The following is a 57671-nucleotide window of genomic DNA, read 5'->3' as shown; positions in this document are numbered from 1 at the left end:
TGATTGCTGATTTTGCCATCCATGACCCCCATCCGCCGGGACACAATCCCCACGCCCATGTCCTGCTGACCATGCGGGCAATGGATGAACATGGAAAATGGCTTCCCAAGAGCCGCAAGGTTTATGACCTTGACGAGAATGGGGAACGGATAAAGCTGCCGTCCGGCAGGTGGAAAAGCCACAAGGAGGATACGGTGGACTGGAACGACCAGAAGTATTGTGAAATCTGGCGGCATGAATGGGAGGTTATCCAGAACCGCTATCTGGACGCCAATGACCGCCCGGAGCGTGTGGACTTGCGTTCCTATGCCAGACAGGGGCTTGATATAGTCCCCACTGTCCATGAGGGGACTGCTGTCCGGCAGATGGAAAAGCGAGGTATCCAGACGAATATCGGCAACCTGAACCGGGAAATCAGAGCCGCCAACCGCCTGATGAAGTCCATCCGGCAGCTTATCCAAAACCTCAAAGGCTGGATTACCGAGCTGGGAGAAAAACGGAAGGAGCTGCTTGCACAAAAGGCGGCGGAGGAAGCGACACTTCTTCCCAATCTGCTGATGAAGTATATGGAGATACGAAAGGAAGAACGGAAGGACTGGACAAGGGCTGGACAGAACCGGGGAACTTCACAGGACTTAAAGGCAGTCAGCGAAGCCCTGTCCTATCTCCGGCAAAAGGGGCTTTCCACTGTGGAGGACTTAGAAGCGTTTCTGGAATCTTCCGGGAAATCAGCCGCAGATTACCGCAATCAGATGAAGCCAAAGGAAGCCCGGAGCAAAGTGATTGACGGGATTCTTGCCAGCCGGACAGACTGCAAGGAATGTAAGGCTGTCTATGAGAAGTACCAGAAGATATTTTTTAAGAAAATAAAGGGGAAATTCAAACAGGAACACCCGGAGGTTGCCCGGTATGAGAAAGCCGCTGACTACCTTGCCAAGCACCCGGACGATAAGGATAAAACGAAAAATGAGTTGCAACAGGAGCAGGAAACGCTTCTCAGCGAAATCGCAGAGCTGAAAGTACCACTGACCGAGGTACAGGAGGATTTGAAGAAGCTGCGGGACATCCGCTACTGGGTACGGAAAGCCACACCCGGCACAGAGGAAAGCAAAGAGCCGCCCAAGAAGCAGCCCATCAAAGAAGTCTTGCAGGATAAGACTGACGAGAAAAAAGCACAAAGAACCGCCCCGGCACAGGAGAAACACAGACAACAGGATATGGAACTTTAACAGGCACTTGCCATTTTCAATTAGAGAATGTCAGGTGCTTTTCTTATTTTCAAGGAGGGATAGATTTGAATGTATTCGAAGCTGTGAAGCAGTCCGTCACAACAAGACAGGCTGCGGAGTATTATGGAATCCATGTAGGTCGGAACGGGATGGCTTGCTGCCCGTTCCATAACGATAAAACCCCAAGCATGAAGCTGGATCGGCGTTACCATTGCTTCGGCTGCGGTGCGGATGGGGATGTGATTGATTTTGCCGCCGCCCTGTATGGGCTGGGAAAGAAAGAAGCCGCCGTACAGCTGGCACAGGACTTCGGGCTTTCCTATGAGGACTGGAAACCGCCGGGAAAGGTAAAAAAGCCCAAGACCCGGCAGAAATCCCCGGAGGAACAGTTTCAGGAAGCAAAGAATCGCTGCTTCCGTATTCTTGCCGATTATCTCCATCTGCTGATGGCATGGAGAACGGACTACGCCCCGCACTCCCCGGAGGAAGCCTTTCATCCCCGGTTTGTGGAAGCCTTACAGAAGCAAGCCCAAGTGGAATATCTGCTGGATGTGCTGCTGTTCGGGGAAACAGAGGAAAAAGCGGATTTGATTACGGACTACGGAAAGGATGTGATACAGCTTGAACAGCGAATGGCAGAACTTGCAGCCGCAGACGCAGCAAGAACTAAAAAACACTATGAACGCCATGCAGCCGCCCCAGAGCGTTGAGGAAATCAAGGCGGGGCTGGAAACCACCGAGAAAGGCGGTGTCCGTCAGAGCATACGGAACTGCCTGACCGTATTCCAACGTGACCCTCTGCTTTCAGGGGCTATCGCATACAACATCCTGACTGACCGCAAGGACATCATAAAGCCCATCGGTTTTCACAGAGAAAGCACCGCCCTGAACGATACGGACATGAAGTATCTGCTTCTTTATCTGGAAGAAACCTACGGGCTTACCAATGAGAAAAAGATTGATAACGCCATCGGGATTGTGGCGAATGAAAACAAGTACCATCCCATCCGGGACTATCTCAATACCCTTGTGTGGGACGGGACAGAGCGAATCCGCTTCTGCCTGCGGCACTTTCTGGGGGCTGACGCAGACGATTACACCTATGAAGCGTTGAAGCTGTTCCTGCTGGGTGCAATCTCACGAGCCTTTCAGCCGGGGTGCAAGTTTGAAATCATGCTCTGTCTGGTAGGCGGTCAGGGGGCTGGAAAGTCCACCTTCTTCCGGCTGCTGGCAGTCCGGGACGAGTGGTTCTCCGATGATTTGCGGAAGCTGGACGATGACAATGTGTACCGCAAGCTGCAAGGTCACTGGATTATTGAAATGTCGGAAATGATGGCAACCGCCAACGCCAAGAGCATTGAGGAAATCAAGTCATTTTTAAGCCGGCAGAAAGAGGTCTACAAGATACCTTATGAAACCCACCCGGCAGACCGCCCCCGTCAGTGCGTGTTTGGCGGCACTTCCAATGCCCTTGACTTCCTGCCCCTTGACCGTTCCGGCAACCGCCGCTTTATCCCGGTCATGGTGTACCCGGAGCAGGCGGAAGTTCACATTTTGGAGGATGAAGCCGCTTCCAGAGCCTATATCGGGCAGATGTGGGCGGAAGCGATGGAGATTTATAAAAGCGGCAGGTTCAAGCTGGCTTTCAGCCCCGCCATGCAGCGGTATCTCAAAGAACACCAGCGGGATTTTATGCCGGAGGACACCAAAGCCGGGATGATACAGGCGTATCTTGATAAATACACCGGGAGCATGGTCTGCTCCAAGCAGCTCTATAAGGAAGCCTTGAACCATGCTTTTGACGAGCCGAAGCAATGGGAAATCCGGGAAATCAACGAGATTATGAACCAGTGCATTTCCAGCTGGCGGTACTTCCCAAACCCAAGAATGTTTTCCGAATATGGCAGACAAAAGGGCTGGGAGCGTGAAAACCCGGCAACGGACTCCGGCAACCCGTCTGAAAAAACGATGGACGGTTTTGTGGAGGTCACAGAACAGATGGAGCTTCCATTCTGAAAAGGACAGCCCGTTGCACCCCCTGTTGTTATCCCGTTGCCGAGCCGGTTGCCGGGAAAAACCCCTTATTTCCGGGCTTTTCTCCCTTATAACAACCAAAACAACAAAAAAATAAAAGAAAAGTATAAATAGTAACCATCGCCAGATTGAGATTGTTTGCAAGGTCTTTTGAAGTCCGTTGCCGGACTTCGTTGCCGACACCCTCTGTCTGGCTATTTTCATGTATGGAGGATAACTGCCTATGGCAAAAAACAAAACAGAGATTCATGTGACCACTGTATTTGACGGGGAGCTTGACGCCACTGATGTGTTCGTCAGCCTGATTTCCCAGAAATACGGAAAGACAAATGCAAAAGAATATCTTGCTAAAAAGAAAGATATAGGCTATAATGAAGATGAGGTTCAAAAGAGCCAGATACCGTCTGGATTGTGTGGGTAAATGGCTATGATGAACGAAATGGAATACAGAACAATCGGTTCGGCACTTGCCGGGGGTTATCGTGCGGCGGTCTATTGCAGGCTGTCAAAGGACGATGACCTGCAAGGCGAAAGTGCCAGTATCGCAAACCAGCGTGATATGCTGGAAAAATACTGCGAAAAGCAGGGATGGGAGGTTGTGGCAGTCTATCAGGACGATGGCTTCACAGGTCTTAACATGGAGCGTCCTGACCTACAGAGAATGTTGAGAGCCATTGAGCGCAGGCAGATCAACCTTGTCATCACGAAAGACCTCAGCCGACTGGGGCGTAATTATCTGCAAACCGGGCATTTGATTGAGGACTTTTTCCCAAGAAACGGTGTCCGCTATATCGCCATGAATGACGGCATCGACACCCTGCGGGATAACAACGACATTGCCCCGTTCAAGAATATCCTGAACGAGATGTACAGCAAGGATATTTCCAAGAAAGTCCATTCCTCTTATCTTCTGAAAGCGCAGAAAGGACAGTTTACCGGGTGTCTTGCCCCGTTTGGGTATCGGAAAGACCCGGAGGACAAAAACCATCTGCTCATTGACGAGGAAACCGCCCCGATTGTGCGGCTGATTTTCGGATATGCCCTGAACGGTCATGGTCCGAACTATATCCGCAGACGGCTGGAGAAAGAAAAAATCCCCTGCCCTACATGGTGGAACCGGGAACGGGGGCTTCGCAATACCCGCACCAAATGGGAAAAGAAAGACCCAGAAAACGGGCGGTATATGTGGGACTTCTCCGTTATCAAAGACCTTTTGATGAATCCCGTCTACACCGGGGCGATTGCTTCCCAGAAAAAGGACTACCGCTTCAAAATCGGCACGATTGGGGAAAAGAAGCCGGAGGACTGGATTGTGGTGGAGGGACAGCATGAACCGCTGATTGACAGCATGAGCTTTGACATTGTGCAGAACAAGCTGAAATCCCGCCAGCGTCCGGGGCAGACCAATGAAATCAGCCTGTTTGCCGGACTGTTAAAATGCGGCGAGTGTGGGAAGTCGCTGACGGTACGCTACACAAACGCTAAACATCCCCAGCGGATTTACTCCTGCAAGACCTACAATGCCTTTGGAAAGAACCACTGCACCCAGCACCGGATTGATTATGACACCCTTTACAGCCATGTGCTGCGGAAAATCCGGGAATGTGCCAGAGCTGCCCTGATGGACGGGGAAGCGGTTGCCGACCGCCTGACCAATACCTGTGAAGCCGAGCAGCGGGAACAGCGGGAAGCAATGGAACGCTCCCTTACAAGGGACGAGGAACGGATTGAGGTTCTGGACAAAATGGTCATGCGGCTTTATGAGGATATGATTGCAGGGCGTATCAGTGAGCAGAATTTCAACACCATGCTGGAAAAGACACAGACCGAGCAGACGGAGCTTAAAACAAAAGTGTCCGAGGGCAGAAAGCGGCTGTCCGATGAAGTCCAGCTTGCCAATGATGCAAAACAATGGGTGGAAGCCATTCAGGAATACGCCAACATCACAGAGCTGGACGCAGCCACCCTCAACCGCTTAATCAAAGAAATCGTTGTGCATGAGCGCATTGACGAAGATAAAACAAGACACATTTCTATCGAAATTCATTTTAATCTCAAACCCATCCCGGAGGTGGAACAGGTCACTGCCTGACCTGTCCCGCCGGGACGGTTCTCTTAACAACACCATATAGATTTTTTGTACGCCGCCGCCCGCCATCGAGCAGAGTTTTTACACCTAATTGGGGATGAAACAGCTCATGGCTGGCGGCGGTGTCGTTCTGATCGGCCTTCAGCTTATCCCTCTGCTGTCCGGTCTGTTCAGCTAAGTGTCACCCGTTGTCCCTTTTTCCAGAAGGAGCTGATGTATGGACTTTATCATCGACGCAATCGTTGAATGGCTGAAAGGTCTGCTCGTCGATGGTATCATGGGAAATCTGGACGGCCTTTTCGATAACGTCAATCAGAGCGTTGGCGAGATCGCCACACAGGTCGGCACGACCCCGGCGGACTGGAACGCCGGGGTCTTTTCCATGATACGACAGATCTCTGAAACTGCCATCCTGCCAATCGCCGGGGTCATCCTCACTTTTGTAATGACCTATGAGCTGATACAGATGCTCATAGAACGCAACAACCTCCATGAAGTTGACACATGGATGTTTTTTAAGTGGGTGTTCAAAACCTTTGTGGCTGTGATGATCCTGACGAATACCTTCAATATCGTGCTGGCGGTCTTTGATGTGAGCCAGCATGTGATACAGCAGTCAGCGGGCATTATCCAGAACGGGACAGAGATCACGCCGGATGTGCTGGACAGTCTACGGACAGAACTTGAAGCGATGGAGTTGGGTCCTCTGTTCGGACTCTGGCTACAATCCTTCCTGATCCAGCTTACCATGATTGCCTTAAATATCGTGATCTTCGTCATCGTATATGGCCGTATGACTGAAATCTATTTACTCACAAGTTTAGCGCCTATCCCGTTTGCCACAGTCCCCAACAGGGAAACCGGACACATGGGGCAGAACTATTTCCGCTCCCTCTTTGCGGTGGGCTTTCAAGGTCTGTTGATCTTAGTCTGTGTCGCAATCTATGCGGTGCTGATCCAGAGTATCGCCACCGACGGCGACCCCATCGGGGCGATCTGGGGCTGCGTGGGATATACGGTGCTGCTGTGTTTTACCTTATTCAAAACAGGCAGTCTTGCAAAATCCATCTTCGGCTGCCATTAAGAGACTTCGGGCCATGCTGACCCGAAGCGGAAAGGAGGATCATGCCGAAAGAAAAATTTTCGATAATCTATGCAGATCCACCGTGGCGGTATGAGCAGAAAAACAGGCAGGGATCAGCAGAGCTTCATTATCCCACTATGAGTATTGAAGAAATTTGTTCCCTTCCAGTGGCCGACTTGGCTGCAAAAGACAGCGTTTTGTTTCTGTGGGCAACATTCCCACAACTGCCGGAAGCCTTAAAGGTCATTAAAGCATGGGGCTTTTCTTATCGTTCTGTGGCTTTTGTATGGATAAAGAGGAACCGGCGCTCCTACTCATGGTTTTACGGTCTGGGGTATTGGACCAGAGGCAATGCAGAAATTTGTCTTTTAGCAGTAAAAGGACATCCGAAGCGTAAGTCTACCGGTGTTCACCAGCTTATTGTTTCCCCGATAGAGCGCCACAGTAAAAAGCCGGACGAGGCCAGGCGGAAAATTGTAGAACTGATGGGCGATATACCACGAGTGGAATTGTTCGCCAGAGAAAAAAAGCCCGGATGGGACGTGTGGGGAAACGAAGTTGAAAGCACTGTAAACTTGTAACAGCTTCGGGTCATGCTGACCCGAAGCGGAAAGGAGAAATCCATGCAGGAAAAAAATGCGGGCGGAACACCAGCTGCCCCTATAAAGCTGGATGTAAGCGTGCGGGTCATCGAACCTGTGAAAAACCTCATGGGCTTTGCCAGCGTGAAATTCAATGACTGCTTTGTGGTGGAAAATCTGAAAATCGTACAGGGCAGCAAGGGGCTCTTTCTTGGGATGCCCAGCCAGCCAGACGGCAAAGGCGGCTACCGGGATATGGCCTACCCTGTCACAAAGGAGTTCCGGGAACAGCTCAACACCGCTGTTCTGCAAGCCTATGAGGCAAAGCTGGAACAGATGGCGGAGCGTGGCTCTGTGGGGCGTGCATCCATCAGCGACCAGCTCAAAGCCGGAAAAGCGGCTGCCGAACAGGCAAAGGCAGAACGGCCTCCGAAGGAAAAGCCCAGCCGCAGCGCAGAGCGTTGACCTCGGGCCATGCTGGCCCGAAGCAGAAAGGAGGCGGGAACCATGCCACGCAAACGGACGGGCTATGACGCGGCCTGCTATTACGACGGAAAACTGCTGGGCCGCTGTACCAAAGCGGACAGCGATGCCTATACCCTGTTGATGAACGCCTGCGGCGGGGAGGCCGCCCGTGTCCTGCGGGAATACGCCTACTTTTCCCCGGAACTTCGCGCCATATTGGAAAAGGCGGCGCTCATGCAGGCGGACCGGAGCCGGACGGGCGGAATGTTCCATGCGCCGAAAAGTTCCCCGTGGGGTGATGTGCAGAGCTGTGAAACCCTCTGTCCAGGGGTGTTTCTGGTATCTACCGCCAGCCACGGCGGAACGATGGTGGCAAACGAGGTAGCCGCCGTCCTCTCCCCAGCAGCGAAAAAGTGCGGCTTCAAGGATAAGGGCTATATCTGCTATGAGGAGGACGCGCAGGAAAGTGTGGTGCTCCGGGAACTGTTGGACAAAAAGCTGTGGAACATACCTGACCGCATTAAGGACAAAGGGCAGTTTGAAGAAAACCTCAACCAGTCCATCCGGCAGTATAATCCCGAATACTGGCGGGCAAGGCAGAGCGGACGTAAGGCCGCCGAAGCCGCCCGCAGTACAGCCCCGGCCAAAGAGGCCGCAAGATGACCTCGGGCCATGCTGGCCCGAAGCAGTAAAGGAGGTGTACCCAAATGGCCTATGTGCCAGTACCAAAAGACCTTTCCAAAATTAAGACAAAGCTGGCCTTCAATCTGACGAAGCGCCAGCTTGTTTGTTTTTCCGGCGCAGCGGCGGTGGGGCTCCCGGCCTACCTGCTTTCCCGTGACAGTATCGGGAACAGCGCCGCCATGTTCCTAATGATCGGCCTCATGCTCCCGTTCTTCTTTCTGGCTATGTATGAGCGGGACGGCCTGCCATTGGAAAAAGTGCTGAAAAACATCATCCGCACCCGGTTCCTCTATCCCCGGGTGCGGCCTTACAAAACCGAAAACTTCTATGCGCTGCTTAGCGCCAGAAAGGAGGCGCAGCCGATTGCAAAACAGCAGAAGGGCCGGAAAGCCCGCAGGCAGAAAGCCTGAAAAGCAGGGCCTTACCGGCCTGTTCACAAAGGGAAAGAACATTCCCACCACCGCCCAGCAGACCCTCCCTTACCGGGAAATGTACCGGGATGGGGTGTGCCGGGTAACGGACCGCTATTACACCAAAACCATTGAATACGAGGACATCAACTACCAGCTCGCACAGTCCGAAGATCAGGCGGCCATCTTTGACGGGTGGAGCGCCTGCCTCAACTACTTTGACAGCAGCCTTCCGTTCCAGCTTTCCTTCCTCAACCACCGAAGCCGCCCGGGCAGCCGGTACAGCGTGAACATCCCCATGCAGGATGACGATTACAACAGCGTCCGGTGTGAGTATGTGGAAATGCTGGAAAACCAGATCGCCAAAAGCAACAACGGCATTGTCCGCACAAAGCTCCTGACCTTCGGCGTGAACGTGGACGACCTTTCCACCGCCAGGGCAAGGCTGGAACGTGTAGAGGCGGACATTTGCGGGAACTTCAAAAAGCTGGGCGTCAAGTGCCGCTCCCTTTCAGGGCTGGAACGGCTGGAGCTTCTTCACGGGCAGCTCCACCCCGGCAGCGGCTCCCCCTTCCGGTTTTCATGGGATATGATCCCCAAAACCGGGCTTTCCACCAAAGACTTTATCGCCCCGGACAGTTTCGATTTTCGTTTCAGCCGACTGTTCCGGGTGGGGACGACTTGGGGCGCTGCCTCCTACTTGCAGATTTTGGCCTCGGAGCTCTCGGACAAGCTGCTGGCGGAGCTTTTGGAAATGGATGCGGAAATGACCATCACCCTCCATATCCAGACCGTTGATCAGGCCGCCGCCGTAAAATCCATCAAGGCCAAAGTCTCCGACATTGACAAGATGAAGGTGGAGGAACAAAAGAAGGCAGCCCGGTCAGGGTACGACATGGACATACTTCCGCCCGACCTCGTAACATACAGCAACGACGCAAAGACCCTTCTGGAAGATTTACAGAGCCGGAATGAAAGAATGTTCCTGCTGACCTTCCTTGTGGTAAACATGGCTCCGACCCGCCGGGAGCTGGACAATGACCTGTTCACGGTGTCCGGTATCGTCCAGAAATACAACTGCACCTTGAAGCGGCTGGACTTCCAGCAGGAGGACGGTTTTCTTTCCAGCCTTCCGCTGGGCCATAACGGCATTGAGATCAAGCGCGGCATGACGACCAGCTCCACGGCCATTTTCGTTCCCTTTATGACGCAGGAGCTCCGCATGGATGGCGAAGCCGTCTATTACGGGCTCAACGCACTTTCCCATAACGTCATCATGGCGAACCGGAAAAAGCTCAAAAACCCCAACGGCCTGTTCCTCGGCGTGCCTGGCTCCGGCAAATCCTTTGCCGCAAAGCGGGAGCTTGTGAATGTGTTCCTTGCCACAAAAGACCGCATTATCGTGGTGGACCCGATGGGCGAATATTCGCCCCTTATCAGGCGGCTGGGCGGACAGGTCATCGAGATCGCCCCGGACAGCCCCCACCACATCAATCCGATGGACATTGATTTGAGCTTCGACGAGGAAAACCCGATGGCGCTGAAAGCCGACTTTATCCTGTCGCTGATGGAGCTGATCGTTGGCGGCAAGGACGGCTTGCAGCCGGTGGAGCGTACCGTCATTGACCGCTGTGTGCGCCAGATGTACCGGGAACACTTGCAGGACCCGGAAACAAGCAAAATGCCGACCCTCCAAACCCTGTATGACCTGCTCTGTTCCCAGCCGGAGGGCGAGGCGGTGCGGCTGGCGACGGCTCTTGAAATCTATGTGTCCGGTTCCCTTAACGTGTTCAACCATGAAACCAACGTGGACTTAAACCGCCGTCTGGTATGCCTTGACTTAAAAAAGCTGGGAGCCGGGCTTCGGACGATTGCCATGCTCATTATGCAGGACTTGGTAAACTCGCAGGTGTCCATGAATTTCCTCCGCGGTATCGCTACATGGTGCTACTTTGACGAATTTCATGTGCTGCTCCGTGACCGTCTGACGGCAAGCTATTGTGTAGCGATCTGGAAAATGCTGCGGAAAAAAGGGTGCGTTCCGAGTGCTTTAACGCAGAACGTAAAGGATTTTCTGGCAAGCCCGGAGATCGAGAACATCTTTGAAAACTCGGACTTCCTTGTGCTGCTCTCGCAGGCACAGGGGGACCGGCAGATTTTAGCCAAACAGCTTGGGATCAGCCCCCACCAGCTTTCCTATGTGACCCATACCAATTCCGGCGAAGGGCTGCTGTTCTTCGGGAACACCACCATCCCGTTTGTTGACCGCTTCCCGCAGAACACCGAGCTGTACGCCATTATGACCACCCGCCCGGAGGACAAAAAACAGGAAATGAACCGGGCATAACACACTTCGGGCCATGCTGGCCCGAGGTTTGGAAAGGAGGGATACATCATCGGAAAGAAACCGGACAAACGGAGTTTTCAAAGGCCGGGGCCGACGGAGGATACCGGGGGCAATCGCCCCGGACCGGCGGAACGGGAAGGGCCTTCCCCTGCACCATCCCGACGCCTGCGGTTTGAGGACGAGGATACCGGGCAGGACAGCCCTTCGGGCCACGATGGCCCGAAGTCCAAAAGCGGCAAGTTTCAAGAGGACAGCCGCAAAAGCCGTCCCTCTGACCGCATGAGGCAGGAGGATGAAGCGGGCGGGCCGCAGGATACCAGCAAGGCACAGGAGCCGGAGGGCTCCGCAGAGAATGCCGGGAGCAAAAAGGACAAGTACCAGAAAGCACAGGCAAAAGCGGAACACGCCGGGAAAAAGCTGGGAAAGGCTCGGGAGAAACTGGACAAGACCGAGGCAAAACGGGCAGCGAAGAAACCGCCGGGGCTTGCAAAAAAGGCAGTCCGGGGAGCCCGTACAGAAGCATGGTTCTATGTCCACAACAAGATCCACGAAGTCGAGCATGAAAATGTGGGTGTGGAAGGAGCCCATAAGTCGGAACTTGTGGCCGAGGCCGGAGCCCGGAAACTGACCCGGTATGCCAAACGCCGCTGGCAGGAACACCCGGCCCGGAAGGTGGCAAAGTGGGAACGGAAGGACATAAAAGCCCGGGCCAATATGGATTTTCAGAAGATGGCCTCCGAGCACCCGGAGCTTGCCAGCAATCCGCTTTCCCGTGTGCAGCAGAAATGGAAACTGAAACGCCGGTATTCCAAAGAAGCAAAGGCGGCTGCAAAACAGGGCGCAAAGGCCGCAAAGAAAACCGCTGCCGCTTCGGGAACTGCGACCCGGCGGGCGGCGCAGTTTGTGACCCGTCATCCCGTGGCGGTGCTGGTCCTGCTCCTGCTGTTGCTGCTCTGTTTTCTTGTGTCGGCGGTAAGCTCCATCTTCCCCACGCTTGGCAGCGGCCTTGCCAATGCGTTATCCGGCACCTCCTACGCCTCGGAGGATACGGACCTGCTGGGCGTAGACGAGGACTACACGGCGCTGGAAAACGAGCTGGCGCAGACGGTGGCAAACATCGAAAGCACCCATCCCGGCTATGACGAGTACCGCTATTCCGTGGACGAGATCGGCCATAACCCCTATGAGCTGGCGTCCTATCTCTCGGCAAAGTACCATGTGTATTTCCGGGAACAGGTGCAGGACGAGCTGCGGGAGATCTTTGAGGCACAGTATGAACTGACCTTGACGGAGGAAGTCGAGATACGCTACCGCACCGAAACCAGCACCGACCCGGAGACAGGGGAAACCACCACCGAGGAAGTCCCCTATGAGTATTACATCTTAAATGTGACCCTCACAAACAAGACGCTGCCTGCCGTGATCCTGCCGAGGCTTAACGAACAGCAGCGGGAAATCTACACCGTTATGCAGCAGCTCAAAGGCAACAAGCCCTATCTGTGGGAAGGGATTTACAACGGCGGCGAAGATACCGGCCCCAGCTATGAGATACCCGGCGAGGCGCTGGATGACCCGGCTTTTGCGGCGCTCATGGAAGAAGCCACAAAGTATATCGGCTGGCCCTATGTGTGGGGCGGCTCCAGCCCGTCCACCTCCTTTGACTGTTCGGGCTTTGTCTGCTGGGTGTACACGGCCAGCGGCGTCCACAACCTGCCCCGTACCACGGCGCAGGGCATTTACAACCAGTGCGCTATCATTTCTCCCTCCGAGGCAAAGCCCGGCGACATTATCTTTTTCACGGGAACCTATGACAGCCCCGGCCCTGTGTCCCATGTGGGGATTTATGTGGGCGACGGGATGATGCTTCATTGTGGTTCGCCCATCCAATACGCAAACATCAATTCAAGCTACTGGCAGACACATTTCTATGCCTTCGGGCGTTTGTGAGCCAGAGGAAAGGAGTCCTTGCATGAACAAGATCGACAAGCTCGATAAGGAACTGGAAAAAGCCCGGGAGAAGGCAGCCGAGTGGCAGGCCAAAATCCGGGAGCTGGAAAAGCAGAAACAGGAGGAAGAAAACAGCCAGATCGTGCAGGCGGTGCGCTCGCTCAAACTGACCCCCGCCCAGCTTATGGCTTTTTTGAATGACCCCAAAAACAGCCTTACCGCTTCGGGCCATACTGACCCGAAGCCGGAGGCACCCGAAAAGGAGGACACAGCCCATGAAGAAAACTAAATACCGCAGGCTGGCGGCGATGGCTGCCAGCCTTTTGTGTTGCCTGATCTTTACGGTCCCGGCCTACGCCCAGAGCAGCGAGCCGCAGCCGGAGACAGCTCCCGCCCCGGTGGAAACCGAAGCGGAGCCGGAAACCCAGAACCCCTTTACCCCGGACGGGACGGGAACCGTGGTGGACAACGCCACCGACGAGGACGGTAAAGAGTTCTACACCATCACCACCGCAGACGAGAGCGTGTTTTATCTGGTGATCGACAAACAGAAAACCAGCGAGAACGTCTATTTCCTCAATACCGTTACCACAGACGACCTTCTGCCTCTTGCCGAACAGGGTAAGGAACCGCCCCAAGAAGTGACCCCGGAGCCAGAGCCAAAGCCCACCGAACCTGTGGAGGAAGTACCGGAACCCGAGCCGGAGAAAAAGGACAGCCCCCTTCTCTCTCTGCTCCTGATCGGTGCGGTGGTGCTGGCCGGCGGTGGGATTGGTTACTATTTCAAGATTTACAAGCCGAAGCATGAGGCCCCGGATTTGGAGGATGATTACTGCGAATATGAGGACGGGGAGCTGGAGGAGATCGCAGAGGAACCCGAGGACGAAGATACCCCGCCGTGGGAGGAAGATACGGAGGAATGAGAATGAATTTTACAAGCAGCCCTTTTGAACGAATGATGAAGGAAGTACCGCACCCCGGCTGGGACAATGACGATCCTTGTAAGGGATGCCGTTACTACAAGGAGTGCAAAGGAAAGAAAAAACAGTGCCGGAAGAAGTTCCGGGCGCTGATCGTGGAGCCCCGCCCTTCGGGCCATCGTGGCCCGAAGTCATAAATGGACGCCCGGGAGCTGACCCGTGACGAGAAGAAGAAAATCCGCACTCTGGTCACGGGGATGTGCGCCAACTATGACCGGGAAAGCGGCCTGTGCCTTCCTCTTGACTGTGCCTGCTATATGCTGCACAAGTGCTGGACAGGGGCGTACTGCCGTTATTTCCGTGAGGCTGTCCTGCCTCTTAACCCGGAGCTTCAAGCGTCGCTGACAACGGAAGGCATCTCCCCGGAGCTGCGGGCCTGTGCGGTCTGCGGAAAGGCGTTTTTGCCCGAGGGGCGTCAAGCCTACTGTTCCGACGCCTGCAAGGCCGAAGGGAACCGCCGGAAAAGCCGGGAACGCATGAGGAAAATGCGGGAGAAAAGGCCGGGCGGCTGTTACGATTTGCCGCCTCCAAAGGCTTGACATTCCGGGCTTTTTTGAGGGTGTTTCCGGGGTGGGAATATCTTATTACATTCCTCCCCGGTCTGCCCTCTTATTTCGTAACATCCAGCACTTCGGGTCATGTTGGCCCGAGGCACAGAAAGGAGGGATCTCTTGGAGACAGTACAAGGATATGTGATTTTGAAAGCTGCCACCTTTGAAACTGGACACGGCTTTGCGCTTGGGCATAATCCGGGAGCGCCGAGCCCCTTTGTGACCTGGCAGTTTACCGAGGGGGAAAACGGCCATCGGGATTACTACTGGGGCCGCTATGGAAACAGCCAGGCATGGGCGCAGCGGGATTTTGACCGCCGGGTGGACGATTATCAGCAGCTTTACCATGCGGCGGTCAAGCATACCGAGCTGGGACCGGAAGGCGTTTACCGCTATTATTCCACCCAGCGGCCCGTGGACATAGGAACTTACCCGAAGCCGCCGGATAACCAGCCTCTTTCCATTGTCAACTACGACGATGACAGGCGGCGTCCTGTGGCAGACGGCAGGCTGATGGCATGGGGCGAACTGACCTACACAAAGCCGCTGACCGAAAAGCAAATGGAGGATTATGAACTGAAACCAGCACCGGGCAATCCTGACCGGGTGCGCTCATCCATTACCGCCCGGCTCAAAGAAGGAACCAGAGGGCAGGAACCCCCGAAGGAGCCCGGCCAGAAGCGGAGCCATAAAAACCATGAGGAACGATAAAGGAGGATCGCCATGCACGAAAAAGACAACTATCTGAAAACCGCCGAGCTCTCCACGGAGCAGAACTGCAACATGATTGACGGCGTACCCAACAACACGCCCATCCAACCCACGCCCCCGGAGCTGGACGCAAAACCGCTGGATAAGGTAAAGGAACCCAAAAAGCGCCGGAAAGGCCGGGAGCTGGAACGATGATGGAGAACCGCAAGCGGAATGTCCATCTGCACGTCATGGTAACGCCGGACGAGCTGGCAGCCATCCATGAACGGATGGCCGAGGCGGGCATTTCCAACGCCGGGGCCTATGTACGGAAAATGGCTCTGAACGGGTATATCCTGCACATCGACCTTGCGCCCGTAAAAGAATTGATCTCTCTGCAACGGCGCTGTTCCAACAATCTCAATCAGGTCGCCGTACACGCACACACCTATGGCGTGTACCCGGAGGAAATCGACGGATTGAAGCGGGACTATGAAAAGCTGTGGGGCGAGGTGTCAAAAGTGCTGCGGGAGCTTTCCGAGCTGGTGGCAAAGTAAGACGAGGGCGGCAGGCTTCCGTTGTGGGGCTTGCCGCCCTGCTCTTTTTTTACCACTTCGGGCCAGCATGACCCGAAGCCCGTCATAAAAAATTCAGATTTTCAAGATTGTAGAACCAGCTCTATAATGATATAATAATTCAAGAAGGGAGGCTGATACCATGCTGAAAATGGTTATTCGCATGAATGATGATAAAATCACAGCCGAAAATAAGTACCGGCTGGATGGCATTTACAACACAATCAATCATACATTCCAAACCGTGGGCCTTCCCCGTATGGAGGATGGTTCCGGCGCTTTGGTATTCCGTGACTGCGGCAGAGCGAGGGATTTTAGTCTGTTCGGCCGGATCGTCAATACCTTGAAGCGGCAGACATGGTTCATGGATAATGTTTCTGTGTGGCGTCTTTGTGACAGTGACGATTCTGACAGTCCAGATGATTTCAATGAAGAAGATCTGTTGACCCACTATCAGGAAAAAACAGCAATGAGGGCTTGAGTTTTGGAGAGAAAATATTTCAAAGCCTTAAATTTTGATCTGGACACCCATCAATTAAAAGAGCATTACCCCGGAGCCAATTACCGGCAGGCGTATGACGACTTGCGCCGGTTCTTCAAACGGCATCGTTTTTCTCACCGTCAAGGCTCCGGCTACATATCGGATGATAAGCTGGCAACTGCTGATATATACGACTTGATGGATGAATTAAGCAGACAGTTTCCGTGGATTGGAATATGCGTGAATAAAATTGATGTGACCAACGTGGGACGGCAGCACGATTTGACAGAGCTCTTGAAACCAGCAGAGGATATTGTTATCGACACTTCGCTGCTGACAGTTCCCGATTGCCCGCAGCAGGAAACAGAATAGCAGAAATTTGGCAGGACATGAATGTGTCCTGCTTTTTCTGTTTTCGGGCCATCATGGCCCGAAGGTTTGGGACAGGATTCACTAATCTTTCGCAACATTTATGTCCCCGGGCAGGCATGATAAAATAGAGGTAGGAAGGATAGATAAAGGAGGTTTTGGAGATGAAGATACTGCTGAAAATATTGGTTGCTCCCTTTGCTTTAGCGTTGTCCCTTCTGGCGGCTCTGCTGGTATTCCTGTTTGATATTTGTGCCGTCCTGCTGACGATTGCCTCTGTGATTCTGGTGGTGCTGGGTGTCGCTCTCTTTTTCACGCCGACGCCCATAGGCGGGATTGTATTTCTGTTTCTCGCTTTCCTTCTTTCGCCGTATGGACTGCAAGCGGCGGCGGGCTCCCTTCTTTGGGCGCTGGACGGAGGCAAATCCGCTCTGTACCGGTTTCTGGCAAGTTAAACAGCCTCGGGCCATGTTGGCCCGAAGTCGGGGCGGTCTGGATGGGCCGCCCTTTTCTCATGGAAAGGAGGGATGATTTCTGGCTACCACAACTTTGTTGCAGCGCCATGCGGGCGAAGGCGAAACGATTGCCGAGGCAATCCGGGATTGTCTGGACTATGGCAAGGACCCGGAGAAAACAGAAAGAGGAAAGTATATCTCCGCTTATGAATGTGATCCGGCCACCGTGGCGGACGAGTTCCTTTTGGCAAAAGCCAGCTATGCCGCTATGACGGGCCGGGAACAGAAAAAAGAAAATGATGTGCTGTGCTATCAGATACGACAATCCTTCTATCCGGGCGAGATCACCCCGAAGGAGGCGAACCGTATCGGCTATGAGCTGGCTATGCGCTGGACAAAGGGGCGGCACGCTTTTATCGTTACCACGCACACCGATAAGCAGCACATCCATTGTCACATTTATTACAACTCCACCACCCTTGACTGCACCCGGAAATTCCGAAACTTTTGGGGCTCCAGCTTCGCCCTCCGGCGGCTCTCTGACAGGCTGTGCCTTGAAAACGGGCTGTCCATTGTAGAGAACCCGAAGCCCCGGAGCAAGGGCAAGTATCGGAATTATGGAGAATGGCAGAAAGAACGAAAAGGGCCGCTTTCCTATCAGGACAGACTGCGCCTTGCCAGTGATACTGCGCTGGCGGAACGCCCCGCTGATCTGGACGAATTTCTCAATCTGATGAAGCGGGCCGGATATGAGGTCAAGACGGTTCGGGGCGGCGGTATCAGTTTCCGGCTGACCGGGCAGGGACAGGAACGCTTTACCCGTCTGCGGGCTTCCACGCTGGGAGACGGCTACGACTTGCAAGATGTTCTGTCTGCCATTGAGGGCAAAGAAAAACGCCCCGGGCGCTCGGAACGGAAAATCAGTCTGGCGGTGGATATTCAAGCAAAGCTGGCTGCCGGTAAGGGGCCTGGATATGAACGCTGGGCGAAGGTATTTAACATTAAGCAGATGGCCGCCGCTCTTGCCTATATACAGGACAATAACCTGACCGATTATGAGCAGTTGGCGCAGAAAGCCACCGAGGCGGCAGACCGTTTCCATGCTATTTCCGAGCAGGTCAAGCAGACGGAACAGGCTATGAAAACCAATGCCGGGCTAAAGGCTGCAACGGTTCAGTATGCCAAAACCCGCCCAGTCTTTGAGCAGTATAAGGCGACGAAGTACAGCAGGAAATTCCTTGCGGAGCATGAGGCCGACCTTGAACTGTACCGGGTTGCACAAGCGGAAATGCGCTCTCTGCTGGGCGGGGCAAAGCTCCCCAAAATGGATGTGCTGAAGGAAGAAGGCCGTAAGCTCACAGCAAAGAAAAAACAGCTCTATGGAGAATACCAGAAGGCACGACGGGATATGCAGGAGATCGTCACAATCAAGGCGAACATTGACACTCTGATGGGCTACACCGAGCCGGGAAGAAAGCAGGAAAAGGAGCGTTAAGGTTATGAAAATAAGGAGCAAAGCGACGCTGACACTTCGGGCCATGTTGGCCCGAAGATATGGGTTTGGGGCGAGCCCCAACAAGCAGCCTTTGTGCCACTTGTGGCCACAGAGGCATTGCTTGCCATTTAGCTATTTAGCAATATACTGCAAAAAAGATTATTGAGTTTATACAACATCTATTGTTTTACGCAATACCTCCTTAAAATATCTATATTAAGAAAATTCGCCACAAATTTTCGGTGATTTATCAATCGCTTTTCGAGTTTTTATATGTTTATGCAAAAAGAATGATATTTTTTTTATATCAACAAGTTCTCTTTCTTTTTATCGTTTTAACTCAAACATCAAAACACAAAACTTGAATACCCGGTTTTTATATCAGAAAAATATACGATATATGTTGATAATTAACAATTTATTAAGTTTTATTTACCATTTTTAGATTATATTGCATATATAGGGATTCTGTGGTATACTACAGTTAGTTATAAAAAGCTCATAACCGATTAGTAAAGGGAGGGATACCATTGGGGCTATAGAGGAGGAGAATTTGAGAGAATAGTGCCTTACATAATGGTGGGCGCTAAAAAATCTGAGTTTGTTACTATGGTAAAGTCTCAAGGAGGTCATTTATGAAGAAAGGTTTGAAAAAGGCATTGGGTCTGTTGGTAGCGCTGAGTCTCATGGTAGTTGGTAGCGCATTTAGTGCTCTTGCTGCTGATTCTCCAGAACAGAGACAAACATTCAGTGTCGATCTGAATAATTTTGACGAAAGCCAGCCCTATTCGGAAACATTACATTTCGAGAAGGACGGTCAGCCGGTAACAGTGACACTTAGCTATACGCCTCCTTTAACTCGTGATCCTGCTACTGAAGGAACGTGGAAATCGGATGCATTTTGGGGTGTCGCAGGTATGGATTACAGATTTGACTTATCAAAGAGTGGTAGCCAGTGGAAAATTTCTAATGCACGTGATTTAAATACCTACTGTGTTGGCGGAACGGTTGAAGATGAAAGTTTAGCCATTGGCCGTGCAACATCTACCTCAAGCAAAGCGGCCGAAGTGACTGGCTCTATGAGAGCAAATGTAGTCGGCGGAGTAGGAACACTTTCTTTCGCTTTAAGAACGGAAGTTTTTAATGGAGAAGTTTCTACCGTATTAAATTAAGAATAATATAAGTAGAGTCCTATTCAAAAAGGTGTTGATGTAAATATGTCGGCAATGTCTATATTTTTTCTAGTTGTATGCTCCGTCCTTGGACTTGGTGTTTTATACTGTATAGCTCGAATTATAGGATGGCTATTCAATCAGATAAAAAATAATGCTGATTAAGTGAAAGCAATTATACAATTTAAAAGGGTTGTTGCAAAGAGAAAAGTAATGTTCTGTATATGGTAGATTTAATAATTGACATATACTATATATAGTAAATTGAGTCTGTTTTGTAACAACCTTTTTAAAAGAAAATTTTTAGTAACAATTAGATAGAGTAGAGGTACGTTAACCATTAACATATCCTCTACTCTATTTTTTTATTTTTGCCTCCTATCTACGACAAATTTTGCAAAAAATACATTATATGATAATAAAAGAACTACGAGATTTTTACGCGGAGGTTGCTAATAACATGAGTTAGATTATTGAGAAAAAATAGATGAAGCAACGCCCCTTTTGCTTTACCTCCTCCTAGATGGGAGGAGTTTTATTCCAATTTAAACTTTTTTAAGGCTCAAACAAGCTGTTATTTGTTTGAGCTTTTTTTATGTTCGACACCTTATTTCAGGATTTGCTATCGAAACAGAGCCAGTCTTGAGATAAGCTGTCGAGGCTTTTTTAGAACGAGTAGCCATCTTTACTATTTTATAGATTTTTCACTGTTATTTTTTGAAAATTTCAGAAATTTCAGCCTACATATACGCTCCCCGCCGCTTCTGTTTTGTTGTCCATCCATCACAAAACAAAGCGGAGGTTCAATATGGCTATTATAAATTTACGGGACTATTACCCTTTTTATACGTCAGACTACTTTATGGAAGTACCAGAAGATGTTGTTGAAATGTTCAAGGAGTTTGACCGGAAGGAAGCCGCTTACCGTCTGCGTACATACCGGCACAAAGCCTATTACTCCCTGGATCGGAATGATGGAATTGAGCATGAGGCGCTTTTCGTTGCGTTCTCTCCCTATGAACTGTATGAGCGTAAAGTGACGATACAAGAACTCTATACCGCCATCTCACGACTGCCCGACAAACAGGCAAAGCGCATTTACGCTCATTTCATTCTCGGCTTGACGAAACAAGACATTGCCCGGGCCGAGGGTGTGGATGAAAAGGTCGTGCGGCTCGCCATTGAGCGCGGCCTTCGGAACTTGGAAAAAATTTTAAAAAAATTTTTATAAGGTGTACCGATTTCGCCTCAAAAATGAAATGGCTTATGAGAGGCAGTCAAAGCCTCGGGCCACATTGGCCCGAAGCGGGACACGCCTCACGCAGATTGAAAACTGAATAAAAGATAGACGGATACGAAGGGTGCTTGTGTCCAGTGACAGGCCCGCCATGACCTCTATTTTTACACTAGAGAGAGCGACCAGGCCCATGCCGTAGGCAGACTGTGGCAGGTCTGCCGGACAAAACACAAAACCCGGATACTTGCGATTAGTCACAATCCGAGCGTGCAGCGGTGTTGCGAACCGTGAGCCGTCGCAGGTAATGAGATCGCCTTGCCATCAGAATGGGGAGAGCTGAAATGCTATGGGACAAAAAGCCAACTGTCCGTCCGGTCTATCTGAAAAAACTTTCTAACCTGTGGGGCCCTTCCTCTATTACTGTCTGATGATAGGGCAACCGTTCTGGCTGGGCCCCATATTTTTCTATGAACAGGAGAATTTTATGAAGGAAAATATATCTAGTCCAGAATTAACGCTGAATATATGGAGTAATGACGCCTGCCGGGGCTATGTGATTATGGCCATGCAGGACTGTGGATTCACCCATAAAGATATTAGCCGTGTAGTAAATCAGCTTTATGGAGTGTTTGACTTATACACACTCAACGAGGCTGAACAGAAATATTATAACGGCGATTATTAGCTTCGGGCCAACGTGGCCCGAGGCTGGGGAAAGCTCAAAGGGCAGTTCCTTCCAGGGAGCCGCTTTTTTAGGTTTCCCCAGCAGACAAGAGGGAAGCTGGCCGCTGTTCATCCGTACTGAAAAGTGGAGGTTTTCGATGGTTCAATCTGTTACATACCAAAGCGAAAAACAATCCGTATATTTTCAAGGGAAACTTATCGTATTGGAAAATCTAATTCCGGTACTATCCCCGGATGAAAAGAACAAGCGAAAAAGAGAAATCGAAAATCACTTATATGATGTGTTCAGTAAATACACGGACAGATTTTACTAATCAACCGCAACATTGTTGTCCGGGGCTGCCTATGGTATAATATAATTGTAAGGTTGGTAGCTCCATTCCATACGGAAGGAGCCCAATATGGACATTATCAGAGAAGATTGTATATACGCGAGACAGTCGGTAGACCGTAAGGACAGTATCAGCATTGAAAGCCAGATTGATTTTTGTAAGTATGAGCTGAAAGGCGGAAGCTGTAAAGTATTCAAGGATAAAGGCTATTCCGGGAAGAATACGGACAGGCCGGAGTTTCAAAAGCTGTTAGGAGAAATCCGAAAGGGCCGGGTGCGGCGGGTAATCGTTTATAAGCTGGACAGAATCAGCCGTTCCATTCTGGACTTTGCAAACATGATGGAGCTGTTCCAGGAATATGACGTGGAGTTTGTTTCGTCCACAGAAAAGTTCGACACCTCAACCCCAATGGGGCGGGCCATGCTGAATATTTGTATCGTATTCGCACAGCTTGAACGTGAGACAATCCAGAAACGCGTCACGGACGCTTACTACTCCCGGTGCCTGAAAGGTTTTCACATGAGCGGACAGGCCCCCTATGGTTATCAGTTGGAGCCGACAGTGGTTGAAGGTATCCGCACAAAAAAGATGGTGGCAGACCCCGAAACTTCCCAATATGTAAAGCTCATGTTTGAAATGTATTCCGAGCCGGAAACGTCTTTTGGTGACATTACACGGTACTTTGAGGAACAGAACATCAAAGTTTACGGTAAATCGCTATTCCGTACCTTTATTTCACAGCTTTTAAGAAATCCTGTTTACGCACAAGCAGATTTAGAACTCTACGAATTTTTTAAAAGCCAGGGGGCGGCTATTGTCAATGACGCTTCCGATTTTGCCGGAACCAATGGCTGTTATCTCTATCAGGGCCGGGACGTGAAGGAGGATAAAGACAGGAGCCTGAAAGACCAGATACTTGTAATCGCTCCACATGAAGCGCTCATACCGTCTGATGTATGGCTGAAATGCAGGAAGAAGCTAATGACAAATAAGAGTTTTCAACAAGGACGTAAGCCGAAAAATACATGGCTTGCCGGAAAAGTTAAATGCGGGTGTTGCGGATATGCCTTAAAGGCAACACACGTTCCGAACAGCGAAGGCTATTTTCGCTGTAGTAAACGGACTGAAAATAAAGGCTGCCCGGGCTGTGGTAAAATCCGTAAATCTGAATTTGAGGAATTTATTTTCAGTGCTATGCGGGCGAGATTTAAAAATTTTCAAGTCCGCCATAGCCGGGAGGAAAAAGTCAATCCCAAACTGACCGCCCATCAAATTGAACTGGCGCAAGTTGAAGCCGAGATTGAAAAACTACTTGATACGCTAACCGGAGCCAACGCAACACTTCTTGCCTATGCTAACAAAAAAATTGAAGAACTGGACACTCGCCGCCAGACCATTTCAAAGGAGATTGCGGAAATGTCCATTGAAACAATGTCACCCCAAAAGGAGCAGGAACTCTCTTATTACCTCGACCATTGGGACAGCATTGAATTTGACGACAAAAGGAAAGCCGTTGACGGCCTGATTATTTCAATCAGCGCAACTAGCGACCACGTTCAAGTAGAGTGGAAAATCTAAGCTCTAACTTCTGGATTATCCCACTCTACTTACTTTCAAATCTATCTTTTCTTTTTAATCTTGTTTGTACCCCTTGTACACCGTTGCTTCCAAAAGTGCCTACCCGTGTACAGTATCGCCGCTTCATTCCGATACGCCGCCATCTATTCCAGCCCCTCATCCGGCACCTGTACGCGCATTCCACGTGCAAATGCCCGGTTTAAGCGGATTGTGTGCCGTGCCAGCGGGTTAAACAGCATATAGATGCAGAATACCGCCTCGATAAATTCGATTGCCGCCGCCATCACCAGCATAAAAACCAGCGGAAATGGCAGCCACCAGCTCATCTGAAGCAGCGATACGCCGCCCCACACGATACTCGCCCCACGCCCGATCAGCATCAACACCGTAAGCACCGGGCTCTCCCGCAGCATAAGCATATACCAGCCATAAAAAATAAACGGTCCCAAAAGCGTCATGACCGCATTTGTTTTCTCCATTCCATAGACAAATGTCATAATCAGATAAAACAGGCAGTACAGAACCCGCACCCCCGTCAGAATCCGTACCATCCAGTGCAATGCCTCATTCTGCTCCCCGTAACCCGGAAGTGTTTTTTCCATCTGTTTTCCCCACATTGCCCATTCCCGCTGCACTGCAGCGTACTCCGGACGATGCTTTCTCTTTATAAATCCCATTCAGAGTCCCCTCTCTAATATTCAATTCCCCGCCGCGCCAGGATTTTCCGGTCAAACGGATGCTTGATTTTTTTCATCTCTGTCACATAATCAGCCCGCAAAAGCAGCTCTTCTGGCGGTTTCCGCCCCGTCATCACAACCTCCAGCTCCGCGGGTCTGTGATCCAGAAAATCCACTATATCCGTCAGCTCCAAAAGTCCCGAAGAAAGAGAAGCGCAGACCTCGTCCAACACCAGCAGAACATCGCAGGTTTCATTATTCTGTATTTTCCTGCTTCTTGAATCCTCCGCTTTCTCACACCGCTTCACTGCCTCACGGCACGCTGTCTCAAACATACTTTTATAATAATCCGCCGCCTCCCGCTTCACCTCATCGGTCATTTTCCACGTGAATCCAAATGTTTTTTCACAGGGAATCAACGTCACCTCCGGGAGCCGCTTTAAAATCTCCACCTCCCCAGACTGATCCGTTTTTAAAAAGCGGGCAGCAACTACCTGTTTTCCCGTTCCTGCTGCCCGGACCGCCAGACCAATCGCCGCCGTCGTCTTTCCTTTTCCGTCGCCGCAGTACAGATGTACACATCCCATATATTTTTCCTTTTCTTTCTTTTTATCTCGCTTTTCAGCGCACCGATACCAACTATCTTATCATATCAAACTGCCAACCACAATATTTGCCCGATTGAAAATTTACATTGAAATATTTCCCCATATACGCAATCTGGCGGTCTGATCCCAAGGACCAGAACCGCCAGAAAACCAAACTCAATGATTCAATTTTACCAAACTTCTAACTTCAAACTTCTAATTTTCCTATTTGAATGCAGCAACCAGCTCTTCCGCATCCTTATAACCTTGTTTTTTCAATTCCCCGATATACCACTCGGTTACCGGTTCTACAATCGCCTTGAAGGAATCGATATCCAGATCCTCATACGGGATGACCTCGACACCATTCTTGGACTGCCATCTGGAGAGGATCTCATCGTCGCCTGCACGGTTGATCTCGCGCTCGTACTGAACGGCAAGTTTGCCGCACTCATCGACTACCTCCTGCTGCTCCGGTGTCAGGCTGTCGTAAATATCCTGGTTGATGCAGAAGAACAGGCAGTCATAGTTTGCATTCCACATGGAAACGTATTTCTGTACTTCCTGTACGCTTGCCGCATCAATCGCCGGAAGCGGGTTCTCCTGTCCGTCTACCGTCCCCTGCTGCAATGCCGTGTAAGTCTCGGACCAGTTCATGTTGGTCGCATCTGCGCCCCACAGCTCGTAGCACTTCATTAGAAGGTTTGAACCAGCCACACGCACTTTCAGGTTCTTCATATCTTCCACGGAACGAACCGGGCGCACGCCGTTCGTGAGCTGACGGAAACCATTTTCCGCCATACCCATACAATGCAGGTCATAGGAAGAAAGAATCTCATCCATCTTCTGACCTGCCTCGCCGTCCAGCTTCGCGTCGGCGTCCTCCACTGAATCAAACAGATACGGCAGCGATACCACGTTGAAACGCGGGTCAAATGCCGAATAAATCAGGTTGCTGTGCATCGAAATCTGCACCGGATCTCCGTTCATCAGCGCCTGGATGCCCTCGGACTGGTTTCCACCGGTCAGCTGATCCGCTGCGTAAACATCTACTTTTACCTTGCCGCCCGTTGCCTGATCCATGAGCTCGCCAAACTTGCGTCCTGCCTGTGCCCAGGTACTGGTTTCTGTCGTGGAACACGTAAAGTTCCAGGTCATTTCCGGCCAGTTCAGGTCACTGTGATCTTCCACCTGATAGGTCGAAGAATTTTCAATGCCCGCCGTCTTAACTGCACTAGCCGCATTTTCAGTAAAGGTGTTTACCAGATCCTCTGCATCATCAAAGCCCTGGGTTTTCAGTTCTCCGATAAACCATTCCGTTACCGGCTCAGCTGCTTTCTTAAAGGATTCGATGTCGAGATCCTCATATTTCAGCACCTCCACACCGTTCTTAGTCTGCCAGCGATCCAGAATCTCCTCATCGCCTGCACGGTTGATCTCACGCTCGTAAGCAACTGCCTTACGGCCTGCCTCATCAACAACCGCCTGCTGCTCCGGTGTCAGGCTGTCATACAGCTTCTGATTGATGCAGAAGAACAGGCAGTCATAGTTTGCGTTCCACAGGGAAACATATTTCTGTACTTCCTGTACACTCGCCGCATCAATCGCCGGAAGCGGGTTCTCCTGCCCGTCTACCGTGCCCTGCTGCAGCGCCGTATACGTTTCGGACCAGTTCATATTGGTCGCATCTGCGCCCCACAGCTCATAGCACTTCATCAGAAGGTTCGAACCAGCCACACGCAGCTTCAGGTTCTTCATATCTTCCACGGAACGAACCGGATGTTCGCTGTTGGTCAGCTGACGGAAACCATTCTCCGCCATACCCATACAATGAAGACCATAGCTTTCCAGGATCTCAACCAGCTTGTCGCCCGCCGGACCATCTAAGACTGTATCCGCTGTCTCAACTGAATCAAACAGATACGGCAGTGATACAACATTGAACCGCGGGTCAAATGCCGAATAAATCAGGTTGCTGTGCATCGAAATCTGCACCGGATCGCCGTTCATCAGTGCCTGGATGCCCTCAGACTGGTTTCCACCGGTCAGCTGATCGGCTGCGTAAACATCTACTTTGACCTTGCCGCCGGTCGCCTGCTCCATGAGCTCGCCAAACTTACGTCCCGCCTGTGCCCAGGTGCTTGTCTCGGTTGTGGAACACGTAAAGTTCCAGGTCATATCCGCCCAATCCAGATCGCTGTAATCGCCGATCGTGTTGAAATCGTCATTGTCTGTCTGGGTGGTTCCGCTGTCGCCTCCGACTGTCTCGTCATTTTCAATGGCTGCCGCACTTCCCAGTGCCGCCGGCAGACAGGTCGAAATCTGCGGAATATAAGTAATTATCAGCAAAACAACAATGGAAGCGGCTACCATCGGAACGACTGCCCTGGAAATTTCCTGCAGCGTTACACGAATACCATCTCTTAATTTGATGCCGATCGCGACAAACAGGTTGACACCGACCGGAGGTGTTACCTGACCAATTGCCAGGTTGACCGTTGCCATGATACCAAATGCGATCACGTTATAGCCCAGTGCCTTGCAGACCGGCAGCATGATCGGGATGAAAATGTACATCGCAGAGTTTGCATCAATAAAGCAGCCCGCGATCAGGAAAATAATGTTACAAATCAGCAAGAAAGTAAACTGGTTGCCTGCCACTCTTGCTAACAGTTCGGAAGCAGCCGTCGAAATACCGAAACGGGTGCAGACAAAGGAGAACAGCGACGCACACGCTACGATCAGCATGATGCCGCCGGTGGTCTTTGCCGAATCAATCAGAATTTCCCACAGGTCTTTAAATTTTACTTCCTTATAAATAATCATACCGACAAACAGACCGTACACAACGGATACGGCTGCCGCCTCGGTCGGTGTAAAGATGCCTCCGTAGATACCGCCCAGAATAATGACCGGCATCAAAAATCCCCAGAAAGCATCCTTAAATGCGTTCCAGCGCTCTTTTGCGGATGCTTTCTCTACGTTGGACGGCACGACATGATCGCGGCGTACCTCCAGCATAACGACAACTACCAGAGCCAGACCCATCAGGATACCCGGAATGATGCCTGCCATAAACATATCTCCGATGGAAACACCTGTGATCGACGCGTATACGACAAACGCGATACTCGGCGGGATGACGATCGCGATGGAACTGGAAGTTGCCATCAATGCCGTCGAGAAGGCTGCGGAGAAACCGCCCCGCTCTATCATCGCCGGAATCAGGACCGCACCCAGGGCCGCTACCGTCGCCGGACCGGAACCGGAGATCGCGCCGAAGAAGCAGGCTACGATGATACACACATTCGCAATGCCGCCTTTTCTGTGACCGACACAGGTGTCAACGAAACGGATCAGGCGCGTGGAAATCCCCGCCTTCGCCATGATATTTCCGGATAATACGAAAAACGGAATCGCCAGCAGCAGGAATTTACTGATGCCGGAGTAAATATTCGTCGCTACAATCGTTAAAGAAGTACCGGAATACAGGATCGCCGCTGCGGAAGAAAGTCCCAGACAGACGGAGATCGGCACATTCAGCACCAATAATACGAAAAAGGTAATAAAAAGAACTGCGCTAACCATTTATTTGTCCTCCTTTTTCGTACACTCATCGAGACAGAACTCGATAAAATGAAGAATCATGCACGCCGAACCGATCGGTACAAAGGACCAGAAGATCCACTCCGGCCAGTTCAGCACAAAGGTACGTTTCTGGTTCGCAAGCTGCGCCAGTACCTTGTCCATGCCATAGTAAAATAAGATTCCCATAAAGAGAACCGAAAAGATCGTAATCAGAATCACAACCGGCTTCTTTGCTGATTTCGGCAGACGCTCTGTTACCAGATTTAAGCCTACCAATCCGCCCTCACGCGCAGACAGCGCCGCGCCAAGCAGCGTAATTAATACGAAAATGGCAACAACCAGCTCCTCTGTAAAGGACCAGGACTGGTGAATCACCTTACGGGAAAATACATTTCCCACCGTCAGTACAAGGATCAGGAGCATCGTGACTACCAGCACGGTTTTCTCAACCATCGCCACAATATCCATCAGCTTTTTATATCCATTCATACTGCGCTCTCCTCCTAAAATAAGTATCTCATTTTTCCACATTTCTGTCGGCTGTACGCATTCATCTGAACGTTTTTGTGTCATAGGACACAATTTCCTAAGGCATAAAAAAACGCCCCCAGATAATAGGGACGAATGAAGTGCCAGATTTCTGCTAAATGTTCTGTTTTTCTCGGAAAACACGCAAACATATGCAGCACCAAACAAACAAACGCTGCTCCCGCTTGTGCGGGATTCGTACAAAAACAGTGACCGCCGCGCCCTTGCTCTCAGTCAATCGAGGCATGAACGGTTCCGTTTTCATATGGAACTATATCAAACTAAAATTAAATATTGCTGATATGGAATATATTCTACACTTTTTTAATAAATACGTCAACCATTTTTATAGACTACGGTCTATTTTATAAAAGCCACATAAAAATAGCATAAAAGAAATAAAATTCTTTTCCCTCAACCTATTGATGATTTGATTTTTCTATACTATAATAAACATCATACGCTTTAAAGTGCGAAAATCTTTTAGACAATACAGGAGGATAAAACTCATGGGATTTGAATATGTCAGCAAGCTGCCGACCCCGGACGAGATTCGTGCACAGTTTCCACTGGCACCGGAGCTGGCCGCAGAAAAAGCTCGAAAGGACGCTGCTATCCGTGACGTCTTTACAGGCGACAGCGACAAGTTTCTTGTCATCATTGGTCCGTGCTCTGCTGACCGGGAAGATGCGGTTATTGATTATGTAAACCGTCTTGCCAAGGTACAGGAGAAAGTGAAGGACAAACTGATTCTGGTTCCTAGAATCTATACCAACAAACCTAGAACAACCGGTGACGGCTATAAGGGACTTTTACACCAGCCAAATCCGGAAGGTAAGCCAAACTTATACCAGGGTCTGATCGCGATTCGCAAACTTCACATGCGTGTGATCGAAGAAACCGGCTTCTCGACCGCAGACGAGATGCTATACCCGGAGAACCTGACCTACCTTTCCGACGTTATGTCCTATGTTGCAGTCGGCGCACGTTCCGTTGAGAACCAGCAGCACCGCCTCGTTGCCAGCGGCATCGACGTACCGGTCGGCATGAAGAATCCGACCAGCGGCGCACTCTCCGTCATGCTGAACGCCGTACACGCAGCACAGCACGGTCATGAGTTCATCTACCGCAGCTGGGAAGTAAAGACACAGGGCAACCCGCTGACCCACACCATCCTGCGTGGTGCTGTCAACAAGCATGACCAGTGCCTGCCGAACTACCACTACGAAGACCTGAAGCTGCTCTTAGACCTCTACAACGAGCGTGATCTGAAGAATCCGGCCTGCATCATCGATGCAAACCACTCCAACTCCAACAAAAAATACATGGAGCAGATCCGTATCGTCAAGGAAGTACTCCACAGCCGTCGTCACTCCGACGATATCCGTAACTTCGTCAAAGGCGTCATGATCGAAAGCTACATCGAACCAGGCAGCCAGAAAGTTGGCGAACACATCTACGGAAAATCCATCACCGACCCGTGTCTGGGATGGGATGATTCCGAGCGTCTGCTGTATGAAATGGCTGAAGGATTATAAAAAACAGGTATCTGCACTGAACAGTTACAAAATTAGAAATATGCAGAAAAAAAGTCCGATGGAAAAGCTCCGCCGGACTTTTTTTCGTTAGGAATTCGGATTTCAAAAAGGTTAAAGGATTAAATCTTTTGTATCATGCATTTATTATGGTTATAGTATATCATGCCTCTCTCCAAAATGTTTGTATTCTCTTTAAATAAATTATGAAGAAATTCTTAAGATTCACCATTTCGATGCAATAAAAATCGTCTTTCCTGCATTATATTAATTTAACGTTCTTTTTTACTGCACATCCTTAAACAGATCACAAAAATCAAAGGTCGCAAAATAATCCTTCGGTGTCTCTGCCCGGCGGATCATCTCCACGGAACCATCCTCTTTCAGGAGCAGTTCAGCCGAACGCAGCTTTCCGTTGTAGTTGTAGCCCATCGAAAAACCATGTGCGCCGGTATCATGGATGACAAGGATATCGCCCATATCAATCTTCGGAAGCATCCGGTCAATCGCAAATTTATCATTGTTCTCGCACAGGGAACCGGTTACATCGTATTTGTGGTCGCACGGCTCGTTCTCTTTTCCCATGACCGTGATGTGATGGTATGCGCCGTACATCGCCGGGCGCATCAGGTTGACTGCACACGCGTCCACACCGATATACTCTTTGTAGGTGTGTTTCTCATGGATTGCCGTTGTCACAAGGCAGCCATACGGCGCCAGCATGAAACGTCCCATCTCTGTATAAAGCGCTACATCGCCCATGCCAGCCGGAACCAGAACTTCCTCATAAACCTTGCGGACGCCCTCGCCGATTGCAAAGATATCGTTCGGCTCCTGATCCGGGCGGTAAGGAATGCCAACGCCACCAGACAGGTTGATAAATTTAATATCTGCGCCAGTCTCTTCTTTCAGCTTGACCGCCACCTCAAATAATACCTTCGCAAGCATCGGATAATACTCATTTGTAACCGTATTGCTTGCAAGGAAGGCATGGATACCGAAATGTTTCGCACCTTTTGCTTTCAACACCTTGAATGCCTCAAATAACTGCTCGGTTGTCATACCGTATTTCGCATCGCCTGGGTTGTCCATGATATCATTGCTGATCTTGAACAGTCCGCCCGGATTGTAACGGCAGCTGATCGTCTCCGGAATATAACCGATCGTCTTCTCCAGGAAATCAATGTGCGTAAAATCATCAAGGTTGATGATCGCGCCCAGCTCGGCAGCCATCTTGAACTCCTCCGGCGGTGTATCGTTGGAGGAGAACATGATCTTCTCGCCATCGTACTTCATCGCCTTTGCCATCATAAGCTCTGTCAGCGAAGAGCAGTCCACGCCGCATCCAAGTTTCTTTAAAATATCAATTACAAATGGATTCGGTGTTGCCTTTACAGCAAAATACTCTCTGAATCCCTTGTTCCAGGAAAATGCACGCATCAGGCGCTCGCCATTCTCGCGGATTCCCTTTTCATCATACAGGTGGAACGGTGTCGGGTATGTTTTCTTGATCTCCTCCAGCTGCTCCCGTGTTACAAATGGTTTCTTCTCCACTTTTACATCCTCCGAACTAAAATCTACATATAAAACTAAAAAGTCTGGACTACCGGGAACATACACTACTCCCGGCACGCCCAGACTCCTTTGTCCTGCTACTATTTATACACCAAAAACCGTGTTTTATCAACTGATTTCCCGAAAAACGCCCACAAATGGGCGGTATTTGTTACTGTTCACGCATACGTGCCCAGTAACGGAATTTGCCGTGGCTTCGCATTTAAATACGGCAAATTCCTGCTGCCACCACGTTTTCTTACGGCACTTTCGGTTCCAAAAGTGCCTACCTGTGAACAGTAACTGGTATTTTTCTCCTTTTCTCCGCCAGGACACAAACTCCGGACAAATTGAATCATTTTCCAGATACATCTATGAACCGGTCACAAATTCAGGCGCAGAATCCGGTCTCTACTCTACCACCATTACACGCATGATATTCGTATCGGCTACCGGTTCATGACGGTTGGCACGTGTCACCACACCCGCAGTTGCAACCACAATTTCACCCTCTTTGACGATACCTTTCTCTTTCAGCAGTTCCACCGATGCAAATAAGAGTGCATCCGTCGATTCAGCGCGTTTTGCATGGAACGGCTTAACACCCCAGTAGAGCTGCATCTGGCGGACAGCCGTCATGCTCGGGGAAAGTCCCGCGATCAATGCTTTCGGACGCCATTTCGAAAGCATTCTCGTCGTAAATCCGCTGACACTCGGAGCCACAATGACCGGCGCTTCCAGATCGGAGGCGGTCGCTACGGATGAATAGCATACCGTATTAGATATATTTCGAAGATTTTCTGCCGATACCTTTCTTCTCTGGTAGAACATATAATCCAGATATTTCTCCGACTCCTCGGCGATCTGGCTCATCATGCGGACTGCCTCGATCGGGTAACTTCCCATCGCCGTTTCTCCGGACAGCATGACCGCATCGGTTCCCTCGTACACTGCATTCGCCACATCCGATACCTCGGCACGCGTCGGACGCGGGTTGCGGATCATTGAATCGAGCATCTGGGTCGCCGTGATAACAACCTTGCACGCTAAGTTACACTTGCGGATGATCATCTTCTGAATGTGCGGAACCTTCTCTGCCGGTATCTCCACGCCCATATCGCCCCGGGCTACCATGATGCCGTCGCTCGCCTCAATGATGGAATCAATATTTTCAATTCCTTCTTCATTCTCGATTTTCGCGATAATCTGCATAGCAGAACCTTTTTCATCCAGAATCTCCCGGATCTCGCGGATCGCATCGGCATTGCGGACGAACGAAGCCGCCACAAAATCAAAGCCTGCATCCACGCCGAAACGAATGTCTTCCTTATCTTTATCGGTCAGCGCCGGAAGCTTGACCCGTACTCCCGGTACATTGACACCCTTCTTCTCGCCCAGCTCGCCTCCATTTTCAATCCGGCAGACGATATCTGTTCCATTGACCTCCCGCACGTGCAGCTCGATCAGACCATCGTCAATCAGAATGCGGTCACCCGGCTTTACATCCTCCGCCAGCCCCGCATAGTTGATGTAGCCGCGTGTCTCATCACCCACGATCTCCTCGGTCGTCAGCGTATACAGATCGCCCTCTTTCAGCGTCACTTTCTTTCCATCTTTTAATTTGCCAGTACGGATTTCCGGTCCCTTGGTATCCAGAAGCGATGCGATCGGAATCCCCAGCTCCTCGCGCACACTCTCCAGAATCTCCAGACGATGTTTATGCTCCGCATGATCGCCATGCGAAAAGTTAAAACGTGCGACATCCATGCCATTTAACGCCAACTCCTTCATAATCTCCCGGTTATCGGTGTTTGGTCCCATTGTGCAGACAATCTTTGTCTTTTTCATTCTGTCATTCCTCCTCATATTCTGTCATTTATCGAGATTTTTCCCATCAGTGAATCATTTATAACCTCTTTTGTATGCTTCATCCAACCTATTTAAATCCCCTGCTAAAAAAACAATCCACCGCTTGGTTCTATTTAGAATCTTTCAATTCTTCTTCCGTCACGTGTTTGTGCGTATACAGATGATCCATGCAATATTCCAGATTTCCCGCACACTTCGAACAATAGCGGAATTCCAGGTTCGGATCATCCTTCTCGGTGCGTCCGCAGACTGCACATTTATGATGCGTCAGCGAAATTTTCTGAATCTGTGCCTTCTGCATCTCGTTTTTAAACTTCTGCTTACGGACCATCTCTTTCGGACTGGCTTTCCGATAGTTGCGCGTCATCAGGAAGAAAATGATAAAATTGAGCATCGAAACAACAATCTCAATTTTCGCGATAATGCCACCCGTTAAGAAACTGTAGACCAGAAGCGCTCCATACATCATTCCGAGGTATTTCGCCCGGATCGGAATAAAAATCAGAAGGAACTGCATCTCCGGGAAAGTGCAGGCAAACGCCAGAAACAGCGATTCATTTAAGTAATACGGGGACATCGGCACCGAAAAGCCGGTCACACCGTACACCAGAAATGCCGCGATGATGTGTCCCAGCACGCCCATAAAGAAAAACATATTAAATCGGAAGGTTCCCCACACGCGCTCCAGCGTCGAGCCAATCGAATAATAGAGATACATCGCAAGCAGCGCAAACAGTACGCCCGACTGAGGCGGGCATACGAGAAAGGTCACGATTCTCCACACCTGCCCCCGCAGGATCGCCGCCGCATCAAGTGCCAGATACTGCACGTAAAAATATGGATTAAACAGGCTCATCACAAATCCAGCCGCATACATCATGATGATGTAGTACATCAGATTCGGGATCGCAAACCGACCGAATTTGCGCTCTAATTTTCTAAAAAAATTCATAATTCACATCCTTTGCCGTTTTCCTTTCATTATAGAGAGCGGCGGATTCTTTGTCAAATTATATTCTCGCTTCCACCACGTTATCTTACGGCACATTCGGTTCCAAAAGTGCCTGCCTGCGATCGGTAACGGCTGCATTCCAACTCAGAAAAAGCGGTATTTTCCACGCAGAAAATGCCTTTCCTTGTACAGGAACACCCTCCTCCCATTATGCGCGATATTAACAAATTTTGCACATTTTTAGCATCTTTTTAACGCACCCTACCGATTGTTTTCTTCCTTATTCTATGTTAAAGTATAGCCGAATACATGTGTAATACAAAGGAGGGAAGGGGCACTGCCCCGATTGTACATGAATTCCTGTAAAAAATTAGGAATCGACATCGGTTCCACAACGGTTAAAGTATCTATTATTGAAGACGGCGGTAAGCTTCTTTTCGCCGATTATAAACGTCATTTTGCAAACATACAGGAGACGCTCGCGGACCTGCTCCGTGAGGGTGAAGAGAAACTTGGCGCACTGACCGTTGAGCCGGTCATCACTGGTTCTGGCGGTTTAACACTTTCTAAGCATCTGGGCATTCCATTTGTCCAAGAGGTTGTGGCGGTTGCCACATCCCTGAAGGATTATGCCCCGCAGACCGACGTTGCCATCGAGCTTGGCGGCGAGGATGCGAAAATTATTTATTTTACCGGCGGCATCGACCAGCGTATGAACGGAATCTGCGCCGGAGGCACCGGCTCTTTTATTGATCAGATGGCTTCGCTGCTTCAGACGGACGCATCCGGTCTTAATGAGTACGCGAAAAATTACAAGGCAATCTATCCGATCGCGGCGCGCTGCGGCGTTTTCGCCAAGACGGATATCCAGCCTCTCATCAACGAAGGCGCAACCAAAGAGGATCTGTCCGCCTCCATTTTCCAGGCGGTTGTCAACCAGACCATCAGCGGTCTGGCATGCGGCAAGCCGATCCGCGGCAATGTTGCGTTTCTCGGTGGACCGCTTCATTTCCTCTCGGAGCTGCGCGCGGCATTTATCCGCACCCTGAATCTGGGGGCGGACCAGATCATTGCCCCGGATCACTCGCATCTGTTTGCGGCGATCGGCGCGGCGATGAACTCTGATCCGAAGACAACTGCCAGCCTGCACGATCTGATCGAACGGCTTTCCCACGGCATCAAGATGGATTTCGAGGTAAAGCGGATGGAACCCCTCTTTACTGATGAAGCTGACTATGAAAAATTCAGAACCCGCCATGCAAGTCATGACGTCAAAAAAGGTGATTTAGCGACCTACGAAGGCAACTGCTACCTCGGCATTGACGCCGGTTCCACCACAACCAAGGTGGCGCTTGTCGGCGAGGACGGCTCTCTTCTATACCGCTTCTACAGCAACAACAACGGCAGCCCGCTGGCGACGGCGATCCGCGCGATGCAGGAGATCCACGACCAGCTTCCTGAGAAAGCACAGATCGCTTATTCCTGCTCCACCGGTTACGGTGAAGCGCTCTTAAAATCTGCCCTGATGCTGGATGAGGGCGAGGTCGAGACGATCTCCCACTACTACGCAGCGGCGGCATTTGAGCCGGATGTAGACTGCATCCTTGATATCGGCGGTCAAGATATGAAATGCATCAAGATCAAGGACGGCACCGTAGACAGCGTACAGCTCAACGAAGCTTGTTCGTCCGGCTGCGGCTCCTTTATTGAGACATTTGCTAAATCCTTAAATTACAGCGTACAGGATTTTGCCAAGGAGGCACTCTTTGCCAAAAATCCGACCGACCTCGGTACCCGCTGTACTGTTTTCATGAACTCTAACGTCAAACAGGCGCAGAAAGAGGGCGCTTCCGTCGCAGATATTTCTGCCGGACTGGCTTACTCCGTCATCAAAAACGCCCTGTTTAAGGTTATCAAGATTACCAACGCCTCCGATCTCGGAAAACACGTGGTCGTACAGGGCGGTACCTTCTATAACGATGCGGTTCTCCGCAGTTTTGAGAAGATCTCCGGCTGTGAGGCAGTCCGCCCGGACATTGCCGGTATCATGGGTGCCTACGGCGCGGCTCTGATTGCCCGTGAGCGCTACGATGCTTCCAAGACGACCACGATGCTGCCGATCGACAAGATCTTAAGCCTGACCTACAAGACGACGATGGCACGCTGCCAGGGTTGTACAAACCACTGCGTCCTGACGATCAACCGTTTCGATGGCGGACGTCAGTTCGTGACCGGAAACCGCTGTGAGCGCGGACTGGGCGGCAACAAACAGAAAAAAGACATTCCGAACTTATTCGACTATAAATACCACCGTATGTTCGATTATGAACCGCTGACCGCCGATCTGGCGCCGCGCGGTACCGTCGGCATCCCACGTGTCCTGAATATGTATGAAAACTACCCGTTCTGGGCAGTCTTCTTCAGGGAACTGGGGTACCGCACCGTTCTGTCCCCGAAATCGACAAGACAGATCTACGAACTTGGTATTGAATCAATCCCGAGCGAATCCGAGTGCTACCCGGCAAAACTCGCGCACGGTCATATCGAATGGCTGATCCGCCAGGGACTGACCTACATTTTCTATCCGTGCGTTCCTTACGAGCGCAACGAAACCCCGGAAGCGGGAAATCACTACAACTGCCCGATGGTCACATCCTACGCGGAAAACATCAAAAACAACGTAGAATCCCTGACGGATCACAAGGTACATTTCCGGAATCCGTTTATGGCATTTACAAATGAGGAAATCCTGACAAAACGTCTGGTCGAAGAATTTACCAGGGATCAGTCGATCCCGGAGAAAGAGATCCGCGCCGCCGCTCACAAGGCATGGCAGGAACTCATCGCCTCCCGTCAGGATATGGAAAAGAAGGGCGAGGAAGTCATCGCCTGGTTAAAAGAAACCGGACACCACGGCATCGTGCTGGCAGGCAGACCGTACCATGTAGATCCGGAGATCAACCATGGCATTCCGGAACTCATCACTTCCTACGGTTTTGCCGTGCTGACCGAGGACTCCGTCTCCCATTTAGGACGCGTTGACCGTCCGCTGATCGTCACCGACCAGTGGATGTACCACTCCCGCCTCTACGAGGCAGCTTCCTATGTGAAGACACAGCCAAACCTGGATCTGATCCAGCTCAACTCCTTCGGATGCGGTCTGGACGCAGTTACTACTGATCAGGTCAATGATATTCTGACCCGTTCCGGCAAAATTTATACGCTGCTCAAGATCGACGAGGTCAACAACCTCGGCGCCGCACGTATCCGTGTGCGCTCCCTGATCGCCGCAATTCGTGTGCGCGAGATGCGCCACTACCATAAACCGATCGTTTCCAGCGCATACAGCCGTGTTTATTTCACGAAGGAAATGAAGAAAAACTACACAATCCTCTGCCCGCAGATGTCGCCGATCCATTTCGACCTCATCGAACCGGCAGTCCGAAGCTGTGGTTACAACCTGGAGGTGCTGCAGAACTCCGACCGTACCGCTATCGACACAGGACTTAAGTACGTCAACAACGACGCCTGCTACCCGTCCCTGATCGTGGTTGGTCAGATCATGGATGCGCTGCTCTCCGGCAAATACGACTTAGAGCATACAGCTGTTATCATGAGCCAGACCGGCGGCGGCTGCCGTGCTTCCAACTATATCGGCTTTATCCGCCGTGCCTTAGAGCGCGCCGGTATGCCGCAGATTCCGGTTATCTCGTTAAATGCCAACGGCATGGAGACGAATCCGGGCTTCAAGATTACCCTGCCGCTTCTCACCAAGGCAATGCAGGCGGTTGTCTACGGTGACCTCTTCATGCGGGTTCTCTATGCGACCCGCCCATACGAGGCAAAAGCCGGTTCCGCCAATGCCCTGCATGAGAAATGGAAAGCAATCTGCATCAAATCGCTGCAGAAACACTCTTTATCCATGGCAGAGTTTAACCGCAACATCCGAGGTATTATCCATGACTTCGACGAACTTCCGAGACGCGATGTCCAGAAACCGAGGGTTGGCATTGTCGGCGAGATCCTGGTAAAATTCTCCCCGTTAGCAAACAACCACGTGGTAGAGCTTCTGGAAGCCGAGGGTGCCGAGGCTGTAATGCCGGATCTGCTTGATTTCCTGCTTTACTGCTTCTACAACAGCAACTTCAAAGCCGACAATCTGGGCGGCAAACGTTCCACCGCACACCTGTGCAACATGGGAATCTCCCTGCTGGAGTATTTCCGCCGCACCTGCCGCCGCGAACTGGAACGCAGCACACATTTCCTTCCGCCTGCACGGATTCAGGATCTGGCGTCGATGGCGAAGCATTACGTTTCCCTCGGCAATCAGACCGGCGAGGGATGGTTCCTGACTGGTGAGATGCTGGAATTGATTCACAGCGGCACGACGAACATCATCTGCACCCAGCCGTTCGGCTGCCTGCCGAACCACATCGTCGGAAAAGGCGTCATCAAGGAACTGCGCGCCAGCCATCCGGAGGCTAATATCATCGCCGTAGACTACGATCCGGGTGCCAGCGAAGTCAATCAGCTGAACCGTATCAAACTGATGCTTTCCACCGCACAGAAGAACCTGCCAGAAAGGAAAAAGGAGTCAAGAATTGGATGATTTTGGATTGATTTTGGATAAAATTTCCAGCTGACTTTTAAAGACGTCTGTGCTATAATAAATTTATATGGAGTTTAAGATAGGCTGTGGGTTCCATAGCCTATCTTCTATATAGGGGAACAAAAAGACAGACTAAAAGGAGATCTCAGGATGAAATCAAAATTATTCCTCTGCGCGGCTCTGGCTGCGGCTCTCTACGTGACGCCGTCTTATGCAGCTGATTATTCCGCACAGGTTGTGAGTTTTTCTCAGGAGGACCCGGACAACCTCTCCATCGAGCTGACCGGCTCCAAAGTAATTACCGACGATTTTTCATTCAAACTTCCATCCCAGGCATTTTCGAGACTCATCATGGTTCCGAGCGGGGATTCCTACGAGGTATATGAAAAAACAGCCTATGAAGCCAACGGAGGCGGACTTCTCTTCCGCATTCTCGCATTTGAGGACACGCATTACCGCGATTTAAACGGCTGCACCATCTTAGGCTTCTGCGGCAACAAGATCTTCATTCTGGATCCGCACTACGACGAGCAGTATGCCAGCGACAGCGAAGAATATACACAATGCAAAGAAATCGTGACCTCGATCAAGAAGAGTTTCATTTCCTATATCAAAGACGCCGGGACGGTTGAGTAGCATCGAATCGAATATAAATATGCAAAAAGAACGTCAAATTCTAAGTTTTTCGCTTGGGTTTGACGTTCTTTTTTACTTTAAACTCTTCTATTTTTGGCTCTTCTATTTTCGTCTTTGTGCCATAGAGGTCCCTTACAAGACCGCTGATGGTCGTGTACTGGCTTCTACGCAGGTAACGGACTGCCAGCATAGAAGAAACAACCGCGCCGATCGCCCATGCTGTATCATACCAGCCTGCCGACAGCCCCACGGTAAAAGCGTTCTCCGCGATACCGATCGTCGAAGCGCCGCCGATCGCCAGACCCGCGATACTAGCTGCCACGACAAACGCATTATTTTTTCCTTTATATAAAAGGAAGTTCTCTGAATCCTTTTTCTGGCTGTAAGACACATAGATACTGATGCCAAATAGCAGAAGCACATATAAAATAACAATTAGCAGCGGAATATTCATTACTTCGCGCCTCCATTTTCCTCTGCCTCGCGGCAAATACGCTCGTAGGCTTCCTTTGTCTGTGGGAGCACGCTTCCGCCGTACGGAATTACATATACATCTTTTCCGTTAAAGTCTACCTCTGCCAGCAGAGCCTTCATATCTTTAAACGATCTTACGCCCATATCCCGAACCAGCTCCGGCTCCATGGAAGACAGAAGCAGCGTCTTCGAACGACGGATGGACTCGCAGGCTGCGTAGAAAATATAGCCGCCGATAGTGAAAGACGCACGCAGTGCCTCATCCAAGCATCCCTTAGAGAGAGGCTTAATCCAGTCGAAGAAATCCTTGGAACCGCTTCCCTCCGGGCATTCCGCCAGCATAATGAGTGTACCGCCCTCTTTGACCGCTCTCGATGCGTTAAACAGCGTCTTGGTGGACTGATAAAAATTCAGATCCTTCGGGAAACCGCCGCAGCTTGCAATTACGACATCTGCCTGATAGTCAATCGGCAGTCCGTATCCCTTCTGTACATAACTGCAGCTTGCCTGCCATGCCTTGTCAAACTCACCACAGAATAAACCGCTGTGGCGGGAAGATGTATCTACCACGATATTGATACCGAATGTAACATGTACCATGGCACCTGCCTCGCGCATATCCAGGTTGATCGGGTTGTTCTCCACCAGACCGCTGCCGACACGCACATCCGTCATCGGTTTCTCCGGATCCAGCGCACGCTCATGGTTCATGCGGATCGTCTCACGGGAAGCAATACCTGGAACGATGCTCTTTCTTCCGCCGCCGTAGCCTGCCATCAGATGGTGCACCGTACCGCCGATGCAGATGACCTTTCTGCCGACTGCCAGCGGATTGACCGATACACGCGTTCCAAAGGACGTCGTACCGATGTATACCAGATCCGGCGCATCGCAGTCATGGTCAGTCACGCTCGCTACATGGTCGTAGACAAACTCGCTTGCAAGTTTTCTGCGATCCTCCGCCGTATTCTTGCGGTGTGTTCCCAGTGCAACCACAACCGCAATCTGGTCATATCCCACGCCTATCTCATCGTGCAGATATTTTACCAGAAGCTCGCAGATCACGTCCTGACGCATCCAGAAACGCGTCATATCACTGATCACGATCGTAACCGGATCGGTCGGTGCAATCAATTCCTTTAACGGCTTCGTGCCAATCACACCATCCGTCACACAATGCAGAAATTCTGCTTTTATATCTTCAATGACCCGCATCTTATTTTCATACAGGTATTTTACACTCTTCGCACCGTCAATCTCAAAATCGACCGCCGACGTTCCGTACTTTAAATGTACTTGCTCCATTGTCTTTCTCCTTCACATTTCCTCATCTGCGTTAAACAGTTACGCTTTAAACCACTAAAGTATATAGTAAAGCACCTGTTTTGTCAAGTCTTTCACAAAACAGGTGCTTTATTTTTTATAATTTATATGATATTTTCAATCTCCCCGGTACGCCGCATACATCTGCGTCGTTGCCATATCCGAATGTCCGAGAATCGTCTGAACCGCCCGCATGTCTGCACCTCTCGCAATCAGGTGCGCCGCAAAGGAATGGCGCAGCGTATGCGGTGTGATATCTTCCTCAATCCCGGCTTTCTCGCCGTAATATTTGATAATCTTCCAGAATCCCTGCCGGCTCATCGCGCCGCCTGTACAGTTGACAAAGAAATAGTCCGATCCCTTTCCACGCAGCAGCTCGTTTCTCGCATGTTCCAAATACTCCTCCAGCGCTGCTTTCGCCGAACGTCCAAATGGGATCGTCCGCTCCCTCTCCCCGTCGCGACAGACCAGAAATCCAATGTTCATATTGATATCTTCCATCTGGATCCCTATAAGCTCTGACACCCGGATTCCGGTCGCATATAAAAGAGCCAGCATCGCCTTGTCCCGAATCTCCTTCGGTGTCTGCCCGGATGGCTGTGCCAGAAGCGCTGATACCTGATCGACACTCAGGACCACCGGCGCCTTTTTCTCCACTTTCGGCGCATGCAGACTTTCCGCCGGGTTCCGCCGGATGCATGCCTGCATACATTCATAATTAAAAAACGCTTTCATCGCCGCCATCATCCGTGAAATGGTGGTAGCCGCCTTTCCCTGCTCTTCCATATGAAGAATATATCCATGCAGGCTGGTCTTTGTCACCTTCGCCGCCTCCCGGATCTCTTTCTCCTCCAGATAAGTAATCATCTGCATCAGATCTCTCCGATATGACTGTACGGTATTTTCTGATGCCTGTTTTACCTCCCGCAGGTACTGTTCAAATCTGTCTACTTCCCCTCTCATACTTCCCCAATCTATTCTCGTAACCATTTCCGCCATTCTTTTATTCACGGCATTTTCTGCCAAAGCCCCAGCCTGCAGGGCAAATATCGTTCCGCGGCAATCCTATCGATTTCTCCATCTGAACCATCCATTCTCCTGAGGTTTTCTCACCCTATCTGCAACTTACCTTCTTCTCCACAAGCGGGGCTTTTATCGTCCGCAGGTATCATTATATCTACATTTTCCCATAAAATCAAACATAATTTTCCCCACTTTTCCTACATTTTTCGACTGATTTACATAAAAATACAACATATGGTGCGTCCACTTTTTTCACCCCCATATGTTGTAAATTTTGAATTATATTTTTATTCGGACAGCCCCATTAAAATGGGCAGTGTGAGACCAGTAATGATACAAAACCAGGATTCAGCCACACTTCCAGCGCAGTTCCCATCCCCAGCACCAATAAAAGGATTAAAAATCCAGCCGTCCGTATCCGCCTCTCCTTTGCAAGCGCCCAGGAAAGAAGCAGCCAGAACACAGGAATATAAAACACCACCTGTGGAAATAACGTTGCCACAAATACAGGCAGTCCCCAAAAACCGCCCCAGCCAGTAAATCCTGACAGCAGCCATGCCTGCTCCAGACCTAAGACGAGACAAGCCCCCCACGCAGCCAGACATGCGACCGGCGTCATACCTGCCAGCCACAGCATCAGCGCCATCCCTGACCGCTGCAGCCAGACCTGAAAAAACAAAGTTCCCCGGCTGGCTGCCTTCATTCCGGCGTTTAGATGCCAACCGGCACCCGATGGATCTCCAATTCCTTGTCCAAGCCTCGCTGCCAGCACACTTTCCAGCCCGGCATGTCCGCTCCCGGACGAAATTTGAAAACAAACGGCTGCTATCGTCCCCAATACAATCCCAAGGATCCAAAAAAACACTGATACATCCCAGGTACTTAAAGCCGGAAGCCGGAATCTCCTTTTCACATGCAATCCCTGCCTATTCCTTTGTTACCTTATCTGTATTCAGTGTTTTTTATAATATGCCTTTATATCTGCCTCTATATGCTGTTAGCTTCATGCGTCTTTCAACGTTTAATCCATATATTTATTTCATCACAGATGCTCACAGTGCTTCGCTGATCCTTATTTTTACTTCTGTCCTGCTTTGCAGGCATACGCCAGAATCGCGGACACAGTCTTTCCATCCGTCAGCTCTCCTGCGTAGATCCGTTTCAAAAGGTCGGAAAGTTCCCACGCCTCTACCTCAATCTCCTCGTCCGGGTCAAGATGCTGATGGGTTTTCTTGAGATCGCGTGCCAGAAAAATATCCAGCGCCTCATCACAGAACGCGATCGTTGTGTTGACGCTCATCAGATATTCCAGATGGTCACAACGGTAGCCCGTCTCCTCCTCCAGCTCGCGGTACGCGCAGTCAATCTTCGCCTCATCCGGCGAATCCAGCTTACCAGCCGGAATCTCCAGTGTATAGCGGTCCAGCGCATTGCGGTACTGACGCACCATGAGAATCTTTCCATCCTCCGTAACCGGAAGCACCGCTGCCGCGCCGTCATGATGGATAAAATCCCATTTTGCCTGATGTCCGTTTACCTCGACGGTATCTTCGTACATTTTCAAGATGGTTCCCTGATATTTTAACTCTCGTTTCAGGCGTTTGACCGGCACGGACTCCAGCGATGCCTGCTTTTCTACTTCCTGTTCCATATTTTCTCACCCTTATATCCAGGTTCCTTCTGGGTTCTTTTTCAACATTTTTTCACTATTTCAGGTCGATGCACTTCTCATAGCATGCGTCACATGCCTTGATAACCGCATTCCGCAAACCATACTCCTCTAGGACGCTGACCGCGTAGATCGTCGTACCGCCCGGCGAGCAGACATCATCTTTGAGTGCGCCCGGATGCTTGCCGGTCTCGAGTACCATCTTCGCACTGCCGACAACGCCCTGCGCCGCCATCCGGTAAGCCACATCTCGCGGCATGCCGTACTTAACGCCCGCATCTGCCAGCGCCTCGATGAACATATAGATGTATGCCGGTGCACTGGAACTGATACATACAACCGCATTCATCATATATTCCGGAACGATCTCCATCATACCAAAAGATTCAAAGAAATTGCTGATCATCTGCTTTTCTGTCTCTTCAAACAGCTTCTTGTCGTAGCAGACACCTGTCATACCCTCGCCGATCAGCGCCGGCGTGTTCGGCATCGCACGCACGATACGGCGGTCACCGCCCAGCTTCTCGTTGACACTGTCAATCGTGATACCCGGTGCAATCGAAATAATAATATTTTCTTTCGTTACATGGTCCTTGATATCTGCCAGTACATTGTCATAAAACTGCGGTTTTATAGCTAATACGATATATTTTGCATTTTCCGCACAATCCTGGTTTGTGTCAACCGCCTTGACACCTGTCTCTTTCTCTATCTGTGCCACTCTCCGGCGGTTCAGATCCGTAAAAGTGATGTCTTCCGTTTTATATTTGTTCAGCAGGCTTCGCATGATCGCATAGCCGATATTTCCCATTCCGATAAAACCAATTTTCGCCATAATCTTTGTCTCCCTCCATCTGCCATCCGGCACTTCCCTGCCGGATGAGCCTCCATTTGTTGTCTGACTGCAGCTGCTCTTTCCAACAGCCACATCTGGCTTTCTATTCAGCATCTTGGTAACGGTTCAATCTTCTTACCATTACGCCACAATAAATGCATGAAGCTGCTAAATAATCACTATTTTTCAACTCTATCATGCTATAATACTCGTCTTTTGGACAGTTTGCAAGCAAAATTTCTCCGCCTGCCTTCACGCTCACGACCCTTTATTTTACCCTGCTCATGCAAATTTTCAGTCTGTCCGAAAAACAGAGTTTCCGTTTTCCGCTTCATGAAAAAAAAACTGTATTTTTCTGTATTTCTTTCTCTCTCAAAAAAGATGTAAAGAATGTGCTTTGGCACATTCGGGCGTCTCGCGCGGTCGCTTGCGACATGTTTCTGCTTCGCGCGAGCGCGCATCCTCGCGGAGCGTTTTTTTGTTTCATAGGACGCAATTTCCCATGAAACAAAAAAGTCTTATGAATGTAATGTATCTTCATCCATAAGACTTTTATTTTCATGCTCAAGTTTACTCCATGCAGCCCTGCTGCCGGGTTTTATTTGGCGTACTCGGTAACTCTCGATTCACGGATTACATTGACCTTGATCTGTCCCGGATACTGTAACTCTTCCTGAATCCGCTTTGAAATCTCTCTCGCCATCAGAACCATATCATCGTCGCTGACCTGTTCCGGTACAACCATGATACGCACCTCGCGACCTGCCTGAATTGCGTAGGATTTATCAACACCCTTATAGGAGTTCGTGATATCCTCCAGCTGTTTCAGACGGTTGGTATATGTTTCCAGAGTCTCTCGTCTCGCACCTGGACGTGCCGCTGAAATCGTATCAGCTGCCTGTACCAGACATGCAATCAAGCTCTGTGGCTCTACATCGCCGTGATGGGCTTCCACTGCATTGATAACGGTTGCGGACTCTTTGTACTTCTTACAGAGCGCCACACCCAGTTCTACGTGGGTTCCCTCCTGCTCGTGATCGACTGCCTTTCCAATATCATGTAATAAACCTGCACGTTTGGCGGTCCGTACATCGACGCCCACCTCAGCCGCCAGAAGTCCGGCTAACTGTGCAACCTCAATCGAATGCTTCAATGCATTCTGACCGTAGCTTGTCCGGAATTTCATCTTACCAAGCAGCTTGACAAGTTCCGGATGGATACCATGAATGCCAACTTCCAGAAGAGCCGCTTCGCCCTCCTCGCGCATCATGTTTTCCACTTCTTTCTGTGCCTTCTCTACCATCTCTTCGATTCTGGCTGGATGAATCCGTCCATCCACAATCAGACGTTCCAGTGCAATACGCGCTACCTCTCTCCGGATTGGATCGAAGCCAGACAGGACAACTGCCTCCGGCGTATCGTCGATGATCAGTTCCACGCCCGTCAGAGTCTCCAGTGTACGAATATTTCTTCCCTCACGTCCGATAATTCGTCCCTTCATCTCATCATTCGGAAGCTGTACGACTGATACGGTTGTCTCAGCCACATGATCCGCAGCACAGCGCTGAATCGCTGTCACCACATAATCCTTGGCTTTCTTCTCTGCTTCCTCTTTCGCTTTCGCCTCGAGATCTTTGATCAGCTTCGCCGTATCATGCTTTACATCTTCTTCCACGGAACGCAGCAGATATTCCTTTGCCTGTTCAGAGGTTAAACCGGAGATCTTCTCCAGTTCCAGCATACCTTTCTCATAGAGAGCCTCTGCCTCCGCAGTCTTTCTCTTAAGTGCCTCCTCCTTGACATTCATACCCGCTTCACGCTTTTCCATCGCTTCTGCTTTTTTGTCCAGGTTTTCTTCTTTGCTCAGTACACGTCTTTCATAGCGCTGAAGCTCAGCTCTTCTTTCCTTTGTTTCTTTCTCAAGCTCATTCTTTGTCTTTAACGACTCTTCCTTCGCTTCAAGGAGAGCTTCTCGCTTCTTTGTCTCAGCAATTTTCAATGCTTCATCTATTATTTCCCTGGATCGTTCTTCTGCGCTTCCAATCTTCGCCTCATATGTCTTCTGGCGATGCTGGTTCGCAACGACCCAAGTAATAGCTGCTACAATAACACCTGTAACGATAACCGCAATTATTACTTGTGACACAGGAGCACCTCCTTATTTAGTTTTCATTGTACGAAAATACAATACTATAATTTTAAACGGTTTTATACAGTATGTCAAGCAGAATAAGCGCTTCCTAACCAGCTTCCTGGGACACCTTCAGACAGCGTTCTGTTCTGTTTCATAATACATTTGCACGTTCACAGTCATGAAACAAAATCCATTCAAAATCATCTTTGGTAAATGACTCTGCGCCTGAAAGTCAACTAAATGCATCCTCCCGCTCCTTCATCTCTCTCCGGATATCTTCCCATGAAAATCCCCGCCTCATCAGATAGGCAATGATCTTTTTTTCCTCCTCCGGCGCTGTCTCTCCCGCCCTGTAATGCTTCTTCTCAAGCAAAACGCGGATTGCCTCGCCCGAATCATGTTCTGTCTCTTCCAGCTGCTCCCGGATGATCTCGCGCGATATGCCTTTTCGCTGCAGGTAAAGCTTCAATTCCGCCTGGCTTTTCCGCGTTCCATGAACCTGCAGGTAATTCGCCGCATATCTGGCATCGTCCACAAAATGATATTCCTGCAAAAATCCAATCGTCTCCTGCACGATCGAATCCGGATACCCGTCCTGGAAAAGGCGGCGGCACATTTCTCCTTCCGTCCGGTCCTGCACCTTCAAAAGATTCAGCGCCCGCTCATGTGCCCGGCGGCTTAAAAGATCCAAAAGCTCCCTCTCCGTTCTTTCTTCCAAAACCGCGCCCTCACAGACACCGTATTTTTCTAATTCCCCATTATATAAAAGAAAGGCAAAGTCCTCATCCGTGAAAACTTTGCACTTTCTCTTATCCAGGGATTCTACGCGTTCAATCCGCATATACAGCCCCTTTTCATAGCTACAGTTCACACGTTGCCAGCTGTAACTTTTCCTGTTACTGTTCACACATATGTGCCCTGTAACAGGATTTTACTCTATTTTTCGTCCTCTGCGTCCACTCCTACCGGCGGAAGCTCCGTCGGTGCTTCCTTGGACGCCTCCGGCATCATCGTGTCTTCGGAAAGTCCGTATTTGACACGTACCTTGTTCTCAATCTCAAGGCAGATTTCCGGATTTGCTGCCAGGAAATTCTTCGCGTTCTCGCGTCCCTGACCGATCTTGCTGCCCTCATAAGCATACCAGGCGCCGCTCTTCTCCACGATGTTCTCCTTCGCCGCCAGATCCAGGATATCGCCCTCACGGGAAATACCTTTTCCGAACATGATATCAAACTCTGCCTCACGGAATGGCGGAGCAATCTTGTTCTTCACAACCTTGATGCGGACACGGTTTCCAATCACTTCGCCGCCCTGCTTCAGAGACTCAATCCGGCGGACATCCATGCGGACAGAAGAATAGAACTTGAGTGCCCGTCCACCGGTCGTAACCTCCGGGTTTCCGAACATGATACCAACCTTCTCACGCAGCTGGTTGATAAAGATAACGATACAATTTGAACGGCTGATTGCTGCGGTCAGCTTTCTGAGTGCCTGCGACATCAGACGTGCCTGCAGACCTACGTGGGAATCACCCATCTCACCGTCAATCTCTGCCTTCGGAACCAGTGCGGCAACCGAGTCCACAATCACGATATCGATCGCACCGGAGCGCACCATCGTCTCGGTAATCTCAAGCGCCTGCTCGCCGTTGTCCGGCTGGGAGATATACAGATTATCGATATCAACACCGATCTTCTTCGCATATGCCGGATCGAGTGCATGCTCTGCATCGATAAATCCAGCGATACCGCCTCTCTTCTGTACTTCTGCCACCATATGCAGGGCAACCGTCGTCTTACCACTGGACTCCGGTCCGTATACCTCGATGATTCGTCCCTTCGGAACACCGCCCAGTCCCAGTGCAATATCCAGGCTCAGGGAGCCGGTCGGAATCGTCTCTATATTCATATTCGCACCAGAATCACCCAGCTTCATCACCGAGCCTTTTCCGTATGCTTTCTCAATCTGTGTCAACGCAGCATCCAATGCTTTCAGCTTGTCTTCTTTATTCATCTTTCCCTCCAAAGCGCCGCTCCGCGGCCAATCACGAACAAACGTTCTAAACTTAGCTCTATCATAGCGGATCCGGCTGTAAATGTCAACTGTTTTCTTTTGGTTTTCCCCCGGACGCACTGCAGGATGCTGCCGGATCTATAACCTGATTCTGCGATTCAAAGTATCTACAATTATATCATTTTCCGGCTGGTTCTGTCTATTATTTTGCCGAGAAAAGCTGCTACCCGAACTGTGTCGTACGGAATTTTCAGTTCAGGAAATTCCTACCTGTGAACAGTTACGCTGCCACCATTACTGTTCACACAAAACCTTCCGTTGCAAAAATGCCTGCCTGTACACGTCATCTGGCACCGCCCCGCTTCTACTCTAACAGCCGCCCGATATCCAGCGCCCCCCAGCCCTGCTGGTTGCGCGGCAGCCCCAGATCCACTGCCCGCTCTTTAAAGCGAAGCTTCACATCCCGGTTCGTCATGTCCGGGTTCTGCTCCAGCAGAAGCGCCGCCGCCCCCGCGACAAGCGGCGTAGACATGGACGTCCCGCTTTTAAAACGGTACCCGTTCCGCCGCAGGTTACAGCTCACAATCCGTGATCCAGGCGCCACAATGTCCGGCTTGCAGATGCAGGCGTCCGTCGGCCCCCGCCCCGAATAGTCCACCATCCGGCTGCCTGCCACCTCTACCTCCCGGTCATCATCCGCACATCCCACCGTGATGACCTTCCGGCTGATCCCCGGCGTTGTGATCGTGTGCGCGGCTGGACCATTATTTCCCGCTGCCACCACGACCACATACCCGGCATCCCACGCCGCATCGACACCGCGCACCAGCGCCGAATCCTCGCTCATTCCCTTCGGTGTAAAGGAGCCAACCGATATATTGATAATCCGGATCCCGTACTGGCTGCCATTCTGGCGCACCCAGCGAAGCCCTGCCAGCACATCCGATACATACCCATTTCCCCTCTGATCCAGCACTTTCAGGCAGACCAGCTGCGCCCCCGGCGCCACACCCTGATAGCGTCCCGCCGACGCCGTGCCGCTGCCGGCAATCATCCCTGCCACATGCGTTCCATGCCCATTGTCATCATACGGCTGCTGCTTTTTCTTAAGGAAATCCCGAAATCCGTAAACGCAATTTTCCAAATCCGGATGCAGAAATACCCCTGTGTCCAGGATCGCCACCCCGACGCCTTTTCCTGTCAGTCCTCGTCTGTACGCCTCATTGCAATGAATCCATTCTCTCGCCCGGTTCACAGGAAAAAGCCCCCATATTCTTCCCTTACTGTTAGAATATGGGGGCTTTCGCCGTATGTGAATGCAGCCTCTTATTTGTGGAAGCTGTAATAGACGGTTCCGCCTGCCAGTCCACCGCGGAACTGCGCCAGCTCACTGACCGTCACCAGCTGATAGCCACGCTCCACAAGCGCCGGAATGATCGTGACTGCCGCATCACCGGAAGCATTGTAAAGCTCATGCATCAGAACCACCGAGCCATCTTTTACCTGGTTTAACACGGTCTGCACCGATGAAGCCGCATTGCGCGTCTTCCAGTCCAGCGTATCCACATCCCAGAGTACGATCGGCTGGCTGATATTGGCAAGCACAGTGCTGTTTTTTCCACCGCCCGGAAGACGGACTGTTTTCGGTGCCTCGCCTGTGATCGCGGCAACCGCCTGATTGCAGGCCTCCACCTGCTGACGAATCTCCTGTGCGCCTAACTTCTGGAGATACTTGTGATCCTGCGTGTGATTTCCAATCTCATGCCCATTGGCATACATCCGCTGAATCTCACTCTTATAGGAATTCACACGGTTTCCGACCACATAAAAGGTCACACGGCCGCCGTACTGTTCCGCGCAATCCATGATGCGGTTTCCAACCGGGGCATACGGACCATCATCAAAGGTCAGTGCCACCATCGGTGCATTCGGATCGATATAACGACCGCCGCTGGCTACCATTCCATCCGGAACCTGGCTGTCCCCCTGCTCCGTTCCCTGTGTCTCAGAAGCAGTCTGTCCGTTATTTCCTGTCTCCTGGTTCTCTGTTGTCTGCTGTCCTTCCGCTGCGCCAGCATGATTCTCGCTGCCAGCAGCCGTCTGTGCATCCCCCGCCTCATTCTGGGAACCGGACGCCTGCTCCCGCCTCTGAATCAGCTCCATATCCGATGCCGGTCCGGACGGCACATCATCCGCATACGCCGCAAACGACGCCCCTACCGTACAGACCGCCGTAAGTAACAGTGCTGCTGCTCTCATTTTCCATGTTTTTCTCATACCGCTCCAAACCCTCCAAATTGTTTTCTTTTTCTTCTGCCATTCCGATGCAATCCGGAACAGCCGACCATGTGACATACTCACGTACAATGGTTTTATTATATCACACTCTTCCTTTATTAAGAACACTTCGTCCCATTTTACTTCTTACATTTTTCTGACAAGGTTAGTGTTCACGCATACGTGCCCGGTAACGGAATTTGACGTGGTTTCGCATTTAAATACGGCAAATTCCTGCTACCTCCACGTTCTCTTATGACGCTTTCGATCCCAAATGTGCCTGCCTGTAAACAGCTCCAAAGAATATTCATAAGTATTTTTAATAAATATTTCATATTGTGTAATACACCTAATATATGCTATGATAAAAATGATGTCGTTACGCATCACAACGCGTGCAACGTAACACATGGAGTTTATTGACAAAAGAGTTGAAAGGAAGTAACAAATGGGCGGATTTTTTGGTGTCACATCAAAAACAAACTGTACACTGGATCTTTTTTTTGGTACGGACTATCATTCCCATCTGGGAACACGACGCGGTGGTATGGCGGTTTATGGAGAAAACGGTTTCAGCCGTTCTATCCACAATATCGAGAATTCCCCGTTCCGTACAAAATTTGAGCACGATGTCGATGAAATGCAGGGTAACATGGGCATCGGCTGTATCTCAGATATGGAACCGCAGCCTCTGTTAATTCAGTCGCACTTAGGAAGCTATGCCATTACCACAGTCGGCAAGATCAATAATGAAAAAGAGCTGATTCAGGAAGCATTTAAGAACGGGCATATTCATTTCATGGAAATGAGCGGCGGCAAGATCAATGCAACCGAGCTGGTCGGCGCCATCATCAGTCAGGCAGATTCCCTTGTTGAAGGTCTGAAACTGGCACAGGAAAAAATCAAGGGTTCCATGACCATTCTCCTGCTGACCCCGGAGGGCATCTATATCTCCCGTGACCGCCTCGGACGTACCCCGGCGATCATCGGACGCAAAGATGGTGCGTTCTGTGTTTCCTTTGAAAGCTTTGCATACATCAACCTTGGATACACGGACTACAAAGAACTGGGACCGGGCGAGATCGTCCGCATGAACGCCGACGGCGTAGAGGTACTCAGCCCGGCTCGCAAGGAAATGAAAATCTGTTCTTTCTTGTGGGTTTACTACGGTTATCCGACCTCCTGCTACGAAGGAATCAACGTCGAGGAAATGCGGTACCACTGCGGTCGTATGCTTGCCAAACGCGATCAGTCCGACGCCGATCTGGTAGCCGGAATCCCCGATTCCGGTATCGCGCATGCAGTCGGCTACGCCAATGAATCCGGCATTCCATTTGCCCGTCCATTCATTAAATATACCCCAACCTGGCCGCGTTCCTTCATGCCGACCACCCAGAGCCAGAGAAACCTGATCGCACGTATGAAGCTGATCCCGGTAGACGCCCTGATCCGCGACAAGAGTCTGCTCTTAATCGACGATTCCATCGTCCGCGGCACCCAGCTCGGCGAAACAACCGAATTTCTGTATCAGAGCGGTGCCAAAGCAGTACATATCCGTCCGGCTTGTCCGCCGCTGCTGTTTGGATGTAAATATCTGAACTTCTCCCGCTCCAATTCCGAGCTGGACCTCATCACACGCCGCATCATCCGCGACCGTGAGGGCGACAATGTTTCCCCGGAGCTTCTGGATGATTATGCAAACCCAGACAGCCAGAATTATAAGGAAATGGTCGAAGAAATCCGTAAACGCTTAAACTTTACCTCCCTGCAGTTCCACCGCCTCGACGATTTAATCGAGTCGATTGGTCTGGAACCGTGCAAGCTGTGTACGTATTGCTGGAACGGAAAAGAATAATGTTGTAGAATACGTTTCTATGATAACCAAAATGGCAGCCCATCAATTTCTGCTGATGAGCTGCCATCTTTATTCTGTTAATTCTCTGCCAATCGTTTTATCAGCACCGTGCCTTTATAGTTTATACAAGCACACCGCCAATACCCACATCACTTCTGCCCTGTCACCATCATATAACGGTTATGTGCGTCCTTCAGACAGGCAATGAGCGGCTTCTGAGTCAGTGCAAAATACCTTTCCCGGATACTCTGCTGCATCTCGTCCAAATCCGTTTTCAAACTCTTTCCAAGCAGCATCGACACAACAAAATTGCGCGTCACCGACAAAATCGTATTGCACTCCAGATCAAGAATCTTTCCCGTCGCCCGTTCTACTACAAAACTCACATAAAACTCGCCGTGCAGGCTGTAAATCGCGTCCTCCTTGCTCGGTTTCGCCTGACCTACAACCAGAATCGTATCATCCTTATACATTATATCGTTTCCCCTTTTCTTCGAAACTGCCCTGATAAAAGCAGTTTCATCCATATACTGGTTTTATGATACCATGTTCTTAGGAAAGGTACAAGCTACGCTTCCTCGGAACCATATAAAATATGTAGGATTACAATACATCGTAAAAGGAACAGAAGAAACCAAACGCTCTCACATTATTTTTACGGATGCCAAATGGCTGCGGACTGATTTTGAAAAATCAATATTTTTTAGAATTTCCCAGCCTTCGCAGCTTCCTCAATTCCTACCGCAACCGCCACAGTAGCGCCGACCATCGGGTTATTACCCATACCGATCAGACCCATCATCTCTACATGAGCCGGTACAGAGGAAGAACCTGCGAACTGTGCATCGGAGTGCATACGTCCCATGGTATCGGTCATGCCGTAGGAAGCCGGACCTGCTGCCATGTTATCCGGGTGAAGGGTACGTCCTGTACCGCCGCCAGATGCTACGGAGAAGTATTTCTTGCCTTTCTCGATGCATTCCTTCTTATATGTACCTGCTACCGGATGCTGGAAACGGGTCGGGTTGGTGGAGTTACCGGTGATGGAAACGTCTACGCCCTCTTTCCACATGATCGCTACACCCTCGGTAACGTCATTTGCACCATAACAGTTTACTTTCGCACGAAGTCCCTTGGAGTAAGATTTTCTCCACAGTTCTTTCACTTCGCCTGTGTAATAATCCATCTCTGTCTCTACATATGTAAAGCCGTTGATACGGGAAATGATCTGAGCCGCATCTTTGCCAAGACCGTTTAAGATAACGCGAAGCGGTTTTTTACGAACTTTGTTTGCTTTCTCTGCGATACCGATCGCACCCTCTGCGGCTGCAAAGGACTCATGACCTGCCAGAAAGCAGAAGCAGTCGGTCTCTTCTTCCAGAAGCATCTTACCTAAGTTTCCATGTCCCAGACCTACTTTACGCTGATCTGCTACGGAACCCGGAATACAGAATGCCTGCAGTCCCTCGCCGATCGCTGCCGCCGCATCGGCAGCTCTGCGGCAGCCTTTCTTGATTGCGATTGCCGCGCCTACCGTGTAAGCCCAGCACGCATTTTCAAAACAGATTGGCTGGATCTTCTTTACCTGATCGTATACATCCAGTCCGGCATCCTTCGTGATCTTCTCAGCTTCTTCGATCGAAGCAATGCCATAGCTATTTAATACGGAATTGATCTTGTCAATTCGTCTCTCGTATGATTCAAATAATGCCATTGTGATGTTCCTCCTTAACTATGTACCCTGTGATTATTTGTTACTGTTCACGCATGCGTGCCCCAGCAACGCGATTTTGCCGATGCTTCGCATTCCAAATCGGCAAACTCCGATGTCAGAAGTGTATCGTACGGAATTTTCAGTTCAGAAAATTCCTATCTATGTACAATAACAATTATTCCTGTCTCGGATCGATAATCTTAACTGCATCGTCTACACGGCCGTACTGACCTTTTGCCTTCTCATATGCAGTGGTCGGATCGTCGCCCTTCTTGATGAAGTCGGTCATCTTACCTAAGTTTACAAACTGATAACCAATGATCTGATCTTCTTCATCCAGTGCAATTCCTGTTACATAGCCTTCTGCCATCTCAAGGTAACGCGGACCTTTTTTCAGAGTTCCGTACATCGTACCTACCTGAGAGCGGAGTCCTTTTCCAAGGTCTTCAAGGCCGGCACCAATCGGAAGCCCCTCTTCAGAAAACGCACTCTGCGTTCTGCCATATGCGATCTGGAGGAACAGCTCACGCATGGCGGTGTTGATTGCATCACAGACAAGGTCTGTATTTAATGCTTCCAGTACGGTTCTTCCCGGAAGAATCTCTGCTGCCATCGCTGCAGAATGGGTCATACCAGAACATCCGATCGTCTCTACCAGAGCCTCCTGAATGATACCTTCCTTAACATTCAGGGTCAGCTTACAAGCACCCTGCTGCGGCGCACACCAGCCAACACCGTGTGTTAAACCGGAAATATCCTTTACTTCTTTGGACTTAACCCACTTTGCTTCCTCCGGGATCGGAGCAGCGCCGTGATTTACGCCCTGGGCTACTGGACACATATTTTCTACTTCTTGTGAATAAATCATTGTAAGACTCCTTTCGAAATGATTGGATTTTGTACTTTGTTAATTTTATCACATCAATCCTGTCCCTATTATCTCACGAAATTCTCAATTCGTCCATAGGTTTTTTGTAACTTTTCAGACGGTTTCCTCATCTTTCTTTCTCTCCAAAAAACATACAAAAACACGACAAAACTGACGAACAGAATACACCCCTTTACCATGCTGGAAATACTTAACGCCCACCAGATACCGCTAAGTCCCATCACAGAGGACAACAACACCGCCACTGGGATGCGCGCGGAGGTAAAAGTCACGCTAACGATCGACGGATACAGCGTTCGCCCCAGACCGGAAAACGCACCGATCGAGGTCTGTTCCACCATCATAAACATCTGGCTCAGTCCCACGATCCGCAGGTAATTGACGCCTATCGCCATGACCTTTTCTTCATGCAAAAAGATCGAGAACAGCGGACGCGCCATTCCGATCAGCAAAAATGTCGTGCAGAGTCCCCACGCCGCCGTCATCGCGATCGCACAGAAATAGCCGCGGCGCACACGGTCATACCGCTTCGCCCCATAATTCTGTCCGAGGAATGCATTGACTGCCGCCGAAAAGCCATCTCCGACCATCCAGGAAACGGATTCAATCTGACTGCCAACACGCTGTGCCGCCACTGCCAGATCACCCCATCCGGTGATAAGGCGGGTCAGAATCATCGAAATTCCAGCGTAAATCAGGTTCTGCACCGCCGACGGCACACCGATCCGCACGATCTCCCTCCAAACCTTCACCGGAACCAGCACCCAGAGACGCAGATGCGGAAACAGCACCTTTTCCCGCAGGACTGCCTTGAAAAACAGGAGGCTTACGAGCGCCTGTGCCGTGACCGTCGCAGCCGCTGCTCCGCTGACTCCCAGTTCCGGAAATGGTCCGATTCCAAAGATCAGCACCGGATCCAGCACAACATTGAAGCCAAGCCCCGCCACGTTGACGATAAACGGTGTCCGGCTGTTTCCCGCCGCCGTCAAAAGTCCGGTCAAAATCGCATTTAAATAAGAAAAGATCACAAGCCCGCAGGCGATCCGCACATACCATTCTGCCTGTGCAATCACCTCCGGGCTGTTTAATTTAAAAAATCCAATTAACCGACTGGCTCCAAAGAGCGAAACCAGCCCATACAGCACGGCAAACAAAATTCCCAACTGCAGCGCACCTCTCGCATACTGCGCCGCACTGTCATTTTCTCCCGCACCAAGACAATGGGCGGTCTTTACCTGACCGCCCGTCCTCGCCAAAATCGCAAACCCCTGTGAAAACCAGGTATACATACCTGCCGATCCCACCGCCGTGACGGCGCCCGCCCCGAGGCGTCCGATCCACGCCATATCGGTCAGATTGTAAAGCATCTGAACCAGAGAAGTCGCCATGATCGGAAGAGCCAGTCGGGTCAGTGCCGGGGCGATTGCTTCATTCAGCAAATCTACATGATGAGATTTCATT

General features: G+C 50.4%; 54 protein-coding genes and 1 pseudogene (2 of these 55 cut by a window edge). 32 read left to right on the top strand and 23 right to left on the bottom strand.

Features of this window, described 5'->3' with window-relative positions; genetic code table 11:
• From mobQ to DWV73_RS07830, 28 genes and pseudogenes are all read left to right on the top strand, one after another.
• Positions 1–1229, top strand: the 3' portion of a protein-coding gene (gene mobQ / locus DWV73_RS07975) for a MobQ family relaxase (RefSeq protein ID WP_002584325.1). The gene continues 352 nt to the left of window position 1, outside the view; only the last 1229 of its 1581 coding nucleotides appear in the window; its start codon lies beyond the left edge, outside the window; the stop codon is at positions 1227–1229.
• A gap of 65 nt (positions 1230–1294) precedes the next feature.
• Positions 1295–1939, top strand: coding sequence for a CHC2 zinc finger domain-containing protein (locus DWV73_RS07970; protein ID WP_002584324.1), 645 nt, complete (start codon positions 1295–1297; stop codon positions 1937–1939).
• Positions 1908–3245 (top strand): virulence-associated E family protein, encoded by a 1338-nt coding sequence (locus DWV73_RS07965; RefSeq protein WP_002584323.1) that lies wholly within the window; start codon positions 1908–1910, stop codon positions 3243–3245. Before DWV73_RS07970 ends, DWV73_RS07965 begins: the two co-directional genes overlap by 32 nt.
• Before the next feature lie 241 nt (positions 3246–3486).
• Positions 3487–3684, top strand: coding sequence for a hypothetical protein (locus DWV73_RS07955; protein WP_002592708.1), 198 nt, complete (start codon positions 3487–3489; stop codon positions 3682–3684).
• On the top strand, positions 3685–5355 hold the full coding sequence (locus DWV73_RS07950; RefSeq protein WP_002584321.1) for a recombinase family protein: 1671 nt from the start codon (positions 3685–3687) through the stop codon (positions 5353–5355). It begins immediately after the preceding gene.
• Positions 5356–5446: 91 nt separating this feature from the next.
• Positions 5447–5530: pseudogene (locus tag DWV73_RS07945) on the top strand (Maff2 family protein); the annotation flags it as partial.
• 39 nt (positions 5531–5569) lie between these two features.
• Positions 5570–6436 (top strand): VirB6/TrbL-like conjugal transfer protein, CD1112 family, encoded by an 867-nt coding sequence (locus DWV73_RS07940; protein WP_009901636.1) that lies wholly within the window; start codon positions 5570–5572, stop codon positions 6434–6436.
• A 41-nt stretch (positions 6437–6477) separates the two neighbouring features.
• Positions 6478–7017, top strand: coding sequence for an MT-A70 family methyltransferase (locus tag DWV73_RS07935; RefSeq protein WP_107001180.1), 540 nt, complete (start codon positions 6478–6480; stop codon positions 7015–7017).
• A 42-nt stretch (positions 7018–7059) separates the two neighbouring features.
• A complete protein-coding gene (locus DWV73_RS07930) occupies positions 7060–7482 on the top strand; it encodes a SpoVG family protein (RefSeq protein ID WP_227589684.1) in 423 nt (140 codons plus the stop codon).
• 9 nt (positions 7483–7491) lie between these two features.
• Positions 7492–8145 carry a hypothetical protein gene (locus DWV73_RS07925; protein WP_107001178.1) on the top strand — a complete coding sequence of 218 codons (654 nt, stop codon included), beginning with the start codon at positions 7492–7494 and terminating at the stop codon, positions 8143–8145.
• 44 nt (positions 8146–8189) lie between these two features.
• Positions 8190–8576: a PrgI family protein gene (locus DWV73_RS07920; protein ID WP_016306500.1), complete on the top strand. Its 387-nt coding sequence runs from the start codon at positions 8190–8192 to the stop codon at positions 8574–8576.
• Positions 8577–8655: 79 nt separating this feature from the next.
• Positions 8656–10923, top strand: coding sequence for a VirB4-like conjugal transfer ATPase, CD1110 family (locus DWV73_RS07915; protein ID WP_107001296.1), 2268 nt, complete (start codon positions 8656–8658; stop codon positions 10921–10923).
• Between the two features lie 279 nt (positions 10924–11202).
• Positions 11203–12870, top strand: coding sequence for a C40 family peptidase (locus DWV73_RS07905; protein WP_107001176.1), 1668 nt, complete (start codon positions 11203–11205; stop codon positions 12868–12870).
• Positions 12871–12892: 22 nt separating this feature from the next.
• Entirely contained in the window at positions 12893–13159 is a 267-nt protein-coding gene (locus tag DWV73_RS07900; protein WP_005927622.1) for a DUF4315 family protein, read from the top strand.
• Positions 13146–13793, top strand: coding sequence for a DUF4366 domain-containing protein (locus tag DWV73_RS07895; RefSeq protein ID WP_107001175.1), 648 nt, complete (start codon positions 13146–13148; stop codon positions 13791–13793). Before DWV73_RS07900 ends, DWV73_RS07895 begins: the two co-directional genes overlap by 14 nt.
• Positions 13790–13987 (top strand): hypothetical protein, encoded by a 198-nt coding sequence (locus DWV73_RS07890; RefSeq protein ID WP_005927616.1) that lies wholly within the window; start codon positions 13790–13792, stop codon positions 13985–13987. Before DWV73_RS07895 ends, DWV73_RS07890 begins: the two co-directional genes overlap by 4 nt.
• Positions 13988–14389: a cysteine-rich VLP protein gene (locus DWV73_RS07885; protein ID WP_050005650.1), complete on the top strand. Its 402-nt coding sequence runs from the start codon at positions 13988–13990 to the stop codon at positions 14387–14389.
• 132 nt (positions 14390–14521) lie between these two features.
• A complete protein-coding gene (locus DWV73_RS07880) occupies positions 14522–15112 on the top strand; it encodes a hypothetical protein (protein WP_227589686.1) in 591 nt (196 codons plus the stop codon).
• Between the two features lie 12 nt (positions 15113–15124).
• Entirely contained in the window at positions 15125–15307 is a 183-nt protein-coding gene (locus DWV73_RS07875) for a DUF4316 domain-containing protein (protein ID WP_107001173.1), read from the top strand.
• The gene (gene mobC, locus DWV73_RS07870) at positions 15307–15648 is read left to right on the top strand and encodes a plasmid mobilization relaxosome protein MobC (protein ID WP_015553878.1); all 342 of its coding nucleotides are present in this window, start codon (positions 15307–15309) and stop codon (positions 15646–15648) included. The genes DWV73_RS07875 and mobC overlap by 1 nt, the downstream gene beginning before the upstream one ends.
• A 160-nt stretch (positions 15649–15808) precedes the next feature.
• Positions 15809–16147 carry a hypothetical protein gene (locus DWV73_RS07865; protein WP_016306492.1) on the top strand — a complete coding sequence of 113 codons (339 nt, stop codon included), beginning with the start codon at positions 15809–15811 and terminating at the stop codon, positions 16145–16147.
• Positions 16148–16150: 3 nt separating this feature from the next.
• Positions 16151–16519 (top strand): VapD family protein, encoded by a 369-nt coding sequence (gene vapD, locus DWV73_RS07860; RefSeq protein WP_016306491.1) that lies wholly within the window; start codon positions 16151–16153, stop codon positions 16517–16519.
• A 161-nt stretch (positions 16520–16680) separates the two neighbouring features.
• Positions 16681–16971: a CD1845 family protein gene (locus DWV73_RS07855; protein WP_023042378.1), complete on the top strand. Its 291-nt coding sequence runs from the start codon at positions 16681–16683 to the stop codon at positions 16969–16971.
• A gap of 79 nt (positions 16972–17050) precedes the next feature.
• The gene (locus DWV73_RS07850; RefSeq protein ID WP_117796369.1) at positions 17051–18466 is read left to right on the top strand and encodes a relaxase/mobilization nuclease domain-containing protein; all 1416 of its coding nucleotides are present in this window, start codon (positions 17051–17053) and stop codon (positions 18464–18466) included.
• 635 nt (positions 18467–19101) lie between these two features.
• A complete protein-coding gene (locus tag DWV73_RS07845) occupies positions 19102–19638 on the top strand; it encodes a hypothetical protein (RefSeq protein ID WP_107001171.1) in 537 nt (178 codons plus the stop codon).
• Between the two features lie 808 nt (positions 19639–20446).
• Positions 20447–20869: a sigma factor-like helix-turn-helix DNA-binding protein gene (locus tag DWV73_RS07840; protein ID WP_107001170.1), complete on the top strand. Its 423-nt coding sequence runs from the start codon at positions 20447–20449 to the stop codon at positions 20867–20869.
• A 490-nt stretch (positions 20870–21359) separates the two neighbouring features.
• A complete protein-coding gene (locus tag DWV73_RS07835; RefSeq protein ID WP_107001169.1) occupies positions 21360–21560 on the top strand; it encodes a hypothetical protein in 201 nt (66 codons plus the stop codon).
• 400 nt (positions 21561–21960) lie between these two features.
• Complete coding sequence (locus DWV73_RS07830) at positions 21961–23469, top strand: recombinase family protein (RefSeq protein ID WP_107001168.1); 1509 nt, start codon at positions 21961–21963, stop codon at positions 23467–23469.
• 143 nt (positions 23470–23612) lie between these two features.
• Here DWV73_RS07830 and DWV73_RS07825 read toward each other — a convergent pair whose 3' ends face one another.
• The 4 genes from DWV73_RS07825 to DWV73_RS07810 all read right to left on the bottom strand — a co-directional run bounded on the left by DWV73_RS07825 (position 23613) and on the right by DWV73_RS07810 (position 28810).
• On the bottom strand, positions 23613–24146 hold the full coding sequence (locus DWV73_RS07825) for a hypothetical protein (RefSeq protein WP_117796368.1): 534 nt from the start codon (positions 24144–24146) through the stop codon (positions 23613–23615).
• Positions 24147–24160: 14 nt separating this feature from the next.
• Entirely contained in the window at positions 24161–24733 is a 573-nt protein-coding gene (locus DWV73_RS07820) for a cob(I)yrinic acid a,c-diamide adenosyltransferase (protein ID WP_117796367.1), read from the bottom strand.
• Between the two features lie 225 nt (positions 24734–24958).
• Entirely contained in the window at positions 24959–28321 is a 3363-nt protein-coding gene (locus DWV73_RS07815; RefSeq protein WP_117796366.1) for a TRAP transporter large permease subunit, read from the bottom strand.
• Entirely contained in the window at positions 28322–28810 is a 489-nt protein-coding gene (locus DWV73_RS07810) for a TRAP transporter small permease (protein WP_117796365.1), read from the bottom strand. It abuts the gene before it with no gap.
• A gap of 548 nt (positions 28811–29358) precedes the next feature.
• On the opposite strand from DWV73_RS07810, the gene DWV73_RS07805 reads away from it, so the two are divergent.
• A complete protein-coding gene (locus DWV73_RS07805) occupies positions 29359–30387 on the top strand; it encodes a 3-deoxy-7-phosphoheptulonate synthase (RefSeq protein ID WP_117796364.1) in 1029 nt (342 codons plus the stop codon).
• A gap of 282 nt (positions 30388–30669) precedes the next feature.
• On the opposite strand, the gene DWV73_RS07800 is transcribed toward DWV73_RS07805, so the two are convergent.
• From DWV73_RS07800 to DWV73_RS07790, 3 genes are all read right to left on the bottom strand, one after another.
• Entirely contained in the window at positions 30670–31938 is a 1269-nt protein-coding gene (locus tag DWV73_RS07800) for a diaminopimelate decarboxylase (RefSeq protein ID WP_022359661.1), read from the bottom strand.
• 411 nt (positions 31939–32349) lie between these two features.
• Positions 32350–33804, bottom strand: a complete 1455-nt coding sequence (gene pyk / locus DWV73_RS07795; protein WP_270523636.1) for a pyruvate kinase — start codon at positions 33802–33804, stop codon at positions 32350–32352.
• Positions 33805–33916: 112 nt separating this feature from the next.
• Positions 33917–34759, bottom strand: coding sequence for a hypothetical protein (locus DWV73_RS07790; protein WP_117796362.1), 843 nt, complete (start codon positions 34757–34759; stop codon positions 33917–33919).
• Positions 34760–35111: 352 nt separating this feature from the next.
• Here DWV73_RS07790 and DWV73_RS07785 point away from each other — a divergent pair, with 352 nt between their 5' ends.
• Together DWV73_RS07785 and DWV73_RS07780 are read left to right on the top strand one after the other, a co-directional pair.
• On the top strand, positions 35112–39368 hold the full coding sequence (locus DWV73_RS07785; RefSeq protein WP_117796361.1) for a 2-hydroxyacyl-CoA dehydratase: 4257 nt from the start codon (positions 35112–35114) through the stop codon (positions 39366–39368).
• Positions 39369–39518: 150 nt separating this feature from the next.
• A complete protein-coding gene (locus DWV73_RS07780; RefSeq protein ID WP_107000334.1) occupies positions 39519–40004 on the top strand; it encodes a hypothetical protein in 486 nt (161 codons plus the stop codon).
• 40 nt (positions 40005–40044) lie between these two features.
• Here DWV73_RS07780 and DWV73_RS07775 read toward each other — a convergent pair whose 3' ends face one another.
• The 11 genes from DWV73_RS07775 to DWV73_RS07720 all read right to left on the bottom strand — a co-directional run bounded on the left by DWV73_RS07775 (position 40045) and on the right by DWV73_RS07720 (position 51752).
• Positions 40045–40458: a hypothetical protein gene (locus tag DWV73_RS07775; RefSeq protein WP_233430181.1), complete on the bottom strand. Its 414-nt coding sequence runs from the start codon at positions 40456–40458 to the stop codon at positions 40045–40047.
• Positions 40458–41783: a nickel-dependent lactate racemase gene (larA, locus tag DWV73_RS07770; RefSeq protein ID WP_117796360.1), complete on the bottom strand. Its 1326-nt coding sequence runs from the start codon at positions 41781–41783 to the stop codon at positions 40458–40460. Before larA ends, DWV73_RS07775 begins: the two co-directional genes overlap by 1 nt.
• Positions 41784–41918: 135 nt before the next feature.
• Positions 41919–42764 (bottom strand): site-specific tyrosine recombinase/integron integrase, encoded by an 846-nt coding sequence (gene xerA / locus DWV73_RS07765; protein ID WP_117796474.1) that lies wholly within the window; start codon positions 42762–42764, stop codon positions 41919–41921.
• A 364-nt stretch (positions 42765–43128) separates the two neighbouring features.
• Positions 43129–43737 (bottom strand): hypothetical protein, encoded by a 609-nt coding sequence (locus DWV73_RS07760; RefSeq protein ID WP_118482368.1) that lies wholly within the window; start codon positions 43735–43737, stop codon positions 43129–43131.
• Positions 43738–43902: 165 nt separating this feature from the next.
• Positions 43903–44475 carry an NUDIX hydrolase gene (locus DWV73_RS07755; RefSeq protein WP_117796358.1) on the bottom strand — a complete coding sequence of 191 codons (573 nt, stop codon included), beginning with the start codon at positions 44473–44475 and terminating at the stop codon, positions 43903–43905.
• Between the two features lie 55 nt (positions 44476–44530).
• Complete coding sequence (gene proC, locus DWV73_RS07750; protein ID WP_347472256.1) at positions 44531–45442, bottom strand: pyrroline-5-carboxylate reductase; 912 nt, start codon at positions 45440–45442, stop codon at positions 44531–44533.
• Between the two features lie 484 nt (positions 45443–45926).
• Entirely contained in the window at positions 45927–47474 is a 1548-nt protein-coding gene (rny, locus tag DWV73_RS07740; protein WP_107000340.1) for a ribonuclease Y, read from the bottom strand.
• A 220-nt stretch (positions 47475–47694) separates the two neighbouring features.
• Positions 47695–48303 (bottom strand): regulatory protein RecX, encoded by a 609-nt coding sequence (locus tag DWV73_RS07735; protein ID WP_117796356.1) that lies wholly within the window; start codon positions 48301–48303, stop codon positions 47695–47697.
• A gap of 95 nt (positions 48304–48398) precedes the next feature.
• A complete protein-coding gene (gene recA / locus DWV73_RS07730) occupies positions 48399–49475 on the bottom strand; it encodes a recombinase RecA (RefSeq protein WP_022359677.1) in 1077 nt (358 codons plus the stop codon).
• Between the two features lie 364 nt (positions 49476–49839).
• Complete coding sequence (locus DWV73_RS07725) at positions 49840–50730, bottom strand: S8 family peptidase (protein WP_022359678.1); 891 nt, start codon at positions 50728–50730, stop codon at positions 49840–49842.
• Positions 50731–50801: 71 nt separating this feature from the next.
• Positions 50802–51752, bottom strand: a complete 951-nt coding sequence (locus tag DWV73_RS07720; protein WP_117796355.1) for a polysaccharide deacetylase family protein — start codon at positions 51750–51752, stop codon at positions 50802–50804.
• A gap of 448 nt (positions 51753–52200) precedes the next feature.
• Between DWV73_RS07720 and DWV73_RS07715 the strand changes: the two genes are divergently transcribed.
• Positions 52201–53607, top strand: a complete 1407-nt coding sequence (locus DWV73_RS07715) for an amidophosphoribosyltransferase (RefSeq protein ID WP_117796354.1) — start codon at positions 52201–52203, stop codon at positions 53605–53607.
• Positions 53608–53756: 149 nt separating this feature from the next.
• Here DWV73_RS07715 and DWV73_RS07710 read toward each other — a convergent pair whose 3' ends face one another.
• The 5 genes from DWV73_RS07710 to gltA form a co-directional block, all read right to left on the bottom strand.
• Complete coding sequence (locus tag DWV73_RS07710; RefSeq protein WP_022359681.1) at positions 53757–54080, bottom strand: DUF3870 domain-containing protein; 324 nt, start codon at positions 54078–54080, stop codon at positions 53757–53759.
• A gap of 230 nt (positions 54081–54310) precedes the next feature.
• Positions 54311–55321, bottom strand: a complete 1011-nt coding sequence (locus DWV73_RS07705) for a GGGtGRT protein (RefSeq protein ID WP_117796353.1) — start codon at positions 55319–55321, stop codon at positions 54311–54313.
• A 175-nt stretch (positions 55322–55496) separates the two neighbouring features.
• Complete coding sequence (locus DWV73_RS07700; protein ID WP_022359683.1) at positions 55497–56189, bottom strand: hypothetical protein; 693 nt, start codon at positions 56187–56189, stop codon at positions 55497–55499.
• A gap of 68 nt (positions 56190–56257) precedes the next feature.
• Positions 56258–57670, bottom strand: a complete 1413-nt coding sequence (locus DWV73_RS07695) for an MATE family efflux transporter (protein WP_117796352.1) — start codon at positions 57668–57670, stop codon at positions 56258–56260.
• A protein-coding gene (gene gltA / locus DWV73_RS07690) for an NADPH-dependent glutamate synthase (protein WP_117796351.1) crosses the window boundary here: on the bottom strand, positions 57670–57671 show a 2-nt sliver of it. Its footprint extends 1396 nt past the window's final position; just 2 of its 1398 coding nucleotides fall inside the window; its start codon lies beyond the right edge, outside the window — the gene reads right to left on this strand; the stop codon is cut by the window's right edge — 2 of its three bases fall inside, at positions 57670–57671. Before gltA ends, DWV73_RS07695 begins: the two co-directional genes overlap by 1 nt.

Source organism: Clostridium sp. AF12-41 (assembly GCF_003461685.1).
In the GTDB taxonomy this organism is placed as follows: domain Bacteria; phylum Bacillota; class Clostridia; order Lachnospirales; family Lachnospiraceae; genus Otoolea; species Otoolea fessa.
Note: the sequence above shows the minus strand (reverse complement) of the source record. Positions and strands in the feature narration are given on the sequence as shown.

Bases quoted from the DNA above. Each gene is read 5' to 3' on its own strand.
- DWV73_RS07965 (WP_002584323.1), top strand. From the start codon at position 1,908: ATGAACGCCATGCAGCCGCCCCAGAGCGTTGAGGAAATCAAGGCGGGG.
- DWV73_RS07955 (WP_002592708.1), top strand. From the start codon at position 3,487: ATGGCAAAAAACAAAACAGAGATTCATGTGACCACTGTATTTGACGGG.
- DWV73_RS07950 (WP_002584321.1), top strand. From the start codon at position 3,685: ATGGCTATGATGAACGAAATGGAATACAGAACAATCGGTTCGGCACTT.
- DWV73_RS07940 (WP_009901636.1), top strand. From the start codon at position 5,570: ATGGACTTTATCATCGACGCAATCGTTGAATGGCTGAAAGGTCTGCTC.
- DWV73_RS07935 (WP_107001180.1), top strand. From the start codon at position 6,478: ATGCCGAAAGAAAAATTTTCGATAATCTATGCAGATCCACCGTGGCGG.
- DWV73_RS07930 (WP_227589684.1), top strand. From the start codon at position 7,060: ATGCAGGAAAAAAATGCGGGCGGAACACCAGCTGCCCCTATAAAGCTG.
- DWV73_RS07925 (WP_107001178.1), top strand. From the start codon at position 7,492: ATGCTGGCCCGAAGCAGAAAGGAGGCGGGAACCATGCCACGCAAACGG.
- DWV73_RS07920 (WP_016306500.1), top strand. From the start codon at position 8,190: ATGGCCTATGTGCCAGTACCAAAAGACCTTTCCAAAATTAAGACAAAG.
- DWV73_RS07915 (WP_107001296.1), top strand. From the start codon at position 8,656: ATGTACCGGGATGGGGTGTGCCGGGTAACGGACCGCTATTACACCAAA.
- DWV73_RS07905 (WP_107001176.1), top strand. From the start codon at position 11,203: ATGAGGCAGGAGGATGAAGCGGGCGGGCCGCAGGATACCAGCAAGGCA.
- DWV73_RS07900 (WP_005927622.1), top strand. From the start codon at position 12,893: ATGAACAAGATCGACAAGCTCGATAAGGAACTGGAAAAAGCCCGGGAG.
- DWV73_RS07895 (WP_107001175.1), top strand. From the start codon at position 13,146: ATGAAGAAAACTAAATACCGCAGGCTGGCGGCGATGGCTGCCAGCCTT.
- DWV73_RS07890 (WP_005927616.1), top strand. From the start codon at position 13,790: ATGAGAATGAATTTTACAAGCAGCCCTTTTGAACGAATGATGAAGGAA.
- DWV73_RS07885 (WP_050005650.1), top strand. From the start codon at position 13,988: ATGGACGCCCGGGAGCTGACCCGTGACGAGAAGAAGAAAATCCGCACT.
- DWV73_RS07875 (WP_107001173.1), top strand. From the start codon at position 15,125: ATGCACGAAAAAGACAACTATCTGAAAACCGCCGAGCTCTCCACGGAG.
- mobC (WP_015553878.1), top strand. From the start codon at position 15,307: ATGGAGAACCGCAAGCGGAATGTCCATCTGCACGTCATGGTAACGCCG.
- DWV73_RS07865 (WP_016306492.1), top strand. From the start codon at position 15,809: ATGCTGAAAATGGTTATTCGCATGAATGATGATAAAATCACAGCCGAA.
- DWV73_RS07855 (WP_023042378.1), top strand. From the start codon at position 16,681: ATGAAGATACTGCTGAAAATATTGGTTGCTCCCTTTGCTTTAGCGTTG.
- DWV73_RS07845 (WP_107001171.1), top strand. From the start codon at position 19,102: ATGAAGAAAGGTTTGAAAAAGGCATTGGGTCTGTTGGTAGCGCTGAGT.
- DWV73_RS07840 (WP_107001170.1), top strand. From the start codon at position 20,447: ATGGCTATTATAAATTTACGGGACTATTACCCTTTTTATACGTCAGAC.
- DWV73_RS07835 (WP_107001169.1), top strand. From the start codon at position 21,360: ATGAAGGAAAATATATCTAGTCCAGAATTAACGCTGAATATATGGAGT.
- DWV73_RS07830 (WP_107001168.1), top strand. From the start codon at position 21,961: ATGGACATTATCAGAGAAGATTGTATATACGCGAGACAGTCGGTAGAC.
- DWV73_RS07825 (WP_117796368.1), bottom strand. From the start codon at position 24,146: ATGGGATTTATAAAGAGAAAGCATCGTCCGGAGTACGCTGCAGTGCAG.
- DWV73_RS07820 (WP_117796367.1), bottom strand. From the start codon at position 24,733: ATGGGATGTGTACATCTGTACTGCGGCGACGGAAAAGGAAAGACGACG.
- DWV73_RS07815 (WP_117796366.1), bottom strand. From the start codon at position 28,321: ATGGTTAGCGCAGTTCTTTTTATTACCTTTTTCGTATTATTGGTGCTG.
- DWV73_RS07810 (WP_117796365.1), bottom strand. From the start codon at position 28,810: ATGAATGGATATAAAAAGCTGATGGATATTGTGGCGATGGTTGAGAAA.
- DWV73_RS07805 (WP_117796364.1), top strand. From the start codon at position 29,359: ATGGGATTTGAATATGTCAGCAAGCTGCCGACCCCGGACGAGATTCGT.
- pyk (WP_270523636.1), bottom strand. From the start codon at position 33,804: ATGAGGAGGAATGACAGAATGAAAAAGACAAAGATTGTCTGCACAATG.
- DWV73_RS07790 (WP_117796362.1), bottom strand. From the start codon at position 34,759: ATGAATTTTTTTAGAAAATTAGAGCGCAAATTCGGTCGGTTTGCGATC.
- DWV73_RS07785 (WP_117796361.1), top strand. From the start codon at position 35,112: ATGAATTCCTGTAAAAAATTAGGAATCGACATCGGTTCCACAACGGTT.
- DWV73_RS07780 (WP_107000334.1), top strand. From the start codon at position 39,519: ATGAAATCAAAATTATTCCTCTGCGCGGCTCTGGCTGCGGCTCTCTAC.
- DWV73_RS07775 (WP_233430181.1), bottom strand. From the start codon at position 40,458: ATGAATATTCCGCTGCTAATTGTTATTTTATATGTGCTTCTGCTATTT.
- larA (WP_117796360.1), bottom strand. From the start codon at position 41,783: ATGGAGCAAGTACATTTAAAGTACGGAACGTCGGCGGTCGATTTTGAG.
- xerA (WP_117796474.1), bottom strand. From the start codon at position 42,764: ATGAGAGGGGAAGTAGACAGATTTGAACAGTACCTGCGGGAGGTAAAA.
- DWV73_RS07755 (WP_117796358.1), bottom strand. From the start codon at position 44,475: ATGGAACAGGAAGTAGAAAAGCAGGCATCGCTGGAGTCCGTGCCGGTC.
- proC (WP_347472256.1), bottom strand. From the start codon at position 45,442: ATGCTGAATAGAAAGCCAGATGTGGCTGTTGGAAAGAGCAGCTGCAGT.
- DWV73_RS07735 (WP_117796356.1), bottom strand. From the start codon at position 48,303: ATGCGGATTGAACGCGTAGAATCCCTGGATAAGAGAAAGTGCAAAGTT.
- recA (WP_022359677.1), bottom strand. From the start codon at position 49,475: ATGAATAAAGAAGACAAGCTGAAAGCATTGGATGCTGCGTTGACACAG.
- DWV73_RS07720 (WP_117796355.1), bottom strand. From the start codon at position 51,752: ATGAGAAAAACATGGAAAATGAGAGCAGCAGCACTGTTACTTACGGCG.
- DWV73_RS07715 (WP_117796354.1), top strand. From the start codon at position 52,201: ATGGGCGGATTTTTTGGTGTCACATCAAAAACAAACTGTACACTGGAT.
- DWV73_RS07710 (WP_022359681.1), bottom strand. From the start codon at position 54,080: ATGTATAAGGATGATACGATTCTGGTTGTAGGTCAGGCGAAACCGAGC.
- DWV73_RS07705 (WP_117796353.1), bottom strand. From the start codon at position 55,321: ATGGCATTATTTGAATCATACGAGAGACGAATTGACAAGATCAATTCC.
- DWV73_RS07700 (WP_022359683.1), bottom strand. From the start codon at position 56,189: ATGATTTATTCACAAGAAGTAGAAAATATGTGTCCAGTAGCCCAGGGC.
- DWV73_RS07695 (WP_117796352.1), bottom strand. From the start codon at position 57,670: ATGAAATCTCATCATGTAGATTTGCTGAATGAAGCAATCGCCCCGGCA.